Below are 48,714 nucleotides of genomic sequence, written 5' to 3'. Positions count from 1 at the left end.
AATTCTGATAAAGAATTGCTCTTTTTTTGTTGTTTGAAGTTGTGGGACTGCTTGGAAGGAGAAGGACGAGTTGGAGGGAGAAGGACGAGTTGGAGGGAGAGTAGGAGAATTAACAAAGCTGTATATTGCAAAAAAAAGTTTAGCTTATATGAACCTTATATGAATTTTGAACAATTGTTATACAAAGAATATGTAAAAAGTTAAGAGTGAAAAGTTTTTGATTGAGTAGGGAAAGAAAGCTTGTGAGGTAGGTAATATACTTAAAAATTAGGATTTATTCGAAGGAATAGCGAAGCTAAGACGAAGGAAAGACGAACAATGAACGAAGGAAAGGCGAACTTAAGACGAAGAATAAACGAAGAATGAGTGAGTATTTAATAAAGATAAAATATACTAAAAAGACCTTTATTTTATATGTTATGTTTTTGTAATGTATATACATTAGCTATTTTCAAATTAATAGTGAAAGAGGTGTGTAAGAAATAATCAAAAAAAAACTTGTTTTGTATAAAATAATGTTTTATCTTTGCCATTGAATAACATATAATATAAAACTGACTACTTCATTATTATTATTAACTTTTAATTCGCTGACATATGAATATAATATTCAACTCAAAAGTATTAAAAAAACTGAACAAACTTTGCTTTAAAGTTTGGTTTGTTTGCTTGCTATTTTTCTTTGGTATGAGTTATGCTCAACGGGAAGACTTTAAGACTTTGGTAGAGAAAGCCACAAAGGGTGATATGGAAGCTCAAGTGCGTTTGGCAACTAATTATGAAAAAGGTATTGGAGTACCTCAGTCTTTTCCTAAAGCTGTTGCTTGGTATGAAAAAGCAGCAGAACAGGGTGATGTAAAATCACAGACGAAATTAGGACTTTGTTATTACTATCGGAAAGGAGTTGTACAGTCCTATGAAAAAGCAGCTTATTGGTTTCAGAAAGCAGCTGAACAGGGGTATGCTGAGGCTCAATCGAAATTAGGAGTGTGCTATCACAAAGGGCAAGGAGTAAAACAATCGAATGAACAAGCTGTATTGTGGTTTCAGAAAGCAGCTGATCAAGATTTTGCAGAGGCACAGAGTTTTTTAGGATATTGTTACTATAAAGGTTTAGGAGTGGCACAATCGGATAGTGATGCGGTATTTTGGTATGAGAAAGCTGCTAATCAAGGTGATGTTGAGGCACAACGCAATTTAGGTTCTTATTATTTCAAGGGGCAGGGAATACCTCAGTCGTATACTAAGGCTATCTTTTGGTTTGAAAAAGCAGCTAACCAAGGAGACAAGGAAGCTCAAACTATTTTAGGATTTTGCTATTATGCCGGTACTGGTGTGGATAAATCACAAAAAAGGGCTATTTACTGGTTTGAGAAGGGATGTAGGAATAATAGTCCTAAAGCTTGTGAGTATTTAAATGCTATTCAGCAGTAATAACTATAAAGTTAGGAATAAGAAAGATAAGGTAATTATAAAATTAGTGATATATGTTTAAGAATATCTTTCTTTTTGAAGGACGTATTAGGCGAACAGAGTTTGGACTATCTATTATTATAGATTATTTTGCTCTTATATTTTTGGGTGTAATAGATGCCGTAGTAACTCTAGGAATAGTGATAAAGTTTTTATTCTTTACATTATTGTTTTGGTTTATTTTAGCTCAATCAGTTAAACGTTCACACGACTTGGGGCAAAGTGGCTGGTATGTGCTTTTACCTTTCTATAATCCTTTCTTTTTACTTTTTTCAGAAGGTGTATTGGGAAAAAATGAATACGGAGAAGATCCTAAAAAGAGAGTAAATTTTTTCAATGCATCAACCTCTTCTTCATCTATTTTACAACCGCCCTTAGTTAGAGCATATCAACCCATAGCAGAAGATATTTCTGAGGGTAGTACTTCTTGTAGGTATCATTTTGTAGTTACAAAAGATGATACTGTTTTGAAGAAATGGCTTGATACTGAGGTAGGGTCTATCAATATGCTTGCTGACCCAATACTTAATAAAGTGAGTATTATAGGAAGAGATGTATTTTATGGTTGCAATAAGCTTATTTATATTATTTTCTCAGAACATCTTAACTTTATTAGTGATTTTGCTCTTGACGATTGTGAGCATTTGCATTCGGTGACTTTCCCTAGTAAATGTTTACAGATAGGTAATTGTATTTTTGGGAAGAATTGTCCAGAAAGTATAACACTTGAGGCTGAAGAACCTCCTATATTGGATGGTTATTTGGCATATAATGATGAGAAATTGAAAGCTATTTATGTACCTATTGAATTTGTAGAAAAATATAGGATAGCTAGAGCTTGGGATAAATATGCAGATATTATTCAAGGACATTAATCAAACAACAATAAAGATTATGAAACGAGTTTTATTATATTTATGTATATTTTACTTTTGGGAAGTAAACGCACAAAAGACAAGAGAGGTTTATAAGGACTTAGATTCGTTATATTTGTTAATTCAAACAGAGTACGATTTAATTACCAAAGATTATGAAGAACACATTGCTGAGTTCGACTTCAATAGAGTGATGAGAATAAGAGAACAAATAGCATATTATCTCTCTCATATTGATAAAAGGGTAGATTTAAGTAGGATAAAATTATTGAGTGATTCATTGAAATCATATCCTGATACTGAAGAAATATTTTTAAGTATTCGCTCTCAAAAAGCAAAACAACATCAGCTAACTACTTTGAAGCAGGCTTTTGACGGATTACAATTTGAAAAGGTATTAAACTTAGTAGCAATATATAGTGAAAATGGTTATATACCTTCTTATGAATTGGCGTATTATAAGGTTATGTCAGAATATAGATTGTTTTTAAAATCTTCTAATAATAAGCAAGAGAAAGAAGCACTAATACAAAACTTGACTACTTATCAAAATGAATATTTAGGTAAGAGTAAAATCTATGACCGAGTGATAGATGATACTATAAAAAATGTCAAAAGAAGAAGATAATCTTCTACTCTTAAATTTTACATTCCTAAATAACGAGTTACTTTGTTACTTCGGCGAGTAGAGAATTTGATTTGTTTTATGTATGTAAGTTTAAAATTCGCAGTATTAATACCCAGTAAATCAACATCTTTAAAGTACAAATTCTTGTTGTTGTAAAGAATTGAAAAGGCAAGTGACCAGTCTTTTTGTGTATAAGACAAAGAAGTATTAAGCCTAAAGTTTACGTACTGATTAAATTTCATTTTGTTTAGTGGATTAACTTCACCTCCAAAATAGAATCCCATACCCGCTAAAGCTGTAAAGGTAAAGCGTGGCAATATTTCGATACCTCCAGAAACGCCTCCACTGAAGCCTCCTTGTATATGTCTAAAAGTATCCTCATCAAGTGAAATAGCAGGAATTGCTACTTTGTGATAATAGATTCCAGCTCCTGCGTACCAACTGAAAGTAGGTCGCAAAGGGTCTCCATCGAGGTTGAAAATATTCTTTACTGAAAAGTTTTTTAAGTTGAAGAAATATAACATTTCAGAACCTATTTGTTGTATACGAGTATCTGCCAATATCTGAATATTATTCTTGCCTTCTTCATAGTAAAAACCCTTATAACTTTGATAATAGAAATCAAGTAAAATCTTTTGACTTACAAATGAATGTAACTGAAAATCGAAATATCTTGTTTTTCCGTATTTGCTCTCATTGCGCAAAGGGGCAACACTCTGAGCATAATCAAGGTTAATATAAGTATTGTGGATACCAAATCCTAACCCAACCGTAAGTGGGTAGTTGGGCAATAACGACTTATTTTTCAAAGCAGGATTTAATGGTTCATCTTCTATATCTATTGATAGATAATTGATACTTAAAGAAGGTTTTATCCACATTTTATAGTAATGCTTCTTAGTGGAAGTGGTATCTTGTGCCCATAGAGTAGTGATTGATAAGAAAAATAATATTATGTATTTCATTTTGTTAGATATTTAGATTTTAAGAACTAGGAGTTAAATGTTTAGGTATTATTAGAAATACTTTGTCAAAGTCGTAAGACTTTGCAAAGTATATACTGCATTTAGTAGCCTAAAATCTTTAGCATTTCGTCAGCTTTTTGTTGCTCCATAAAGAGACGAGAGGTTAGGTTCCCATTTTTATCTTTATCAATAAGTACTATTTTAGGTTGTGGAATCAAACAGTGTTGTAAGCCTCCTACTCCTCCAATACTATCCTGATAAGCCCCTGTGTTGAAGAAACCTATATACAATGGCTTATTTTTGTTGTATTTTGGTAAATAGATAGCGTTCATATTCTGTTCGCTGTTGTAATAATCGTCACCATCACAAGTGAGTCCACCGAGCAGTACGCGTTCGTATTCATCGTTCCAGCGGTTAATAGGCAATAGTACAAAACGCTTGTTGATAGCCCAAGAGTCAGGTAAGGTAGTAATGAAAGAGGAGTTTATCATATCCCATTTTTCACGATCGTTTTGTTGCTTTTGATACATTATCTCATAAATAGCCCCTCCAGCTTCGCCTACTGTAAAACTACCAAATTCAGTAAAGATATTTGGTACAGGCACTTTTTCTTGATCACAAGTGATTTTTATCTGACGGATAATCTCGTCTACCATATAAGCATAATCGAATTCAAAAGCCAACGAGCTCTTGATAGGAAAACCACCGCCTATATTAAGACTATCGAGTTCAGGCGCAACCTTTTTGAGTTGGATATACACACGTAAACACTTGAGGAGCTCATTCCAATAGTAGGCATTGTCTTTAATCCCCGTATTGATAAAAAAGTGCAACATTTTGAGTTGTACTTTAGGGTTGTCCTTAATCTCACGGTTGTAGAAAGGGACAATGTTTTTATAACCAATTCCCAAACGACTGGTATAAAACTCTGAACGAGGGTCTTCTTCAGAAGCAATACGAATACCTATACTGTATGAACCTTTTATTTTTTCTTCAAATAAATTAATTTCCTCATAGTTATCAATGATAGGAATACAGTTGTGGTAGCCACGATTGATAAGGTCAGCAATGCCATCGATATAAGCATCGCGCTTGAAACCGTTGCATAGAATGTGAGTCTCTTTACTGATAAGTCCATCATTGATAAGGTTATTGATGATATTGATATCAAAAGCCGAAGAGGTTTCCATATGAATGTCGTTCTTCAATGCCTCTACCATTACGTGTTTGAAATGCGAACTTTTGGTGCAATAACAATAGTTGTATGCTCCTTTGTACTTGTGCTTCTTGATAGCCTTTTCAAACCATCTTTTAGCACGCTGAATATTTTCAGATATTCTAGGGAGATACATAAATTTGAGAGGTGCTCCATACTTGCGTACGAGCTCCATCAAATCGATATTGTGAAAGCGAAGTTCATCGCCATCTAAGGTAAATTCGTCTTGTGGGAAGTAATAGGTTTGGTCAATTAGGTCGATATATTTATTTTTCATTTGTATAGTGTAACTTAAATAATGAGTAATTTTTTAGTAAAAAAATATTTAGATAACATCTTGGCTATCTATCCATATTACCTAATTACACCTAATTCAAATACGAAGCGGTGAAAGGCTCTTAGCCTTAAACTTAATTTGCAAGGAATGAGTACGTGCAGAGTGAAAATAACTTAAAAATAAGATGTTCATTTTCAGCAACCAAAGGTTTTTAGTAATTAAATTATTTTATAGTTCGGTGATAGTGTATCATTACTTATCAGAATGCAAAAGTAATTATTATTTTTGAATTACAATATATGTTATATAAAAAACTTTGCCAAAAATAGATACATATCTTTGGCAAAGTTTGTAAAAAGTAGTTTTATGAGAATTATTTTACCAAATCTACTATCTCATTTACTATTTGTAATTCTTCATTAGTAGGGATGATAAGTATCTTTACACGGCTATCAGCAGCTTGAATCTCTACGGGTTTAGTAGGATGATTGAGCTCTTCGTTTTTCTTCTCATCGAGCTTGATACCAAAGAAATCTAAGTGCTTACAAGCAAATGAACGTGTAAGAGCATCGTTTTCGCCCAAACCTGCGGTAAATACAATGCTATCCAGCCCATTAAGTGCTGCTGTATAAGCTCCTATAAACTTCTGAATGCGGTAGCCGTACATCTCGTAGCAAAGGGCTGCGTTGGCATCACCTGAACGATATAGAGCTGCTACATCGCGAGCGTCAGAGTGTCCTGTAAGTCCAAGCATACCACTCTTCTTGTTGAATAGTGTTTTCACTTCCTCATAGCTCATACCTAATTCTTGTCCTAAGAAGAAAACTACTGAGGCATCTATCTGCCCAGTGCGCGTTCCCATAATGAGTCCATCGAGTGGTGTAAGTCCCATTGAAGTGTCTACACATTGTCCTTTTTCGTTTACAGCAGCCATACTCGCCCCATTGCCCAAGTGAATGGTAATGTTCTTGATATGCTGATTATTAAGGTGTTTACGAGCTTGTGCATCTACATACTTATGACTCGTGCCGTGGAATCCATAAGCGCGTAATCCGTATTTTTCATAGTATTCATTAGGAATTGCATAGCGGAAGGCTTTAGCAGGCATTGTTTGGTGGAAAGCAGTGTCAAAAACGGCTACGTGAGTAGCTTTATTAAAGAGTTTTTGTGCTACGCGTATCCCTTCTAAATGTCCTGGGTTGTGCAAAGGCGATAGAGGAATAAGACGTTTGATTTCGGCTACTACCTCATCAGTAATTACAGTAGGTTGTACAAACTTCTCACCTCCGTGTACTACGCGGTGTCCTACCCCTTTAATATCGCTAGGGTTGTGGATAACGCCTACTTCGGGGTCTGTAAGAAGTTCAGCTACCAAATTCATACCCACTTCGTGAGTAGGAATAGGTTGTTCTTTCTTCACTTCTATCTCTTTGCCATTTTTTACAGCCACATATTTCACGTAGCTACCGTCAATATTGATGCGGTCTACAATTCCTTTTACTTTCGATTCTCCTGTTTTAGAGTCGATAAGCTGATATTTGAGAGATGAACTCCCTGAATTAATGATTAATATTTCCATTTTAGTCTTTTGTTATTAGTCGTTAGTTTTCCCCTCCTTTGGAGAGGGGGTAGGGAGGATACTAAAACTCTGATTGTATCGCAGTGATAAGTACAGTGTTGTAAATATCAGGGATAAGAGCCCCACGACTGAGGTCGTTTACGGGTTTCTTTAATCCTTGTAGCATAGGCCCTATGGCTAAACCGCCTGTTTCGCGTTGCACCGCCTTATAAGTGTTATTACCGGTGTTAAGGTCGGGGAAAATAAGCACATTAGCTTGTCCTGCCACAGGTGAATTTGGCATCTTTTGTTTCCCTACTTTTGGGTCTACCGCAGCGTCATATTGTATAGGTCCTTCTACGAGTAATTCGGGGCGACGCTCTTTTACGAGCGCTGTTGCTTCACGCACTTTGTCTACATCGGCACCACTACCTGAGTCTCCTGAAGAGTAGGAGAGAAGTGCTACCTTAGGTTCAATACCAAAAGCAATAGCTGAGTCGGCAGAGCTAATAGCGATATCGGCTAATTGTTCAGCAGTAGGGTTAGGCACTACGGCGCAGTCACCATATACTAGTACGCGGTCGTGCAAGAGCATAAAGAATACTGATGATACCGTGTTTACCCCTGGTTTGGTCTTTACAAATTGCAAAGACGGACGGATAGTGTGAGCAGTAGTATTTACAGCCCCTGATACCATACCATCAGCATCGCCTAAGAATACCATCATTGTACCGAAATAAGACGAATCAAGCATTAAGTCTTTAGCTTGCGAAAGCTCCAATCCTTTGCTCTTGCGCAATTCGTATAGTTTTTCGGCATACGCCTCATATTTATCACTCTCGGCAGGATTGATAATACTGATACGTTCTTCGTTCCATTTCAAGCCCAAAATGTTCTTAGCTCGTGTTTTAATCGCTTCGGGTTCTCCCAAGATAGTGAGGTAAACGAGTTCGTCCTCTGCCAATTGAGAAGCCGCAGTAAGAATACGGTCGTCAGTACCTTCTGGTAACACAATGCGTTTTTGTCCTGCACGTGCTTTTTGTACCATATTGTATTGAAACATACGAGGGGTAATAGTTTCCGATTTGAAAGAGGCTATACTGCTGTTGAGTTTCTCAGCATCTACATTTTCATCAAATAGTTGAAGAAGCATTTTTACCTTTTCAGTATTTTCAGGATAGATGCTTGATTTTGTATTCCCAATGATATTAGCAGTTTCAAAAGTATCTGTTTTAGCTATCATTATAGGAATGTTCTTTTGGATACCATCTAAAATCTTACTCATTGAAGGGTCTGGGGTTAAGTCGCCGTATAGTACTACCCCTTTGATATTAGAGAAATTGGAATAGTTAGCCACCAAAGAACCTGCTATGAGGTCAATACGGTCAGTAGGGAGCACAGCCAAAGTATCTTCGTTTAGTTTGGCTAAATAGTTAGAAAGTTGCATAGCTCCCACAATGGTACGTTTGGTGGTAACGTCTATATTATCGCCTTTGTAAAGGAATTCAACGTTGAGAGCATTGGCTATCTCGCGGATAGTAGGGCGTGAAAGCTCTTCTTTGCGCGGAATCAAAGTGAAGGTTATATCTTTAAAACGTTGTTCTAATTTGCTGAGCGTATCAGCAGTGGCATTAGTAGCCTTGTTTACAAATACGCTAAGTACGCGCAAATCTTTTTCCAAGAAGTTGTTAAGATCTGCCTGTACTTGGTTCACCAATTCATCTTCTGATGAAAAGTTGTCTTTAAGCACTATCAAAGCAGGAATGTTGAGGCTTTGTGCTACCGAAGCGTTGAAGTTTGGGTCGAAATAGCTATCGTCTATAGTACTTGAACTATCCACTAAAACAAAGTCGAATTTGCTTTCTAAGGCTTTGTATTTTTTGATGATAGTGTCGTATACTTCCCCTATATTGCCTTCGTTTTTAAGAGCGATAACCTCCTGACGTGTGTAAGCATAGGCTTCATCGTAACTCATATCGAGCTGAAAGTGCTCCAAGACAGTCTCGATGAAAGTGTCTTTTTTAGATTTACTTTCTACAATAGGTCTAAAATAACCTACCTTAGCAGTGTTGCGCATAATCATTTGCAACACACCCAAACTCACCACCGACTTACCGCTGTGTGCATTGGTAGCGATGATATAAACAGATTTATTCATTTTTTTATTTACTTTTTAGTGTTTATATATTAAGTTGCAAAGGTAACAATATAATTTAAGAAAGCAACATAAAAAAGATATTTTTATTTTTAATACCTCAATAATCAATATCTATTCTTCTTTATACTCCTTGCCGTTATATTTCAAGAATACAGTTTTAGTGCTTTTTTCCACTACTTTATCATCGCAATTTTTATCTGTAGCTTTTTTAATAAAAGTCTGTTTATCCTTAATGTTGAAATAGCCATTTGTTTTTTTACTATCCATTATAAACATAGAATTACGCTCATCTGACCAACTTCCTTCACAGTTATAGTTCCATTCCCCGTTATATGTACTTAATTGATATTGATGCAGTATTTTTTTAAGAGAGGTATTTTCTGGTAAAAACAAACTAAATGTTTCTTCAGAATAAGGATTTACTTTGCTACCATTTTTATAGAAAGCCCGAATGCCAAAAGCACGTATTTCTTCGGTAAGTATAAACTTAGCCGTATCAATAGAAAGCTCCTGTAATTCAACAGCATCCGAATAATACTCATCAATTCCCTTATACGACTGTGTTATTCGTTTTTGTAAGAAGTCATACACCACTACATAAAGGTCAAATGTTGCCTCGTTTTCGTCGTTCCCTTTTCTTATAGGAAATACCATTACCAATTTATGAGTGTCGTAAGGCAATACCTTTTCGGTATACAAGTCTTTATCAATCTTGTTTTTAGGAATTCCCAAAGTCTTGATAACTTGATTGTAAGCTTGTGCGTTCTCTTGAGTTTTTACCACATAAGAGCAAAATAATAAAGTAAAGATAAAAAGTAGTCGTTTCATCGTTCTTATAAGAATATCAGTTGAAAGTACAAAGATAAGGAATTTTTTAATAATCAATCAAACAAGAAAGTTTCTGTACCTCACATCTCTTTATTTGGCTCTCTCTCGTTCGTGTATCTTAGCTCGTTGCTTCTTTGTTTTTCTTTCGTTTTATTGCCCTCAAAATTACCTTTTTTGTTCACTCTTAACTTCTTATTATCAACTATTTACATACCATTTCTATACCAATCGTCCAAGATTCGTATAAGCTCCCTATAAGCTCCCTATAAGCTAAGTATAAGATTTTTTCAAACAAAAGTACATTTCCTTGTTATTTATAATTTCGTTTTCTTTTCTTATTTCTTATGCCTAATTTTGCCCTATACTATTAAGCTCGTTTTCATCATTATAATATTTTTGTGCGTGATAATTTGTCAGTAAATTTAAATGTATTATCTTTGCACCAACAATTTAGATTTTAAAGTAAAGAAATGAGTAAAGGACCTATTTCTCAATTTATCGAGAAAAACTTTTTACACTTTAATGCAGCAGCTTTAGTTGATGCTGCCAAAGGATATGAAACCCATATCACTGAAGGCGGAAAAATGCTCGTAGCACTTGCTGGAGCAATGAGTACGGCAGAATTAGGCATTTCGCTTGCCGAGATGATTCGCGCAGGAAAAATAGATATTATCTCTTGTACAGGGGCAAACCTCGAAGAAGATGTGATGAATCTTGTAGCGCACTCTCATTACAAGCGTGTTCCTCATTATCGCGACCTCACTCCTGAGCAAGAAAGAGAACTCCTCGACGGTCATTACAACCGTGTAACCGACACTTGTATTCCTGAGGAAGAAGCTTTCCGTCGTTTACAAAAACACTTAGAAGACGTATGGCACGCAGCCGAAAGTAAAGGTGAACGCTATTTCCCTCACGAATATCTATATCAAGTAGTGAAATCGGGGGTATTGGAGCAATATTATGAAATCGACCCTAAAAACTCTTGGATATTGGCAGCAGCCGAAAAGAACTTGCCTATCGTATGTCCAGGTTGGGAAGATTCAACTACCGGTAACATTTTCGCCGCCAATGTAATCAAAGGAAACTTGAAAGCCTCTACTGTGAAAACAGGTATCGAGTATATGATTTATCTCACCGAATGGTATCGTGCCAATTCAGCGGGTAAGGGCGTAGGTTTCTTCCAAATAGGAGGCGGTATTGCTGGTGATTTCCCTATCTGCGTAGTACCTATGATGTATCAAGATTTGGAATGGGAAGACGTACCTTTCTGGTCGTATTTCTGTCAGATTTCCGATTCTACCACCAGCTACGGTTCTTATTCAGGAGCAGTGCCTAATGAGAAGATTACTTGGGGTAAATTAGATATTGATACCCCTAAATTTATAGTAGAATCCGATGCTACCATTGTAGCACCTCTTATTTTTGCTTATCTTTTAGGTAAGTAATTTCAACTAAAAGGTAAAAGGGAACAAGTGCCACTATACTTGTTCCCTTTTACCTTTTACTCACATATCCAGCTATGAGCCCTCGCTGGCTTTACCTTTTACCTTTTACCTTTTATCTTTTATCTTATATAGAACCCTTCTTTTCCTTGTTCTCTTCTTATGAAAATATAGCCTTGGGAGTAGACGTCTATATACACCGTAACCCTTTCATTAGCAGTAAGAGCTTGCCATAGAGAGGCTTTTCCTTTTTGGTAAATATTGTTGATGATAAGAATACTATCGTTGTGCATATAGTTTAGATAAATACTTAGATCTTCTTTTGGGTAATTGATAAAAAGCAAGTCGTATGTAACAGATGGTTGCAACTGAAAGCTAATGTTACAGGTTTCTTTTATAGCAGTTATACTATTTAGCATATCTTCATCAGTGAAAATAGTTTTTACCTCTAAATAACGAATAATCTTCAATAATAACACCAATTGTCTTTTGGATAGGGTAGGAGGAAAACCCTTGATTTCTTGACGATTTACTAATTGTTTATTGTACAAGCAACGAGTTACAAAGTTGTAGACAAAAGGTGAGTGCACCCCGTGCTCATTGGTAGATTTTAAAAGGAATTTTAAATAACTCTTAAATTGCATCTTTTCTTTTCTTCAAACAAACACGGCAAAGGTAGAGAAAATTAGTAAATTGGCAAATTTTATTTGTGGGTATAAAATATTATTTGTACATTTGCAGGCTATGAGAGAAATTCTTGTTAAATATTTACCTGATAACGCAGTAACACCTTGTTTCGAACTGATAAAAGTAAACAACATCTATTTGAGAATTGTAAACGAACGAAAAACAAGGCACGGCGACTATCGGCAACTTCCTAACGGGCAACATCTCATCACAATGAATGCTACTGCTAATAAGTATCGTTTCTTGATAACTTTTATTCACGAAGTGGCTCATCTGGTAGCTTTTGAACGCTTTGGACGGCTTATCAAACCTCACGGTAACGAATGGAAATACACTTTCCAACAACTGATGAAACCTTTTATCATTCCTGAGATATTCCCTCAGCAATTATTAGGGGTATTACAACGGCACTTTCTCAACCCTATGTCTACTAGTGATGTAGACCCCGCATTGACAATCGCCCTAAAACAGTTTGATATCAATGAAAATATGAGCTTTATTTATGAGATTCCTTTAGGTAGTACGTTTCGTATCAAAGACGGACGCGTATTTCGCAAAGGACAACGCCGTGTGAAATGTTATGATTGTGTGGAACTCGGCTCAGGCAAGAAGTATATCTTTCAACCTCACGCCGAAGTAGAGCTCATAAAGGCTTAAAAACTTGAATTAAAATATTACAAATATATGGTGAACAATTATTATGCAGTGATTATGGCAGGAGGCATAGGTTCGCGCTTTTGGCCTGTAAGTACAACTGAATATCCTAAACAATTCCACGATATGCTCGGTACAGGGCAAACGCTTTTACAGCGCACTTATTCTCGCTTGCAGAAGTTTATTCCGCAAGAGAATATTCTCATTCTTACTAACGAACGTTACAAAGAGATTGTAGAGGAACAAATTCCTAATATATTGCCTAAAAACTTGGTATTAGAGCCTTGTATGCGCAATACAGCTCCGTGTATACTCTATGCCGCAATGAAAGTGAACAAACGCAACCCCAAAGGCGTAATGATAGTAGCCCCCAGCGATGCGTGGATTGAAGACGAAAAAGCTTTTATGCACAATGTGATTACTTGTTTTAATGCTGCACAGAAAGCCGACAATATTCTTACTTTGGGTATAGTACCTACTTTCCCTAACACTGGTTATGGTTACATTCAGTATGACAAAGACGATAATACTAATATCAAAAAAGTAAATCAGTTTCGTGAAAAACCTGATTACGATACCGCCAAAGAGTTTTTAAAACAAGGTAATTTTTTGTGGAATGCGGGTATCTTTATATGGAGTACACAAACGGTACTTACCGCTTATAAAACCTATCAACCGGTGATGTATGAACTCTTTGAGAAAGGTAAAGCTACTTATAATACTGAAAACGAAGTCGATTTTATAGCCAAAGCCTATCCGAAAGCTGAAAATATATCGGTAGATTACGCTATTTTAGAGCCGTCTACTAACATTTATGTACTCCCTGCTAATTTCGATTGGAACGACTTAGGTTCTTGGGGCTCTCTACACGACAAGACTCCTAAGGATAGTGCCCAAAATGCCGTAATTAATGCAAGAGTATTGCTCAAAGATGCCGAAAACAATATTATTCGCACCGAAGGTGATAAATGTGTGGTAATAGATGGGCTCAAGAACTACATAGTGGTAGATAGAGACGATGTATTGTTGATTTATCCCAAAGCAAAAGAGCAAAACATTAAAGAGATAGTAAACGAAGTAAAGAATAAATGGGGATTACATTAAAGAAGTTACTCACCGAGAAGGGATACACCTCTGTTCCTCTTGAATTTACGCTTACCAAACACTTTGTTCTACAAGCTAAAATCAATGGAGTAGAAGGACGTTTTATTTTGGATACGGGGGCTTCTAACACCTGTGTAGGAGTAGAGTGGATAACTTATTTTAATCTGCAAGCCGAAGCCTCCGAAATAAAAGCAGCAGGAGCAGGGGCAAGTGGTATGGAAACACAAGTTGCCACAAAAAATCACTTAGAGATAGGAGGAATGAGTATGCACAAACTTCCTTTAGTGCTTTTTGATTTAACTCACGTAAACGAAGCATTAGCAGAGTTTCAAACACCCCCTGTTCACGGTATTATAGGAGCTGAGGTACTCCAAAAGAGAAAAGCTGTGATAGATTATGCAAAGAAAAGGTTGTATCTCTATTGGGCTTCTAAATAGCAAAATGTATTACCTCTTGTTGTAGGTTCATATTTTTTTCGTACATTTGCAAAAACATTTATACTTGATGAGTAAAAAGACACTTTATTTTGCCTTTGTGATAGGGCTATTTGCAATAGCTTGCAATGATGGTAATTTGGAAGTAGATACCATTTCATTTGAAAATTCTGATGTGCTATCTTGTACGACCAATGATACTACGGCTACTTTTTTATTCAAATATAGTCAAAAGCAAGCACTTATTCTTAATTTACCTGCTAATATTTTAGAAAATAAAGAAAAGACTGTTTCAGGCACTATACCCACTAATTTTAAACTTTATTACCGTACTTTCAGCGATGCGGTAACTACCAATTATTTTTGTAATGCTTATCCTCCTGCTACCCCTAATGTTACTTCACAAATTGAAGCGACAGGAGGTACTGTTACAATTGTCTCACGTCCCATTTATAATGAAACAACAGGCGCTTTGTTGCGTTTTGACCATCAAATAAGTATCACTGATTTGGTACTCGTAAATCAAGAAGGCAATAAAATAGTAGATTCTAATTTTGTTTTTGGGACTTATAAAACTAACAAACAGTAGAAATGAACCACTTTATAGTATCAGCACGCAAATATCGCCCACAATCATTTCGTGATGTAGTGGGACAGCAAGCTATTACTAATACTCTACTCAATGCCATTGAAAATAATCACTTGGCACAGGCACTTCTCTTCACTGGTCCTCGTGGAGTAGGAAAAACTACTTGTGCCCGTATTTTAGCGAAAAAGATAAATGAACAAACTTCTGGGGTAGAAGATGAAAACGATTTTGCTTTTAACGTTTTTGAGTTAGATGCTGCCTCTAATAACAGTGTAGATGATATTCGCAAACTAATTGAACAAGTGCGTATTCCGCCTCAAGTTGGCAAATATAAAGTGTATATCATCGATGAGGTGCATATGCTGTCTACTGCGGCTTTTAATGCTTTTCTCAAAACATTAGAAGAACCTCCTAAACACGCTATCTTTATCTTAGCAACTACTGAAAAGCATAAGATTATTCCTACCATATTGTCACGTTGCCAGATATTCGATTTCAAGCGTATTACTATCAATGACATTCGAGAATACCTAAAATATATTGCAGAACAACAAGGAATTGAAGCAGAAGATGAAGCTTTGCAAATCATAGCACAAAAAGCCGATGGTGCGATGCGTGATGCTCTTTCTATCTTCGATCGTGTGGTGAGCTTTTCAGGAGAAAAAATAACACGACAAGCTACTTCCGAAATACTGAATGTGTTAGATTATGAGGTCTATTTTAAAGTAACTGATCTTATTTTAGACAATAAACTCCCTGAACTATTGATCGTATTTAATGATAGTATTGCACAAGGTTTTGACGGTAATCATTTTATTGCAGGCTTGGCAAGTCATTTTCGTGATTTAATGGTATGCAAGAATCCTACAACCATTTCCTTAATGGAAGTAGGGGAGGAGACCCAGAAGAAATATGCTGAGCAGAGCGTTCGTGCTACTGTACCTTTTTTAATGGAAGCTATTGCTATTGCCAATGACTGCGACCTAAAATATCGCACCAGCAAAAATCAGCGTTTGTTAGTGGAGGTTGCCCTAATGCAACTCGCCTCTCTGACCTATGAGGGGGATAAAAAAAAAATGATGGACGCTTCATAATTCCTGCTTATGTATTTAATGGGCAAAGTCATATAACAGAAATACAGCTCAACTCACAAACACCTATCGTTGCCCCTCCTATAAATTATACAAATACTACGACAGCTACGCTTAATCCTAATATACCTATTATTAGTAAAACGGAACGTACAGAGGCTGTTTCTAATTTTTCAATTAAAAGTGTACATCTAAAAACAGAACATCAAAGGAATTTCAAAGAGGTGGTAATAGATCCTAATACGCTACCTCGTGAGAGTTTTTCAGAAGAGACTTTTAATCAGTTTTGGGAACGCTATATAGATGAATTACTTGCTAAGGGCGAACGCATACAGGCTTCTATTCTTAAAATTGCAATATTAAGGTTAGAAGGAACTACTATTCATTTGGAAGTATCAAGTAATACAGCCAAAAATGATATTGTTCAGATGGAGTATAAACTCTTAAATTATTTGCACAAATCTTTGCAGAATTATGATCTTACTATTGAGATAAGTGTAAATGAAGAAATAGCTAAAAAAATAGTGGTAACTCCCGAAGATAAATACGAGAAATTATTAGAGGAAAATCCTATGTTACAAGAGTTTAGAAGAGCTTTTGAATTAAATTTAAAAGGATAGTAATACAGTATTTTTAAAACTCAGCGCTACATAATTTATAGTTGGTAGTGTTTTTTATTTTCTAATTCTTTTGTTTTTTTCAATATAATGCCTAATTTTGCCGAAAATAATCTTAATAAGAAGTTTTGTCTATGGTTAGATAAGTATAGACAAGGTACGTTAAACAGTTGAATATTAATAAAATTAATAAAATATGAAAGTACTTAATGAACGACAATCAAAGATTTTAGAGAGCTTAGAAACTAAAAAGTACGTCAGTGTAAATGAATTGAGTGATAAGCTTAAAGTTTCGGTAGTTACTATACGTAAAGACCTTAATCTCTTGGAACAGGAAGGCTATTTGCATCGTACTCATGGTGGAGCTAGTAAACAAATGCGCTATGTGTTTGAGCAAACAATAACTGAGAAAGAAACTCAAAATGTAGAAGAAAAAACGCGTATTATTACTAAAGCGTTGGACTTTATTAAAGAAAATGAGTTTATCATACTTTCATCAGGAACTACAGCTAATCTTTTAGCTCAAAAAATTTATGGCATACGCAACCTTACAGTACTCACTCCTTCCCTTAGAGTAGCTTTAGAGGTCTGCAAAAATCCTAGTGTAAATACCATTCACTTAGGAGGAGAAGTTCGTAAAAACTCCACCTCCACTATTGGCGTACTTGCTGAAGAAACTCTTAGTAACTTCTCTTGTACTACTTTATTCTTAGGAGTTGAAGGTATTGACCTTGATTATGGATTGAGTTCTACCAATGTAGGAGAAGCTCATCTGAATCGGAAGATGATGGAACGTGTAGATAAAACTATTGTTTTAGCCGACTCCTCTAAGATCCACAAACGAGGCTTTGGTTTTATCTGTTATGTAGAGAAAATAGATATGCTTATCACTGATGCAGGTGCTGACCCTGAGTTTGTAGAAGAACTTGAAAAACGGGGTGTAGAAGTAATTATTTGTTAATTATCAAAATGATTGACACATATAAGAATGATAACTATATATCACAATCCTAAATGCTCCAAATCACGTTGTGGTTTGGAGCTTTTAAAAGATTTGGGGAAAGAATATCAGATAGTAGATTATCTTAAAAAAGGTATTTCTAAAGAAGAACTAAAAAATCTCCTCGCTAAGTTACAGATGTCTCCTATTGAATTAGTGCGTACTAAAGAAAATATTTGGAAAGAGCAGTTCAAAGGAAAAACGCTTACTGATGATGAAGTCATAGAGGCAATGATACAATATCCTCAACTCATTGAGCGACCTATCGTAATAGTCGGTGATAAAGCTGTGATAGGGAGACCTACTGAAAGAATAAAAGAAATTATATAAAATAAGAATGAGAAGAACGCTATTAGGCGCTATTGCTTTCATTTTTGGAGCAACAGCTATGTACTCGCAGGCATATCTGTCTGTGAGTGGAGGGTATGGTTTTAAAACCCACCAGAAAGTATTGGGTAGAGATGCTACTGACCCAACAGCTATAACCGACCTAAAAGGGAGTTATGGAGAAGGATACCAAGCACAATTACGAGGAGGATATTTTTTCCATAAGCGTTGGGGAGGTGAATTAGCTTTAGGATATCTTCATGGTGAAGATATGGACACTAATAAAAACCAAATATTGAATATGAAAGGACATGGGAGGGCTTTTGGAGCTTCTCTTTCGTTAGTATTTAATATTACTGATAATTTATATCTGCGTGCTGGAGGTGTTACCAAAATAGGGGGCAGAACAGAAATACAAACAGAGCTCAATGCTTTTGGCTTACCCTTGAGCTTGTTTAATCCAACAGCACCAGCTGGGGCAACTGTAGATATAAAAGCTAATTTTCAAAACAATTTCCACGGTAAAATTCCGTTTGGTTTTATAGGAGGGATAGGCTACCGCTTTAAGGTTAGTGATAAAGTAGCTTTTTTTATAGAAGGTGAATATTTGAATATTAATGTGCCTCGAAAGGAATCTAAACTTAAGGATTTTTCGGCTACTCGCACAGTAGGAGGAACATCTCTAGCACTTACACTTCAAGAGTTTAAAGGATATATGTTAGCCTTACAAAATGTACCAACATCCCCTAGAACAGAACGCCTTAAACAATTGGCTACTCAAGTAGCACCATTACTTGAAGATAGTTATAGTTGGGAAGGTAAAGGAGCTCCTGATGCCCCTTATTCTTCTATAGGGTTTCACTTTGGAGTTACTTATATGTTTTAAAAATATAACTTTTCTAAAAGAAAAAACAAATTATAAGATATAAAAGCGTACTTGTACTGCCGTAGGAAATGGAAGAATAATTAATATTTTGTTATATCGAACTGATATTAAATAATTAATATTGCCCCAAAAGTTTTGGGGCAATATTATTTTATGCTCTTATTCTTTTATTAGCTAAAATCTAAAAGTTCCTCCTATACCTAAAACAGTTTCAAAGAATAAGAAATCATGTTTGGCTTTATCGACAATATCATAGGTAGTTCGAACGTCATACATATTAATATAACCTCCTTTGAGTTCTCCAATTATAAGGAAGTATTTAAAAAAAGTGAGGTGCAAACCTGCTTTAGCATTTACGCCTGTCCCTGCAATGTGAAACTCGTCATAACGCTCTTTATTAAGTAACTTAGTATTCGTTTTTGGATATAGTGCTCCAAAACCGAGACCTTCAGTAAGATTTACCTGTAATATATCGGTGTTGCGGATACCAAATAAACGAGAAATATCGTCTATACGAGCTCCTTCAACTACTACATAGTTCAGACCGTCAGTATGCTCAAAGGTGAGAAAATCTTCGCTAAGTAACTTGTCAGTATTGTTATAAGTACCATCATGAGAAGTGTTAGAACCATTGATGTAACCGTTCATTTTTACAGTTTGTCCATTTTTCATTACGTATTTCATATGGTCTACACCTACAGAAATAGTATAATGGTCGGAAATATGGTAACCAATATGAAAGTTAGTTTGAGGAATGGTCATTCGCAAAGGATTAATATAATCTATATGCCAACCTTTCGGTTTATCTACAGCCTCTACATCTTTGATGGTAAAGTTGTAATTGTTACCCGAGAAAGTAATATCGGAATTGGTATAATAGGCACGATTACCGCCCCAATAGAAGAAAAATTTACCCTTATTGTGGGTAGTGTAACGATCAGTAGAAGCGTTTTGAGCAAAAGTAGTTAGTGTGCTAATGCCTAACAACATAGTGATAAAAATCTTTTTCATTAGTGATTATTTTTTTAGTTTTGAGGGCGCAAAAGTAACTATTAATTTTTTATTCACCAAGTTGTGTTTATTTTTTCTTTTCTATTTATCTAATTCTTCTTAGGGTTAAAAAAAATCTCTCCAAAAATGCAACTAAAAACAAAAGAGCAAGTTCACACTTGGTTTGGCTTTTTTTGCTTGCATTGACTGCTTGTAAAGAAATACTGCTATTTTTCTAAATCTCCTCCCATAGGATAAAGAAATTCATATACAGTTCTTTAGCAGAAAGGTTAGGATACAGATAGCGAATGAGCTTTTTAGTAAGTTTCCCTTTACTTGTTCCTGCAAAGATAAGTTCTTCTCCTTTGTAGATTGTCAGCTATTTGGGTACGATGTATAACCACAACACTGTCTAATTTCCCCTGATAGAGCTTGCTAAAATCCATTGCTTTAGGATATTGCGCTAATGAAAATAAAAACAAACGGAGCGTAATATCTACTTTTAAGCTTCATATTTTTTTAATCTACGAGATGAAGGTGATTTATAGTGAGGTAATTAGTTTAATCCAAATTCTAACGTATATAATTCATTACTTCAGGTTCGTAAGTTCCTGCTGCTTTAGAAAGCCCAAGATATATTGAATTAAAACAAACAATTTTTTAGTGAAGAACTTTCTTTAAAATAGGTTTATGGCAATCTTTAAGTAATTTATTGATATTTTTCCAGTGTTTTTTTATTTGATTACTAATCTTATTATTAGGCATCCTACTTATAGCCTTTTTTGCATAAGTTATATAGTTCCCATAATTATATATATCATATTTATATAGCCTTTTTTCTGCCTCATTCCATACTACTTTTCTATTTCTTTTGGCTCCTTTGTAAGAGAATTTTTTTAAAATTCGCCTTCTAAAAATTGGCTTTTCATATTTATAAGAATAAAATTTTGCCCTACTTATATATCTTTTCATTTTTCTATAATACCCTGAAAGACTTGATTTTTTTAATCTTATACTTTCGCCATCAAATTCAAAACCTAAATATGTTAGATTTTTATTTCTATTAATAGTATCCTCAAAAATTTGTGCACATGTTAATTTATTATTCTCTCTTTTAAATTCAAATACTTGAGTTTTTGCCTCTTGTATCTCTAATTTATACTTTGTAATCTCTTCCATTACAAAATGACAAACTTCCTTTCTGTATTCATAAGTACAGATAACAATAATATCGTCTGAATATCTTTTATAATGCCCTCCAATCTTTTCAATATAACTATTAATATCCTTGTCAAAATCTACTAAATAGATATTTGCTAAAGTAGCACTAATGGGGGAGCCCTGTGGAATCCCAAATGTTCTTGGTATAATTTGGTCTCCTTTTTTAATAGTTTTAAACGAATGAACTAATTTATGTTTTACCTTAAGAAATTCCTTTTTTTCACAGAAAGCTATTGCATTTTGATTCCTTAAGAATTTTATCTTGCTAATCTTCTTTCTTTTAACTGGCTGTTGTATTCCCCTAGTTGTTATTTTTTGTGTCAGGATACTACCTTGAAAAAAACTGAATATATCCACTAAATCTACATAACTGAAACGTGTAATGTTTTTGTATATATTAAAATGATCTATAGGTAATTTATCTACAGAAAGAACTTCTTCCCACTTTTCTCTTAATATTCTATGATTCAAGTTATCAAAAAAACTAGTAATATCAAAAGCTATTACACAGAAAAAATCTTTAGGATATTTCTTTATTAAATCAAAAGCATCATTTGCAATCTTGATATTAGATTTATTAGTGCTATTTGGGTTATTCTCATCAATTGGGATACTTCTATAAGCACAAACAACCTCATCTAATTTATATTCCTTTATAAGTTTTTCATATTTATCAGACAACTGATAAGAATAATAACTAAAAATAAGAGAATCTAAATGACTTGCATAGAAAAGCTCTCTTTTTTTCTGACCTTTTACTCTTTGTATTTTATTAGTTCCTTCTGCCTTTATAGGATTTCCTTCCTCATTATATTCCTTACGAAACTTACGGACTAATGAGGTTTTATGGATAAAAGGCAGGAATGAATGTTTAGCTATATTCTCAGGACTAAGTATATAAGACATTACCCTTTTTTTATCTTTAATAGAAATAGGTCTTCCTATATGAGGGTATTTTTTTAACTTAAACCAATCCTTCTTGTTTTTTCTCATGTTTTCTTTATAAAAAGAGTAGTGAAATCCAAATGCGGAGCCGTGCTTTTTAAGAAGATAACACTATCTTCATAGAACCATGTATGCTAATACGATATACTAACCAATTAAAATCGATCAATATATCACTCCGTCTTCTATTTGGGTAGAAAAATATTAATGCTATATTTGCACATTCGTGCTAAACCTAACATTATGAAAGTTATGTATATCATATCTAAGATATTAACCTTAGCTGGACTTGCTCAAAGTAGAATTATTTCTCTTGAGGTTTGTCTCTATGAAATGACATTTCCCTTATAGTTTTTCATATAAGGCTATAGGATTTCTCCTAACCAAAAAACACAATAGTTCGGCTATTTCACTACTCTTATATTTTCAACCTTGTATTCTAAAATCTCTGCAAATATACAACTAAAAACCAAAAGGGCAAGCCTACGCTTGCCCTTTTAGTTTTTTATTTTGAAAGATACATCTTCCTCCTCGTATAGATCTCGTAGAAAGCATCATCTTTAAGGCTATCTATAAACAAGATACTTTCGCCGGTAGATTTCATTTCAGGCCCGAGCTTCTTATCTACATTCGGGAATTTATTGAATGAGAATACAGGTTGCTTAATAGCAAAGCCCTCTAAGTGCGGATTGAAATGGAAATCAGTGAGTTTCTTCTCGCCAAGCATTACCTTGGTAGCGTAGTTCACATACGGCTCTTGGTAGGCTTTAGAGATAAACGGTACGGTGCGCGATGCTCGTGGATTTGCCTCAATGATATACACGACATCGTCTTTTACAGCAAACTGCACATTGATAAGCCCTACTGTATTAAGTGCCAAGGCTATTTTATGAGTATGGTCTTTTATTTGTTGCAATACAAACTCACCCAAATTGAACGGTGGTAAGGTAGCGTTACTGTCGCCTGAGTGGATACCACAAGGCTCTATATGCTCCATAATACCAATGATATACACATTCTCGCCATCGCATATCGCATCGGCTTCAGCTTCTATGGCGCCGTCGAGATAATGGTCGAGTAGCAGTTTGTTATTAGGTATCTTGCGCAAGAGGTCTACCACGTGGGCTTCCAATTCTTCTTTGTTGATGACAATCTTCATACCTTGCCCACCTAAAACGTACGAAGGACGTACCAATAGCGGGAAGTCAAGTTCATCAGCAAGTTTGAGCGCCTCATCAGCAGTTTCAGCCACACCAAAACGAGGATAAGGAATATTATTCTCTTTCAGTAGAGTTGAAAAACTACCTCTATCTTCTGCCAAGTCAAGCGACTGGAAGCTGGTGCCTATAATTTTAATGCCGTATTTATCTAATTTCTCGGCTAACTTCAAGGCTGTTTGTCCGCCAAGCTGTACGATAACCCCCTCTGGCTTTTCGTGCTGAATAATATCATAGATATACTCCCAGAACACAGGCTCAAAATAGAGTTTATTAGCGGTATCAAAGTCAGTAGAAACGGTCTCAGGGTTGCAGTTAATCATTATGGTTTCATAACCGCACTCTTCGGCAGCCAATACCCCGTGCACACAGCAATAGTCGAACTCAATACCCTGTCCTATGCGGTTAGGACCTGAACCGAGTACTACCACCTTTTTGCGGTCAGTTACTATACTGTCGTTGGCTACGTATTCCTTACCGTCAGCGGTACGAATAGGTGCTTCAAAAGTAGAATAATAGTAAGGGGTTTGTGCTTTAAACTCAGCAGCACAAGTATCTACTAATTTAAACACACGACGTATGTTGAGTTCTTCCCGTTTTTTGTGTACCTCACTCTCCCAACAGCCCACCATATAAGCAATTTGTCGGTCGGCAAAGCCTTTTTGTTTGGCTTCAAAAAGGAGTTCTTTAGGTAGAGTGTCTATTTTGTAGCGCGATATTTCTTTTTCGAGCGCACAGAGTTCTTCGTATTGCTTGAGGAACCACATATCTATCTTGGTGATTTCGTGTATGCGGCTCAGCGGAATACCCATCTGTACCGCATCGTATATTACGAATACCCTATCCCAACTCGGGTAAGTAAGTTTCTCAATAATCTGTTCGTAGTTCTTATAGCCTTTGCCATCAGCTCCTAAACCATTGCGTTTGATTTCGAGCGATTGGGTTGCTTTCTGCAATGCCTCTTGGAAAGAACGCCCTATACCCATTACCTCACCTACCGACTTCATTTGCAAGCCAATAGTGCGGTCAGAGCCTTCAAACTTGTCAAAGTTCCAACGCGGTATTTTCACAATCACATAATCTAACGTAGGCTCAAAGAAAGCAGAGGTAGATTTGGTAATTTGGTTTTGCAGTTCGTCTAAATGGTAACCGATAGCCAGTTTGGTAGCAATCTTAGCAATAGGATACCCTGTAGCCTTAGAAGCCAAAGCCGAAGAGCGCGATACACGTGGGTTGATTTCAATAGCGATGATATCTTCTTTTTCATCAGGCGACACGGCAAACTGCACATTGCACCCTCCAGCAAAATCGCCTATACTGCGCATCATCTTGATAGCCATATCGCGCATACGTTGGAAAGTGCGGTCAGATAGAGTCATCGCAGGGGCTACCGTAATAGAATCCCCTGTGTGGATACCCATAGGATCCATATTTTCAATGGTACAGATAATCGCCACATTGTCGTTCTTGTCGCGCAAAAGCTCAAGCTCGTACTCCTTCCAGCCTAAAAGCGCCTTATCGATAAGCACCTCGTGGATAGGCGAGGCTTCCAAACCGCGATTGAGGAGCATATCGAAATCTTCTTTTTTATAGACGATAGAAGCTCCTGTACCGCCCAAAGTAAAGGACGGACGTATTACGAGTGGAAAACCAAAGCGTTGCGCGATTTCTTTTCCTTTAAGGAAAGAAGTAGCCGTTTCAGACGGAGCCATAGGGATACCGATTTCATCGAGCAGCACGCGGAATTTTTCGCGGTCTTCAGTGATTTGTATGGCATCAATATCTACCCCGATGATTTCTACCCCAAAGTCTTTCCAGATACCTTTCTCATCAGCCTCAATACAGAGGTTGAGCGCTGTTTGTCCGCCCATTGTAGGAAGAACGGCATCTATTTCGGGGTGAGCTTTTAGAATTTCCACTAATGATTTAGTAGTGAGAGGTTTCAGATAGACCACATCAGCCATAGACGGGTCTGTCATAATGGTAGCAGGGTTAGAGTTGATAAGTATGGTTTTGATACCATCTTCGCGCAAAGAGCGCAACGATTGCGAGCCTGAGTAGTCAAACTCGCAGGCTTGTCCGATGATAATAGGTCCTGATCCTATGAGCAGAACACAATGTAGGTCGTTTCTTTTAGGCATTTTATATAGATATTGCTGTGTTTTTTATTTAATTCTTCTCTAAAACATAAAATAAATGAGTGTGTATGAGCCCAGTTAAGGGTGATATTTGCTTCTCTAAAGAATGTTGAAAGACAAAATCGCACTTTTCGAGTACGTGTTTAGATGTCTTGTTTTCCTCATAAACAATAGCCACCAATCGCTGTAACCCCAACTGTTCAAAGCCGTATTTAATAATAACTTTAGACGCTTCAGTAGCATATCCCTTTCCCCAAAATGGCTCGCCTAACCAATAGCCTAGTTCAGCTTCATTTTCTTTCAAAGGGCAGTTGCTATTTCCCTGAAAGTGTAGCCCTATGCTACCTATAATTGTATTGTCAGCCAAACAAATAGCAAATGTATGAGGCTTGCAAAGGATATGTTCAATAACATATTGGCTTTCTTCTTCGTTTTTGTGAGGGTTCCACCCAGTTATAAGAGCTACATTAGGATTTTTTGCTAATTCATATAAATTAGCGCTATCAGAAAGCTGCCACTGACGAAGTATAAGCCGTGATGAGGTTAAGAGGGTATTATCTGTCATTTTATTATTTTGCATAAAAAAATAGCTACATCTTTCAAAAGAAAAATATAGCTACTATAATAATAAAGAATATTGTTGCCCTGCGTATCTCTTTCGAGTGCTGCCTATCAAAGCACTAAAGAGTGCTAACTGACTCATATTCTTAAAGGTGTTCATTTAACAATTAATAATTGCACATTAAAAAAGAGCGAAAAACGGGTCTCGAACCCGCGACCTCAACCTTGGGAAGGTTGCGCTCTACCAACTGAGCTATTTTCGCTTATCTTGTTTTAGTAAATTTGCAACTGATTTGTTTTTCATTTACGGGGGCAAAGGTACAAATTATTTTAAGAAAAGCAAAAAATAGGAGAGAAGAGGATAACAAAAAGGAAAAAACTGCTAAACTATGATAAAATTAATGTTAAATCAAGTAAAGCTATTGTCACTCTCATATATTTTATTTGTTAGATGTAGAAAGAATTTAGTATAATAAAGTTATTTCTTTAAGAGAAAAAGTCTTTATAATTCCTTGTTCCGTTTCTACGATTAATTTTCCAGAAGGTTCCACACCTCTTATAATGCCTGAAAAGTTCTTTTCTTGGCAAGAACGGAAAACGGATACTCTATTTAGTTGGAATAGATATTTCTGGTAAATAGTATAAACGCTTTCGAAAGACTGTTGAGGAAGTGTAGAAAGGTTTGATTCTAATTCAGAAAAGATTAGTTTCATCACTTGTTCTATTTCAAAATCTTTACCAGTTAAATTTTTTAAAGAAGAGGCTTTAGATAAGCCATCGAAATTTGTTTGGTTAAGATTGAGCCCAATACCGATTATACATTTCTCAATTTTAGTTTTTTGAATGGTATTTTCTATTAATATTCCGCCTATTTTGTAACGTTGAGAAAGGATATCATTAGGCCATTTAATATTTATATTAGGAATGTTTAATTTCTCTAATACTTTCATTATTGCAATAGGTACAAGCATATTGAGCAAAAAAGCATCTTTTAAATCTAAATGCTCAGGAAGAAATAAAACACTAAAAGTAAGATTCTGATAGGGTTCACTCGTCCATTTTGTTCCGTATTGTCCTATACCTGCAGTTTGCTGAGGTGTCCAAACCACTAAAAAATTAGGAAGAGAATCCTGAATATGTATTAAATTTTTTAAGTACTGATTAGTAGAATCAATGCTTTTTAAGGTAATGATGTTCATAAAAAGTAAAAAATAGTTATAAAAATTTGGTAGTATAAAAAAATGTAGTACATTTGCACCCGCAAAGTCAAAATAAGGCATAACAAAATAGATGGCGAGGTAGCTCAGGTGGTTAGAGCGTTGGATTCATAACCCAAAGGTCACGGGTTCAAATCCCGTCTTCGCTACTAAGATTAAACAAAAGAAAAAGAGTGGTTTATATTTGTAAATCACTCTTTTTTTATGCCTGAATTTACAAAAAACAAAACACATAGGAAACGCATACACTATGAAAAACAAAAGTCTCTACTCTAAACTCTGAATTTATAATGTAATAATGATGTTGCCACTTGGTAGGAACGGGTTCAAAAATCGTGCCATTCAAGTAGTTACGAAAGAGTATGATGATTAACTTTCTTAAAGATATTCTGCAAAGTATGTTTTATATGATGCTATGAGGCAAAAGACAACTAGATTATTAAGAGTGGTATTTGATACTGGAATGGGCGAGTACTAAAAAAATCCTTTTTTATTTTTTCATTACAATTATCTTTCGTACTTTTACGCCCTAAATTTAACTAATTACTAATATTTGTATGGATAAAATGATGTTATATTTACCGTTAGTCCTTGCTATTCTTGGACTTATCTTTATGATTGCAAAAGCTTCGTGGGTGAACAAACAAACCACAGGCAACGAGCGAATGCAAAGTATTTCCAAAAGTATCAAAGAAGGGGCAATGGCATTCCTCAATGCTGAGTACCGCATTTTGGGTATTTTTGTGATTATTGCTTCTATTGCTCTATTTATTGTTTCTCGTATGGTAGAAACTTCTCACTGGCTTATTGTAGTAGCTTTTGTGTGTGGAGCTTTCTTCTCTGCCTTAGCGGGAAATATCGGGATGCGTATTGCTACCAATGCTAATGTACGCACTACCGAAGCGGCTCGCACTAGCTTGCCAAAAGCTTTGAAAGTATCCTTTGGTGGTGGTACTGTAATGGGATTAGGAGTGGCAGGTTTGGCTGTATTGGGCTTGAGCTTGTTCTTTATCCTCTTTGTAAACACTTTTGTAGGAGGAGGCAAACCTTTCTACGACGAAATGACTCTTGTACTCGAAGCCTTAGCAGGTTTCTCACTCGGTGCTGAGTCAATTGCGCTCTTTGCTCGTGTGGGTGGTGGTATTTACACCAAAGCTGCCGACGTAGGGGCTGACCTCGTAGGGAAAGTAGAAGCTGGTATCCCTGAAGACGACCCTCGTAACCCTGCTACTATTGCCGATAACGTAGGTGATAACGTAGGTGACGTGGCTGGTATGGGTGCTGACTTGTTCGGTTCGTATGTGGCAACTGTACTCGCTTCAATGGTATTGGGTAACTATGTGATTAAAGATATAGCAACTGCCAATGGTGGTGCTTTCACTGATGCTTTCGGTGGTTTAGGTCCTATCTTATTGCCGTTAGTAATTGCTGGTGTAGGTATCATTGCTTCAATTATTGGTACTTTCTGTGTAGGTATCAAAAACAACGACGCTAAAGAAAAACAAGTACAAAGCTCACTAAATACAGGTAACTATGTAGCTTTAGCACTTACTTTAGTAGCTTGCTATTTCCTTATCAAATATATGTTGCCCGAAACTATCCAAATGAGTTTCTTTGGCGAAGGAGTAAAAGAAATCGCAAGTATCAATGTATTCTACGCAACTATTGTAGGTTTGGCAGTAGGCTTGCTCATTTCAGCTATTACTGAACACTTTACCGCTTTGGGTAAAAAACCGGTATTGAATATCGTACGCAATTCATCTACTGGAGCTGCTACCAATATTATTGCAGGTTTGGCAACTGGTATGAAATCTACCTTTGGTTCTGTATTGCTTTTTGCTGTAGCTATTTGGGGTTCTTACTCTTTAGCTGGCTTCTATGGTGTAGCGATTGCCGCATCAGCAATGATGGCAACTACAGCTATGCAATTGGCTATTGATGCTTTTGGTCCTATTGCCGATAACGCTGGTGGTGTAGCCGAAATGAGTGAATTGCCAAAAGAAGTACGCCAACGTACTGATATTTTAGACTCAGTAGGTAATACTACTGCAGCTGTAGGTAAAGGATTTGCTATTGCTTCAGCAGCTCTTACCGCCTTAGCCTTGTTCGCTGCTTATGTGACCTTTACAGGCATTTCTGGTATCAATATTTTCAAAGCAAACGTATTAGCTGCCTTGTTTATCGGAGGTATGATTCCAGTAATTTTCTCAGCCTTGGCAATGCAATCAGTAGGGAAAGCTGCTATGGATATGGTGAATGAAGTACGTCGCCAATTCCGTGAAATTCCTGGTATTATGGAAGGTAAAGGTACTCCAGAGTATGGTAGATGTGTAGATATTTCTACCAAAGCTGCTTTGCGCGAAATGATGTTACCTGGTGCGATTACTATCATTACTCCTATTGTTATTGGTTTTGTAATGGGTGCTGAAGCTCTTGGTGCTTATATGGCTGGTGTAGCTGTATCAGGAGTTGTATGGGCTATCTTCCAAAACAACGCTGGTGGTGCTTGGGACAATGCTAAAAAATCATTTGAAGCAGGTGTTGAAATCAACGGACAAATGACTTACAAAGGTTCTGACGCTCATAAAGCTGCCGTTACTGGTGATACTGTAGGTGACCCATTCAAAGATACTTCAGGCCCTTCAATGAATATCCTTATCAAACTTACTTGCTTGGTAGGTTTGGTAATTGCTCCTATCTTGGGCGGACATACCGCTGATGCTTCAGGTACTCCTATAGAAGCTCAAATCCGTCAAGGTGAAGGTGAAGGAGTGATGCCTGTGGAAGAAGTAGTAGTTATTGAAGAAGGTAAGCTTAACGCCGATGGTGACTTCGAGTACAATGTAGGTGATTTATTCCAATTGAGCCTTTTTGACAATACAATGTTAGAAGTAGGAAAGAACTCATCTGAAGCACACCTCGTGAAATTGATAGAAGATAAAAACCTTACTACTCCAGAACAATTCAAAGATAACTGGATTACTTTGGATAGAACTTACTTCAAAACAGGTAGCGATGAACTTACTGAAGGTTCAGAACAACAATTAAAGAACATTGTAGCTATTTTGAAAGCTTATCCTAAAGCTGCTATTCGTTTAGGAGGTTATACTGATAATACGGGTAGTGTTGAAGGTAACAAAAAACTTTCAGAAAGACGTGCTAATTCAGTGTTAAACAAATTAGTAGCATTGGGTGCTAACAAAGCTCAATTGAGCGCTCAAGGTTATGGTGCAGAACACCCTCTTTGTCCTGCTAACGATACTCCTGAGTGCAAAGCTAAAAACAGACGTATCGACATACGTTTGACTGCTAAATAACGATATTTTAGTTACTATATAACCTCAAAAGGGGTGTTTGAGGAACTTCTTCCTCGAACACCCTTTTTATAATCACCTAAAAACTATGAAATTACCTTTATTTTCAGCAGCTATATTACTCACTGCTTTGGTAGCCTGCAACGACTCAAAGACTTCAAAAATGACAGAAAACACAGAGAACAATCCGCTATTGGTAGAAAGCACTTTGCCTTATGGTGCTCCCGACTTCTCAAAAATTAAAGACGAACATTACCGTCCCGCCTTGCTCAAAGGAATGGCTTTGCAAAACGAACGTATTGCTGTTATTGCTAATAGCAACGAAGTGCCTACTTTTGAGAATACGATTATCGCTTTAGAAAAAAGTGGGGTAGAGTTAGAGCGTGCTTCAGCGGTATTCAATGCCTTAACAGAGGCAAATACTAATGATACTTTAAAAGTATTGCAAAAAGAACTATCACCTAAGTTTGCCGAGCACGCCGATGGCATTCACTTGAACGAAAAACTCTTTGCGCGTATCAAAGCCTTATATGATAAACGTGATAGCTTGAAATTAGATGCTGAATCGCTTAAATTGTTAGAAAATTACTACGAAGATTTTGTAGTAGCAGGTGCTAACCTATCGGCTACTGATAAAGAAACTCTTAAAAAGTACAATAGTGAGTTAGCTTCTTTAGAAACTGATTTTAACCAAACGCTTTTAGAAGGATCGTTGGCAGCCGCTCAAACTATCAATGGTCAGAAAGTAGCGATTGTGAATACTACTCAGCAACCGCTCCTTAGTGAATTAGCCGACCGCAACGCTCGTAAACAATTGTTTGAAGCAAGCTGGAATCGTACCGATGGGGGAGCTCATAATACCAATGATATCCTAAAACGCATTGCTTTACTGCGTGCTAAAAAAGCCGAACTCTTGGGCTTTAAAAACTATGCCGAATGGAGCTTGCAACGCACTATGGCTAAAACTCCTGCTGCTATTGCTCAATTCTTTAAAGATTTAGTGCCTGCTTCAGTAGGTAAAGCCAAAGCTGAAGCTAAAGAAATACAAGCACAAATCGCCAAAACGGGAGGTAATTTTACTTTAGAACCTTACGATTGGAACTTCTATGCCGAACAAGTTCGCAAAGCTAAATATGACCTCGATGAGAACGAAATCAAACCTTATTTCGAATTGAAAAATGCTCTTGAAAATGGTGTATTCTATGCAGCTACAAAACTTTATGGTATTACCTTTAAAGAACGCAAAGATATACCCGTATATCACCCCGATGTATTGGTGTATGAGCTTTTTGAAGAAGATGGTACGCCATTAGGACTCTTCTATGGTGATTTCTTTGCTCGTGAGAGCAAACGCGGTGGTGCGTGGATGAGCAACTTTGTAAACCAATCGAAGTTATTAGGCACTAAACCTGTTATTTACAATGTGTGCAATTATGTGAAACCTGCCGAAGGTAAACCTGCTTTACTTACTTACGATGAACTTACTACGCTCTTCCACGAGTTTGGTCACGCATTGCACGGTTTCTTTGCTAACCAACAGTATGCAAGTTTATCAGGAACAGCAGTAGCACGCGATTTTGTAGAGTTTCCTTCGCAATTCAATGAGCATTGGGCTTTGTATCCTGAGGTACTTAAAAACTATGCAATACATTACGAGACTAAACAACCTATTCCACAAGCACTTATTGATAAGATAAAAAAAGCGAGTACCTTCAATGAGGGCTATGCCTTTACTGAAGTTTTGGCTGCTGCCAATTTAGACTTGCAATGGCATACTATTTCTTCGGATACTATCATCAATAATGTAAGTGATTTTGAGAAGAAAGCCCTTGAAAGAACAGGCTTATGGGTGAAAGAAGTACCTCCAAGATACCGTTCATCTTACTTTGCTCATATTTTTGGCGGAGGCTATGGAGCAGGCTATTACTCTTACCAATGGACAGAAATGCTTTGCCACGATGCCTACCAATGGTTTGAAGAAAACGGCGGACTCACACGTGCTAATGGACAACGTTTCAGAGATTTGATACTCTCCAAAGGCAATACAATGGACTACGAAAAGATGTATTTAGCTTTCAGAGGGAAAGCTCCTGCTATTGAACCACTACTCAAAGTACGTGGGTTGAAGTAATAAAAAAGCAGGTTATTGTAACCTGCTTTTTTGTTTTTTATAATATCTACTTTTATCCTCCAAACCAACCTTCACGGTCTAAACTGCGATATTGAATAGCTTCGCCTATATGATGAGGTTGTACTTCTTCTGACTTTTCTAAATCGGCTATTGTACGCGCTACTTTTAAAATACGGTCGTAGGCACGTGCAGAAAGGTTGAGACGCGTCATAGCATCTTTTAGTAGAGTTAAAGAATCTGTATTTACTTTACAGAATTTCTGAATTTGTTTAGTATTCATTTGAGCGTTATAGTGAATATGTTCATATTCTTTGAAACGTTCTGTTTGGATATTTCGAGCATCTATCACCCGTTTACGGATATCACGACTACTTTCACCTTTTCTATCATCTGAAAGTTTTTCAAAGGGTACAGGATTTACTTCTATATGAATATCTATTCTATCTAATAGAGGTCCTGAAATTTTACTTAAATAGCGTTGCATTTCAGCAGGTGTAGAAGTAACAGGAGCATCGGGGTCGTTAAAATACCCGCTTGGACTTGGATTCATACTTGCTACCAACATAAATGAAGCGGGGTAAGTAACTGAAAACTTTGCTCTAGAAATAGTAACTTCTCTATCTTCTAAAGGTTGTCGCATTACCTCGAGAACAGCTCTTTTGAACTCTGGTAACTCATCAAGAAAAAGTACTCCATTATGTGCGAGAGATATTTCACCTGGTTGAGGGTAAGTACCTCCTCCTACGAGAGCTACGTCAGAAATAGTGTGATGAGGACTACGGAAAGGACGATGGCTCATTAAGCCTGTGTCCCTAATACGTCCTACTACACTGTGTATTTTAGTAGTTTCAAGAGCTTCGTGAAGTGTCATCGGAGGAAGAATGCTGGGTAAACGCTTAGCGAGCATTGTTTTTCCTGAACCGGGAGGGCCTATTAAAATAACATTATGCCCACCAGCAGCAGCTATTTCCATACAACGTTTTACAGTTTCTTGACCTTTTACATCAGCAAAGTCAAATTCAGGAGATTCTAAATCTCTGTAAAACTCTTTGCGTGTATCTATTTCGATAGGTTGTAATTCTTTTTCTCCATTAAAAAAATCTATGACTTCTTTTATATTTTCTACACCATAAACGTCCAAATTATCTACTATAGCAGCTTCTCTAGCATTTTGCTTAGGAAGAATAAATCCTTTGAATCCTTCTTTGCGTGCTTGAATAGCAATAGGTAGTGCCCCTTTAATGGGTTGCAAACCGCCATCTAAGGACAGTTCGCCCATAATGATATATTTTTCTAATTCTTCACTTTGTATTTGCCCGTTAGCTGCTAAAATACCAATTGCAAAACTTAAATCATAGGCAGAACCTTCCTTACGCATATCGGCAGGAGCCATATTGATGGTTATCTTTTTACCTGGAATTTTATATCCATTGTTTTGCAGAGCAGCTGCTATACGATAATTACTTTCTTTAATAGCTATATCGGGTAATCCAACCAAATGATAGCCAATACCTTTATCGATATTTACTTCAATAGTAATTGTGCTGGCTTCTACACCAAATACAGCACTTCCGTAAATCTTTACTAACATTTCTGTGGCTAATTTTTGCACAAAGGTAAAACATTCTTTGTAAATGAGCAATTTTATTTCAAAAAATAATCTGCAATATAGTTAACAAAAGTTCAAGATAAGAGAATATAGCTCTTGCACTATAGGAAGCCGTAGCACGGCAAGGAATTACAAAGTAGATTAGAACTTTTATAAAAGATAAAAAAACGAAATTATAAATAACAAAGAAAGATGCTTTTTGGTTGAGGGAATCTTATGGTTAGCTTATACAAAGCTTATAGGAACCTTGGACGAATCTTGGAAGATTGGCATACAAAGGCTATGTAAGTAGTTAAAAATGAATAGTTAAGAGTGGAGAATTAACAGTGATTTTAGAGTAATAAAACGAAATAAAAGCAAAGAAGAGATGAAGGGAATATTTTTATTAGGGGGATTGTAGCAACGCAAAGGAGATTAAAAAATAGTATTTTGTTGTTTTGAGCTGACGTTAAGTAAGTATATAAACAAAATAACGCAGGACGTAAATCCTGCGTTATTCCGAACATAAATTTTAATACAAAATGAAACAAATTCTCGTGATCACGACAGGATTCGAACCTGTGACCGTCTGCTTAGAAGGCAGATGCTCTATCCAACTGAGCTACGTGACCTCTATTCCAAAAAAAATATTTCAAAAATGCCACACAAAAGGAAACATTTATGAAATATCTTATTTTGTCGGGGCGGCAGGATTCGAACCTGCGACCTCCTGGTCCCAAACCAGGCGCGATGACCGGACTACGCTACGCCCCGAAATTATATCTAACAATTTGTATTAGATGCGGAGAGACTGGGACTCGAACCCAGGCGACGGTTACCCGCCGACAGATTAGCAATCTGCTCCGTTACCACTCCGGCACCTCTCCAATTTTGAAAGCTCCTTTGCTTTTGCGGTTGCAAATGTATAACAACTTTTTATTCTGCACAAATATTTTAGAAACTTTTTTGCACATTTTTTATCAATCTAATAATTATCAAATACTTAAAAATAGTAAAATCTTCTTTATATCCGTCTATCTAGGAGGAAAAACAATACCATAACCTGTACCGTTATTAAAAGTTGCTCCTGAGGGAAGTTCCATTGAGGTGCCTGTGGGGGACCAATCCCATAGTTTTGTTTCATCATCTGTAATGGTATTAGAAGTTTTATTATATTTTTTACCATTGAGAGGATAATAAAGCAGTAAATCATTTGTGGGTTTAAGAGTACTCCACAACTGTAATTGTATTTCTTTCTGGGTTAGGGCTCGTTTCCACAAACGCACCTCTCTGAGAAGCTCATTAGCTCCCGCAAACCATAAATCTTTTACATAAATTCTACTATTAGTATTTGCTGTTTTAGATCCTACTTCTTTTCCTTCAACATATACACGCACGGTATTGCCGTCACAGGTTACTGCAATAGGATACCATTTATCAGTTTGTGCCTTAAATACCTCAGTAGGTATTAATATTGAAATATCCGAAGCTTTTACGTCTAATTGATTGTTTGTAAAGCCTATCTCAACTTGATGAGTATTAGATGTCACTCCTACTATTGGGTTGCTTCCTATGAGATTTGAGCAATTAATTGTAGCTTCAAAAGTCCATTGAGGGAGCTCGTTATTAGATAGAGCTTCTCCCGTAGTAGCTTTTGTAGTTACCATACTCAATACCTTTGTTCTTGTTTCTTTATGGACTACTAAAAGCAAACGGTCTTGTCCTGCAATAGCTTCAATATTATTTCTACCTCTTATTTGTATGGGTAGCGCATACACTTCGTTGTTAGGAAACGTTAGTTCACTAATGGTAATATCAATAGGAGTTTCTGTTTCATAAGTATTGAAGATAGCATTTTCATCAATACTATATTTATCAGTAGGTAAGAGTTTGTAATCCGTACCATATTGTGCATTATAGTCGGTTAAGGTTTGAGTATCGCCTGTGATAAGTTGAGCTGATACTATCTTACCTGCAGCTCTTATCAGTTTCACCTTTAAGTTTTGAATCTTGTTATCTTGGTATTCTTGTACGTACACTTCAACGACATTATTACCATCGAGAAATACTCCCTGATATACATTGGGAGCTTGAGGCGTTTTGTCGGTAGTTTCGTCTTGACAAGCTATTACACTTAGTAAGCCAAGTATTAAAAATATCTTTTTCATCTTTGTAGAATTTTAGAATTGCATTTTCACATTAAGTCCATAGCTTCTTACAGAAGGCAACATAAATTTGTCGTATCCACTGCCATAAGTACCTACAGAAAGCACTATTTCGGGGTCAAAAGGTGCTTTGTTATAGAGCATTAGCAGGTTGTTGCCTACTAATGATACACTGAGGTCTTTTAAGCCTTTTACAATGAATCCTTCTCTAAAATGATAGGTAAGGGCAGCTTCTTGTAGACGAATATTGGTAGCCGAATATTGATAATCAGAAGCCGTTCTATTAGCTATGAAAGTAGCATAGTTAGCTCGGTTATCGGCAGAGGCTTTAGACACCCCATAGCGATCGAAATAACGTTCTGTTTCTGAAAAAACTATTCCTCCCAAACGCGCTTTAAACAAGAAATTCAAATCGAAATTCTTATAGCTAATCTTTCCTTGCCAGCCTAATAGCCAATCGGGATTAGTAGAGCCTATTTTGTCGGCATTAACATCGTATATATCGCCTATTTCACCACTTTCACGTAAGGTATACATACCGTTGGCTATCTCGTGAGGTAAACTCACAATCTTGTTCTTATTAGTAGAAGCAACAAGCTGAGTTTCCCAATTTACCCCTTTAGAAGTATTAGGATAAGTATACCTTAAAGCAACTTCTGCTCCTTGATTTTGCACTTCACCTGCTTGTTGCCATACAACAGGTACTAATTGATTATTAGTACGAGTATGATAGAAAGTAGCGTTAAAAGAAAGATTGTTAAACCATTGGGTATCTAAGCCTACTTCATAAGAAGTAGTACGTTCTAACTGTAAATCAGTAGGGTAGTTAGGCAAACTATACGTATCACCTAACCAAGCGCGAGACGTTTCAGCTACCCCTAAGCCCGTATAACTCATAGGAGCTGCTACTTGACTATAGCCTCCACGCAATTTTGCATAACTTAATATATCTTTATCTATACCTATAAATTGATGTAACAAAGCTGAAACACCTACTGATGGACTGAAGACCATATTTTTATTTGTAGAAGAATAATCGGATGGTTTATCAGCACGACCTGTGAGAGTGAGATAAATCTTAGATTGCCAACCTACTTCAGCCATTGCAAAGAAGGCCGTGTTACTCCGTTTTCCCCATAATGGGTGGGTTATAGCTGTAGGAGCTGTGATATTGCTTTGAGTAAAATTATTTACGTTATGCAGATTACCTTTGTAACCTTCTACTTGAGTATTGTACCCTTCATACGAAGCTCCTAAATGAGCATCTAAACTGAAGTCATTCGATAGATTTTTATTGTAATGTAAGAGTACATCGGCATATTGTTGTTTGAAAGTCTCTTTCCAATGAGCATAATAACCATTAATACCTGCATAAGCAGGAAGCGTAGAAGCATACCGCTTATCGTCCATTGTAGAGGCTGTATTATCTATACGGAAGCGTGCTACTACGTCTAAATCTCCTATAATTTTATAGCTTACTTTACCTGAAAACATATAGCGGTCTTTAGTAGTAGGACGTAAATTTCTGTACGCTATCCAATAAGGATTTTGAACATTTTCACCTAAGTTAGCTGGTGTATCGGGCGTACCTGAACCTGCAATCCAATATTGCTTAGCATAACCTGTGGTAGCATCATAACGTTCAAAAAAACGTTCTTGACCAAATTGTTCCCCTCTTGGGTATAAGTACAAGCCCACTATAGGATTGAAAGCGATACCAGAGGCTACCTGGTTGCGTTCATACTGACGGATATAATTCCCCGAAAGGTCTATTTGTAAAGCATCATTTAACAGAGAAGTAGTATTGTGCAAATAAGCATTATAACGGTTATATACGCTGTTGTGCACTATACCACCTGATTGTAAAGAAGCTAATGAAGCGTAAGTTTTATTTTTACCTCCTTTAAAATCTATACCTCCTGAAATGCTTACTGCATTCTGGTACACGTGTCCAGTTTTATAAAAATCATTTATATTAAAAGAAGTACCCTTAGACAAAGCACGAGTGGACAGTGAAGTGTATTGCCCTAACTCATTGCCATATGTTTCTTGAAACTCAGGATTTGTGAGTTTATTTACAAACTCTATTGAAGAAGAAAGGTTAATTTTAAATTGGTTACTTTCAGCTTTTTTAGTGCGAATGAGTACCACACCATTGGCAGCCGAAGCTCCATAGAGTGCTGTTGCTTGCGCTCCTTGTAATACAACTACTTCTTCAATATCCTCAGGATTAAGGTCGGAAATACCTTCGCTGGTATCTCTACCATTCCCCCCGAGCCCCCTTTCGGCTTGGTTAGCGATAGGCATTCCATCTATCACGTACAATACATTATTATCACCAAAGAGCGAGCGAACTCCACGCATAGTAGCTTTTGTAGCTCCACCAATACCCGTAGCACTGCGCTGGATATGCAAACCTGCTATTCTTCCGTCAAGGCTATTTACAAAATTCGCTTGTTTTACTTGAGTGAGGTTTTTGTCTGAAACTTTTTGTTGTTGATAGGGTAAAACTTCCCCTTCTTGATAAATTCCTAGAGCAGTAGAATATTTTGGTTTACCTATTAGGATATGATCAATATGCTCTATTATTTGAGGCTTTAAGACTACCTTAAAATTGATGTTCTTATTTTTACCCTCTACTTTTCTTTTTTGGGTTTCATAGCCTAAAAAACTAAACTCAAGTACATCACCTACTTTGGCTTTGAGTTCAAACTTACCATCAATATCAGTTGAAACACCTTTAGTAGCTTTTGTTGAACGTGTGTTTTTAATAATTACTGAAACCGATGGTATAGGTTGATTGTTCTCATCAAGAACTTCTCCAGTAATGCTTTTCATCTGGGCGTGAACAGCTCCTACAAATAGGAACAGCGAGATTAATAAAAGTTGTATTTTCTGTTTCATAGCGTTTACATATAAATATACTCCGCAAAGGTACAACTTTTATTCACTTATACAAAATTTTTACACATTTTTTTTAAATATAAGTTCTATTACTAAATACGATTTTCAGAGATAGAATAAAGAAAGTAAGAGAGTAAGAAAACTAATCAGATACTCAGCAGTGAAACTCTTCTTGTTTTTAGCCACTTCTTCAGGAGTACCAAAGGCTATTACTTCGCCACCTGCCTTTCCTCCATCGTGCCCTATATCTATGATATAGTCTACTTTTCTGATAACATCGAGGTTGTGCTCTATCACTAAAACAGTATTGCCCTTATCTACCAAACGGTCGAGTACTTCGAGGAGTACCTTCACATCGTCAAAATGTAGTCCTGTAGTAGGTTCATCTAATATATAAAAAGTATTACCTGTGTCTATTTTAGAAAGTTCTGTAGCTAATTTCACCCGTTGGGCTTCTCCTCCTGAAAGGGTAGTAGATTGTTGCCCTAAAGTGATGTAGCCTAAACCTACCTCTTCAATAGTTTTTAGTTTGCGGTATATTTTAGGGATAGGTTCAAAGAATTTTACTGCCTCACTTATGGTCATATCCAGTACATCGGCAATAGATTTCCCTTTGTATCGCACTTCAAGGGTCTCGCGGTTGAAGCGTTTTCCTTTACAAGTTTCGCAGGGCACATAGACATCGGGGAGGAAGTTCATTTCAATCACCTTTAAGCCTGAGCCTTCACAGGTTTCACATCTACCGCCTTTCACGTTGAAACTAAATCTACCTGGTTTATAGCCACGTATTTGCGCTTCGGGTACTTGGGTGAAAAGGTTGCGTATTTCACTGAAAACACCTGTGTAGGTAGCAGGATTTGAACGAGGTGTACGCCCAATAGGAGACTGGTCGATATCGATTACCTTATCAATATGTTCTAAGCCCTCAATGCTTTTATAAGGCATCGGTTTTTTTACGCCATTGAAGAAATGAGCATTCAAGATAGGATACAGTGTCTCATTAATAAGCGTTGATTTTCCACTTCCCGATACACCAGTTACCCCGATCATTACCCCTAAGGGGAATTTTACGGTTATGTTCTTCAAGTTGTTGCCCGTACAACCTTTTAAGATAATTTCTTTGCCGTTGCCTTTGCGCCTTTGGGTGGGTATTTCAATCTTCTTTCTCCCACTCATATAGTCAGCGGTAATGGAATTTGCTTTTAGCAATTCTTTAGGCGTTCCTTGGAAGATAATATCCCCTCCATTTACGCCCGCTTTAGGTCCTATATCCACTACATAATCGGCTTCTTGTATCATTTCTTCATCGTGTTCTACCACAATTACTGAGTTACCAATATCTCTAAGTGATTTTAGAGAGTTGATAAGCCTTTTGTTATCTCGCTGATGCAAACCGATGCTAGGTTCATCGAGTATATAGAGTACCCCTGTAAGTTGAGAGCCTATCTGCGTTGCCAGTCTGATACGCTGAGCTTCTCCTCCAGACAACGATTTAGAACTTCTGTTAAGAGCTAAATAAGTAAGCCCTACATTTATGAGAAATTGGAGTCGGGTGGTGATTTCTTTGATAATTTCTTCTGCTATTTTGCGCTGTTTGGAAGAGAGATGCTCAGGTAGAGATTTGAACCACGCCAATAAATCTGTAATATCTAAGGCAGATAGTTCGGCTATATTTTTGTCAGCTATTTTAAAGTAAAGTGCCTCTTTACGCAAGCGAGTGCCGTGACATTCCTCGCAAGGAATAGTATCCATAAACTCTTCAGCCCAGCGCTTGATAGCTGCCATATCGGCATTTTCGTGCTGGCTTTTGATGAAGTTGATGATACCTTCGAAATCAATTTCAAAATTGCGCGTAATGCCTAATACATCCGATTTGATAGCGTATTTATCTTTACCACCATAGAGAATAATATCCATCGCTTCTTTAGGAAGCGTTTCAATAGGGTCGGAGAGCTTATGACCGAACTTTTGTACAATGAGCTCTAATTGTTTGAATATCCAAGTGTTCTTTTGCTCTCCTACTGCTGTAATCCCGCCGTTCTTGATAGAGATAGAAGGATCAGGGATAATCTTGGAGAGGTTGATTTCTTGCACTTCACCCAACCCATTGCAGTGTGGGCACATTCCTTTAGGAGAATTGAATGAGAAGGTATTAGGTTCAGGAAGAGGATATGAAATGCCCGAAGAAGGACACATCAAATGTCTGCTGAAATAGTGAGCTTTTTTTTGGTCGTGTTCTAAAACCATTAGCACATCGTCGCCGTAGTTCATTGCAATTTTGATACTTTCTTGTAGGCGTTTCTGGGTGTCATCAGTATCATCAATTTGCATACGGTCGATCACGATTTCAATATCGTGTGTTTTGTAACGGTCGAGCTTCATACCTTTTTCGATATCACGAATTTCGCCATCGGTACGCACCTTTACAAAGCCTTGTTTAGCAATCTGCTCAAAAAGCTCGCGATAATGTCCTTTTCTCGATTGTACCACAGGAGCTAATAGGTTAATGCGTTTGCCTTTGTATTCTTTGGTAATGAGTTCCTGAATTTGGCTATCGGTATAACTTACCATCTTTTCGCCTGTTGCATAGCTATAAGCATCGGAAGCACGGGCAAATAGCAGGCGCAAGAAGTCGTAGATTTCGGTGATTGTACCCACTGTAGAGCGCGGTGATTTAGAGGTAGTTTTCTGTTCGATAGCGATTACAGGTGAGAGTCCGTCGATTTTATCTACATCGGGGCGCTCTAATCCCCCGAGAAACTGGCGAGCATAAGCCGAGAAAGTCTCGATATAACGGCGTTGTCCTTCGGCATAAATAGTATCGAATGCCAAAGAGGATTTACCACTACCTGAAAGCCCTGTGAAGACTACAAGCTTTTCGCGAGGTATGGAAAGGTCTATATTTTTGAGGTTATGCACCCGTGCGCCTTGAACTTCAAGTACATCAGTGGGAGCTACATTATTCGTTTTCTTTTTCATTTAGTGACTGTTATAGAGGCTACCATAAGTAGCCTATGATTAAATAATTAGGTGATACTAATCTTTCTATGCATCTAATAACTCCATTACTTTTAAGGCTTGATACACAGTATTGATTCCTTCAAAAATAAGTAGCAAACGCAACCCGTTACGGGTTTCTTTCTCTTGCATACGACACTTGTTAGGGTAACGTTGTACAAAGAGTAGCACCTTTTGAAAACGCTCACTTTGGTAAAATGGACTGTTTTGGTCGGAGATAAAATAGCCTGTCATCTTACCATTTTTCATCACGAGCTTTTCAATTCCCATACGGGTAGCCAACCATTTCACTCGCACGCTGTTGAGCAAGTCGATAGCTTGGGGAGGAAGTTTACCAAAACGGTCGGTAAGATTGCGTTGGTATTGTTGCAAAGCTTCCTCATTGGGTAAATTACTCAGTTCGTTATAAAGATTGAGTCGTTCTGCCACTCTATTGACATAGGTATCCGGAAAGAGGAGTTCAAAATCGGTGTCTATTTGAGTATCGGTGAGGTAAGTTTTATCTTCTTCAGCGGTGTGATATAGTTCTGAGAACTCATTTTCTTTGAGCTCTACTATAGCTTCTTGCAATATTTTCTGATAAGTTTCGAAGCCTAACTCATTAATAAATCCACTTTGTTCCCCGCCTAAGAGGTCTCCAGCTCCACGAATTTCTAAATCCTTCATAGCAATATTTAACCCGCTTCCTAAATCGGAGAACTGAGCTATAGCTTCAATACGCTTTCGAGCATCATCACTCATCGCTACCAACGGAGGGGTGATGAAATAACAAAAAGCTTTTTTATTACTTCTACCTACACGTCCACGCATTTGATGTAAATCAGATAAGCCAAAATTATGTGCATTATTGATAAAGATGGTATTAGCATTGGGTACATCTAAACCATTTTCAATGATAGTAGTAGCTACTAATACATCGTAAGCACCGTCCATAAAGGCTAACATTGTTTCTTCTAATTTTTTTCCGTCCATTTGTCCGTGACCAATGGCTATACGAGCATCAGGTAATAGGCGTTGAATCATACCTGCTACTTCCTGAATATTCTCTACACGGTTGTGCATAAAGAACACTTGTCCGCCTCGCTGAATTTCATAACGAATACCATCGCGTATTATCTCTTCGCTGAAAGGTACTACCTGAGAATCGATAGGGTAGCGGTTAGGGGGAGGTGTATTGATTACTGATAGGTCGCGGGCTGCCATTAAGCTGAACTGTAAGGTTCGGGGGATAGGTGTAGCAGTGAGGGTGAGTACATCGAGGTTTTCTTTGAGGGTTTTGAGCTTATCCTTCACGCCTACACCAAACTTTTGCTCTTCATCTACTATCAGTAGACCTAAATCTTTATAAGCAACCTTTTCGCCTACTATTTGATGAGTTCCGATGATGATATCTAACTGACCATTTGCCAGTTCTTCTAAGATAGTTTTCTTTTCCTTAGCTGTGCGGAAACGGTTAAGATAATCAATGCGTACAGGGAAGTCTTTCATACGCTGGCTAAAGGTTTGAAAATGCTGAAAAGCGAGTACCGTAGTAGGTACCAATACCGCTACCTGCTTGCCGTTGTCTACCGCTTTGAAGGCAGCACGAATAGCTACTTCGGTTTTTCCAAACCCAACATCACCACACACCAATCTATCCATAGGTTTGGGGCTCTCCATATCAGCTTTTACATCGGCAGTAGCTTTGCTTTGGTCGGGTGTATCTTCATATAGGAAAGAGGCTTCCAGTTCGTTCTGCATATAGCTGTCGTGAGAGTATGCATACCCTTTAGATTCCTTGCGTTTAGCATACAACTGAATTAAGTTGAAGGCTATTTCCTTCACTCTTGTTTTTGTCTTCTGCTTGAGTGCCTTCCACACTCCAGAACCTAATTTGTATATCTTGGGTGGCTTGCCGTCCTTACCGTTGTATTTAGTGATTTTATGTAAGGCGTGAATGCTTACGAATAGGACATCGCGGTCGCCGTAAATCAGTTTGATTGCCTCTTGTTGCTTGCCTTCAACCTCTATCTTCTGTAATCCAGCAAACTTACCAATACCGTGGTCGATATGGGTTACATAGTCGCCTACCTCTAATTGCATCAGTTCTTTAAGTGTAATGGCTTGTTTTTTAGCATATCCGTTCTTCAGCTGGAATTTGTAGTAACGCTCAAATATTTGATGGTCAGTAAAGACATTCAGCTTGTGCTCATTATCTATAAAGCCTGCGTGTAGAGAAAACAGTAGTGTTTGGTAATGCACTTTTTGTTCCATCTCCTCAAAGATGTCGTGGAAGCGTTTGGCTTGTTGCTCACTGCCACAGAGGATATAGTTTTGGTATCCCTCAGTATGTTTATCGTTTAAATAACTGATAAGAAGTCCGAATTGCTTATTGAATGAGGGCTGTGGTGTAGTGCGGAAAACAATCTCTTTTTCGCCTTTGGAGAAAGATGAGGGAAGATTTATATTTATTTGCTGAAATCTCCCCATTTGGTTTAATAAATCTTCTGATTGACAATATAGCACATCGGGTGTACTGTGTTTTACTTCATTAGAAAGCTTTTCGTAAATGTCAGTAGCTTTAGTGAAGAGCTTGTCGATTTTTGCTCCAAAAGTAGATGTTTCCTTAGATATTAAAAGGGTCTGTTCGCTGATATACTCTAAAAATGACTGACGTACCTCATTACCTTCTTTGTTTTCGACGTTAGGGATAATGGTAATCGTAGAAAGCTGTGTTGTTGAGAGCTGTGTTTCGACATCGAAGGTGCGAATACTTTCTACTTCATTGCCAAAGAATTCAATGCGGTAAGGTTCGTTATTTGAGAAAGAAAAAACATCAACAATCCCTCCGCGTACTGAAAACTCGCCAGGTTCGGTTACAAAATCAGTGCGATTGAAATTATAGGAGAAAAGCACTTCGTTCAAGAGTTCAATGGTTAGTTGGTCTCCTTTGCTAATCTTTAAGGTATTTTGCTCTAATTGCTTACGAGTGATAACTTTCTCGAAGAGCGCTTCGGGGTAGGAGACTACTATCAGTGGTTGCCCACTATTGCTCAACCGATTGAGCACTTCAGCACGCAGTAACACGTTGGCATTATCGGTATCTTCAATTTGATACGGGCGGCGATAGCTATCAGGAAAGAAGAGTACTTGTTCGCCTACTAAGGTCTCTAAGTCGTTTAACAAATAGGCACTTTCTTCTTTGTTGGGCAAGAGTACCAATAGCGGACGCTTGGTATTAGTATAAACATTAGCTATGAGTAAGGACAGAGAAGCCCCTGCCAAACCATTGGCAACGGTATTATGATGTGCTTTAATTTCAGTTAATAAACTTTTATAAGTACTATTTTCTGCGAATAATTGTAATAACTCTTTCACAAATAGGGATTATGATTACAAAGTGCAAAGGTACGCATAAATTAGGAATTAACAACTAATTCATTACAGTTGTTATAAGCTATTTTTTGCATATACAAAAGTTCTTCCAAAACCTTATTGATATCTTTTGCAGGGAAAGGCAATGCGATAAGGAGCTCATTGGGAGTTATAGGTTTGGACTTCAATAAACTCCAAACTGCTTCTTTAACCTCTTTTTTATCAACTTTTGGAGGAGGTAGTTTGGCAATACAATTTGAACATACTCCACAAGGCTTTTCGGATTTTTCACCGAAGTATTCTAAAAGCTGAATGTTGCGACAAGTATCCTCATTTTGAAGATAGCGGAATACTGCTTCTTGCAAGGTTAGCTTGGTGTGATTGTACTCTTTTAAGTTCTTAGAAATACTATTAATAGTGCGATCATCATCACGAGGCACATTAAAGACAATTTGAATATCAGAAGCTTCGTTTTTTAAGATAGCCATTCCATCGTTGTGCAAACGTTCTAAATTCTTGATGATATCACGATAGTCGAGTTCTGTGAGTTCAGTGATTTTTTCCATCTCCAAAGTTATAGGCTGACTGTAGATAAGAGGGTAAGACCTTATGAGATAGATAACAAGATTTTTTAGATAACGATGCGTTTGTAAATAAGTAATAAGTTGAGGGGCAGGTGCTGTAATATGCAAAGTAACCTTCTTGTAAAATTGCTGGCTGAGTGAAATAATAGACATTCGGTCTAACACCTGCAAACCATTATAGGACTTTATGGGCGATAGCTGATAACGCTTCCAGAAATCGGGGAAGAAGAAACTGAAAACCCCTTCTTGTCCTTCACCTATTGCTATTTGAAAATAAGCATTAAGTTTTGCATAAAGTAGCTTGAGAAAAGGAATGTCTACCAAGTAGTCTTTTAGCAGTTTATTAGCATTTTCAACGTCGATTTTACCATAGAATAGGATAGCTTCGGCTGGGTTACCATCACGACCTGCACGTCCAGCCTCTTGAAAATAGTCCTCTAAGGTTTGAGGTATATCCCAATGAATTACGAAACGCACATCAGGTTTGTCTATCCCCATTCCGAAAGCATTAGTAGCTGCCATTACACGCACATCGTTGAGCAACCACATACTGAGCTTTTTATTCTTTTCTTCGGCAGGAAGACCTCCGTGAAAATAGGCTGCTGAGATACCGTGATTCTCCAAGAGTTCAGCTAATTGTATGCAACCATTTCTGCTGCGCAAGTATACGATAGCACTCCCTTCGGTCTTTCTTAACAGTTGTAGTAACTCGTGCCATTTATCGGAAACCTTATACACTTTGTAGGCGATATTAGGGCGTGCTAAAGAAGTACTGATAACAGTAGCATTTTCTATACCTAAATGATGTAAGATATCTTGCTGTACTTGATGCGTTGCCGAAGCTGTGAGTGCCAATAATGGGACGTTAGGAAATTCTTCTTTCAGCCATTTACACTGTAAATAAGCAGGACGAAAATCTTTACCCCAATGTGATACACAATGTGCTTCGTCTATCACTATTAAGTTAATAGACATTGCTTTGAGATAAGAGCGCACCAATTCCTGTTGCAGACGTTCAGGGGACAGGTATAAGAATTTGTATTGCCCATAGAGAGCATTGTTTAGCAAGCGTTCCAACTCAGGGTAGGGGAGACCTCCCGATAACGATAGTGCACGTATTTCTCTATTTTTAAGCGCCTCTACTTGGTCTGTCATTAGGGCTACTAAGGGAGAAACAACTATACAGATACCTTCTTTCATCATAGCAGGCACTTGAAAAGTAATAGATTTTCCTCCACCCGTAGGTAATAAGGCTAAGGTATCTTTTCCGGATAATACCGAGTTGATAACAGCTTCTTGAGAGTTGCGAAAACCGTCGTACCCCCAATACTTTTTGAGTATGTACAGAGGTTCATTCTCCATAAATACTACTGCTTATAACCTTTGTATGCTGGACGCACCAATTGAGGAAAATCAATAAACGGATTACGGTTGCCTTGTGCCTTTTCAATCACATTGTTACGCTGACGTTCAAGGTCAGAAACAGGGTCTTCGTCATTCCATTTTAGGAGAACTTGAAGTCCTCCTAATACAATAACATCGTCTATTCTGTCGTGATATCGTAAGTTGATATACATAATCATTCGTGCAACATCTCCTTTCCATTCGTCTCCTGGATACCAAGCGCCTTTTGTACGACCAGCTTTCCCTTTACCATCGGTAAAAGGAATATTTCCTCTACTACCATTTAGTTTACTATCACAAGCTTTTAGATGATGTAAATCACCTTTAGCATCTCCCTTATACTTTGATTGTGGATAGATGTGTTCTGTATTGAATGTTTGGGGTTTATAAGTGTTACTTCCACTATTGTACTCTCTCCAGAAACGTTCTTCTCCTGTATAAACCAGTACAACATTTTGTGGATTTTTAAGGCTTGCATCGGCTTTATAAAGATATTTATGGCGCTCACCATAACCTAATTGATTTTTATGCTTAGCGATAGTAAGAGCTGCCAAATCATCATACAAAGCTGTCCCCGTTTTAGTGAAATCAAACCCTTTATAGTAAGTTTTTAACTCCTCGGGTACTGTAATCTTTACAGGAGGAATGGGCTCCTCAGTAGTGGGAGTAGTGGTGGTAGGAGGGTTAGGAGCAGGAGGTACAGCAGGGAGAGGTTGTGCTTGGTCATCATTCTTGCAAGCTAACAAGAGCATTACGAATAATAAAACATAAATTCTTTTCATATGTATTTAATTTTTAGTTATTTGTTTACACGAAAAAGCTAACTTTAGCATTAGTAACGTTTTTCAATAGTACATTCTCATCTTGATGTGTAATATCAGTACTGAAAACAGACTGTTGCATTATACTTCTTTATTTCTTATTTTCATTAAATGATAGTGCAAAGGTACGAAGTAATTATTAAATAAGCAAATATTGATTAATGGTTAATGGTTAATGATTAATGGTGAAATTAAGAAGACTTATAGGATAAACGAACAACAGGCGAAGGGAGAGTAGCTCTACAGTGGGTCTACAGTGGGTCTATAGTGGGTCTATAGTAGGTCTATAGTAGGTCTATAGTGGGTCTACAGTGGGTCTACAGTGGGTCTACA

General features: G+C 37.1%; 34 protein-coding genes and 5 tRNA genes. 17 read left to right on the top strand and 22 right to left on the bottom strand.

The annotated features are described in order from the left end of the window. The 4 genes from HMPREF9078_RS12200 to HMPREF9078_RS08455 form a co-directional block, all read left to right on the top strand. Positions 1-204: hypothetical protein (locus HMPREF9078_RS12200; protein ID WP_232305325.1), on the top strand; the 204-nt coding region annotated here is incomplete at its 5' end. A 393-nt stretch (positions 205-597) separates the two neighbouring features. After that, positions 598-1,434: a tetratricopeptide repeat protein gene (locus tag HMPREF9078_RS08465; RefSeq protein ID WP_009420293.1), complete on the top strand. Its 837-nt coding sequence runs from the start codon at positions 598-600 to the stop codon at positions 1,432-1,434. Between the two features lie 53 nt (positions 1,435-1,487). Further along, complete coding sequence (locus HMPREF9078_RS08460) at positions 1,488-2,348, top strand: DUF805 domain-containing protein (RefSeq protein WP_009420292.1); 861 nt, start codon at positions 1,488-1,490, stop codon at positions 2,346-2,348. Continuing rightward, positions 2,323-2,976 carry a hypothetical protein gene (locus HMPREF9078_RS08455; protein WP_009420291.1) on the top strand — a complete coding sequence of 218 codons (654 nt, stop codon included), beginning with the start codon at positions 2,323-2,325 and terminating at the stop codon, positions 2,974-2,976. The genes HMPREF9078_RS08460 and HMPREF9078_RS08455 overlap by 26 nt, the downstream gene beginning before the upstream one ends. A 17-nt stretch (positions 2,977-2,993) precedes the next feature. Here the strand turns inward: HMPREF9078_RS08455 and HMPREF9078_RS08450 are convergent, their stop codons facing one another. From HMPREF9078_RS08450 to HMPREF9078_RS08430, 5 genes are all read right to left on the bottom strand, one after another. Then, positions 2,994-3,941 carry a DUF4421 family protein gene (locus HMPREF9078_RS08450; protein WP_009420290.1) on the bottom strand — a complete coding sequence of 316 codons (948 nt, stop codon included), beginning with the start codon at positions 3,939-3,941 and terminating at the stop codon, positions 2,994-2,996. Positions 3,942-4,042: 101 nt separating this feature from the next. Then, positions 4,043-5,434: a Pyridoxal-dependent decarboxylase sheet domain protein gene (locus tag HMPREF9078_RS08445; RefSeq protein ID WP_009420289.1), complete on the bottom strand. Its 1,392-nt coding sequence runs from the start codon at positions 5,432-5,434 to the stop codon at positions 4,043-4,045. A gap of 373 nt (positions 5,435-5,807) precedes the next feature. Next, entirely contained in the window at positions 5,808-7,013 is a 1,206-nt protein-coding gene (locus HMPREF9078_RS08440) for an acetate/propionate family kinase (RefSeq protein ID WP_009420288.1), read from the bottom strand. 61 nt (positions 7,014-7,074) lie between these two features. Beyond that, entirely contained in the window at positions 7,075-9,150 is a 2,076-nt protein-coding gene (pta, locus tag HMPREF9078_RS08435; RefSeq protein ID WP_009420287.1) for a phosphate acetyltransferase, read from the bottom strand. 111 nt (positions 9,151-9,261) lie between these two features. Continuing rightward, a complete protein-coding gene (locus HMPREF9078_RS08430; RefSeq protein WP_009420286.1) occupies positions 9,262-9,978 on the bottom strand; it encodes a hypothetical protein in 717 nt (238 codons plus the stop codon). A gap of 470 nt (positions 9,979-10,448) precedes the next feature. On the opposite strand from HMPREF9078_RS08430, the gene HMPREF9078_RS08425 reads away from it, so the two are divergent. Then, positions 10,449-11,423, top strand: a complete 975-nt coding sequence (locus HMPREF9078_RS08425) for a deoxyhypusine synthase family protein (protein WP_009420285.1) — start codon at positions 10,449-10,451, stop codon at positions 11,421-11,423. Between the two features lie 119 nt (positions 11,424-11,542). Here HMPREF9078_RS08425 and HMPREF9078_RS08420 read toward each other — a convergent pair whose 3' ends face one another. Next, on the bottom strand, positions 11,543-12,064 hold the full coding sequence (locus HMPREF9078_RS08420; protein ID WP_002671835.1) for a hypothetical protein: 522 nt from the start codon (positions 12,062-12,064) through the stop codon (positions 11,543-11,545). Between the two features lie 100 nt (positions 12,065-12,164). Between HMPREF9078_RS08420 and HMPREF9078_RS08415 the strand changes: the two genes are divergently transcribed. From HMPREF9078_RS08415 to HMPREF9078_RS08375, 9 genes are all read left to right on the top strand, one after another. Further along, entirely contained in the window at positions 12,165-12,764 is a 600-nt protein-coding gene (locus HMPREF9078_RS08415; RefSeq protein ID WP_002676771.1) for a SprT-like domain-containing protein, read from the top strand. A 27-nt stretch (positions 12,765-12,791) separates the two neighbouring features. Then, positions 12,792-13,865: a mannose-1-phosphate guanylyltransferase gene (locus HMPREF9078_RS08410; protein WP_009420284.1), complete on the top strand. Its 1,074-nt coding sequence runs from the start codon at positions 12,792-12,794 to the stop codon at positions 13,863-13,865. Next, positions 13,850-14,302: a retropepsin-like aspartic protease gene (locus HMPREF9078_RS08405; protein ID WP_009420283.1), complete on the top strand. Its 453-nt coding sequence runs from the start codon at positions 13,850-13,852 to the stop codon at positions 14,300-14,302. The genes HMPREF9078_RS08410 and HMPREF9078_RS08405 overlap by 16 nt, the downstream gene beginning before the upstream one ends. A gap of 67 nt (positions 14,303-14,369) precedes the next feature. Further along, positions 14,370-14,888: a hypothetical protein gene (locus HMPREF9078_RS08400; RefSeq protein WP_009420282.1), complete on the top strand. Its 519-nt coding sequence runs from the start codon at positions 14,370-14,372 to the stop codon at positions 14,886-14,888. A gap of 2 nt (positions 14,889-14,890) precedes the next feature. Then, the gene (gene dnaX / locus HMPREF9078_RS08395) at positions 14,891-15,982 is read left to right on the top strand and encodes a DNA polymerase III subunit gamma/tau (protein WP_009420281.1); all 1,092 of its coding nucleotides are present in this window, start codon (positions 14,891-14,893) and stop codon (positions 15,980-15,982) included. A 221-nt stretch (positions 15,983-16,203) separates the two neighbouring features. Then, on the top strand, positions 16,204-16,599 hold the full coding sequence (locus HMPREF9078_RS12195; RefSeq protein WP_009420280.1) for a hypothetical protein: 396 nt from the start codon (positions 16,204-16,206) through the stop codon (positions 16,597-16,599). A gap of 193 nt (positions 16,600-16,792) precedes the next feature. Further along, complete coding sequence (locus HMPREF9078_RS08385) at positions 16,793-17,557, top strand: DeoR/GlpR family DNA-binding transcription regulator (protein ID WP_002671857.1); 765 nt, start codon at positions 16,793-16,795, stop codon at positions 17,555-17,557. Between the two features lie 27 nt (positions 17,558-17,584). After that, a complete protein-coding gene (arsC, locus tag HMPREF9078_RS08380; protein WP_009420279.1) occupies positions 17,585-17,926 on the top strand; it encodes an arsenate reductase (glutaredoxin) in 342 nt (113 codons plus the stop codon). Positions 17,927-17,933: 7 nt separating this feature from the next. After that, a complete protein-coding gene (locus HMPREF9078_RS08375) occupies positions 17,934-18,809 on the top strand; it encodes an outer membrane beta-barrel protein (protein WP_009420278.1) in 876 nt (291 codons plus the stop codon). A gap of 174 nt (positions 18,810-18,983) precedes the next feature. Here the strand turns inward: HMPREF9078_RS08375 and HMPREF9078_RS08370 are convergent, their stop codons facing one another. The 6 genes from HMPREF9078_RS08370 to HMPREF9078_RS08345 all read right to left on the bottom strand — a co-directional run bounded on the left by HMPREF9078_RS08370 (position 18,984) and on the right by HMPREF9078_RS08345 (position 27,080). Continuing rightward, positions 18,984-19,820, bottom strand: a complete 837-nt coding sequence (locus HMPREF9078_RS08370; RefSeq protein ID WP_009420277.1) for a hypothetical protein — start codon at positions 19,818-19,820, stop codon at positions 18,984-18,986. 639 nt (positions 19,821-20,459) lie between these two features. Further along, on the bottom strand, positions 20,460-22,013 hold the full coding sequence (locus tag HMPREF9078_RS08365; RefSeq protein WP_009420274.1) for an RNA-dependent DNA polymerase: 1,554 nt from the start codon (positions 22,011-22,013) through the stop codon (positions 20,460-20,462). Positions 22,014-22,470: 457 nt separating this feature from the next. Further along, on the bottom strand, positions 22,471-25,323 hold the full coding sequence (gene carB / locus HMPREF9078_RS08360; RefSeq protein ID WP_009420273.1) for a carbamoyl-phosphate synthase large subunit: 2,853 nt from the start codon (positions 25,321-25,323) through the stop codon (positions 22,471-22,473). A 28-nt stretch (positions 25,324-25,351) separates the two neighbouring features. Further along, a complete protein-coding gene (locus HMPREF9078_RS08355) occupies positions 25,352-25,900 on the bottom strand; it encodes a GNAT family N-acetyltransferase (protein WP_009420272.1) in 549 nt (182 codons plus the stop codon). A 171-nt stretch (positions 25,901-26,071) separates the two neighbouring features. Then, positions 26,072-26,144, bottom strand: a tRNA-Gly gene (locus HMPREF9078_RS08350). Positions 26,145-26,345: 201 nt separating this feature from the next. Next, a complete protein-coding gene (locus HMPREF9078_RS08345; protein ID WP_034543342.1) occupies positions 26,346-27,080 on the bottom strand; it encodes a biotin--[acetyl-CoA-carboxylase] ligase in 735 nt (244 codons plus the stop codon). A 93-nt stretch (positions 27,081-27,173) separates the two neighbouring features. On the opposite strand from HMPREF9078_RS08345, the gene HMPREF9078_RS08340 reads away from it, so the two are divergent. The 3 genes from HMPREF9078_RS08340 to HMPREF9078_RS08330 all read left to right on the top strand — a co-directional run bounded on the left by HMPREF9078_RS08340 (position 27,174) and on the right by HMPREF9078_RS08330 (position 32,543). Next, positions 27,174-27,247: transfer RNA gene (locus tag HMPREF9078_RS08340), tRNA-Met, on the top strand. Between the two features lie 408 nt (positions 27,248-27,655). After that, entirely contained in the window at positions 27,656-30,415 is a 2,760-nt protein-coding gene (locus HMPREF9078_RS08335; RefSeq protein WP_009420270.1) for a sodium-translocating pyrophosphatase, read from the top strand. Positions 30,416-30,500: 85 nt separating this feature from the next. Then, a complete protein-coding gene (locus HMPREF9078_RS08330) occupies positions 30,501-32,543 on the top strand; it encodes a M3 family metallopeptidase (RefSeq protein ID WP_009420269.1) in 2,043 nt (680 codons plus the stop codon). Between the two features lie 52 nt (positions 32,544-32,595). On the opposite strand, the gene HMPREF9078_RS08325 is transcribed toward HMPREF9078_RS08330, so the two are convergent. From HMPREF9078_RS08325 to HMPREF9078_RS08280, 10 genes are all read right to left on the bottom strand, one after another. Continuing rightward, positions 32,596-34,134, bottom strand: coding sequence for a YifB family Mg chelatase-like AAA ATPase (locus tag HMPREF9078_RS08325; protein WP_034543339.1), 1,539 nt, complete (start codon positions 34,132-34,134; stop codon positions 32,596-32,598). Positions 34,135-34,689: 555 nt separating this feature from the next. Beyond that, a tRNA-Arg gene (locus HMPREF9078_RS08320) sits at positions 34,690-34,763 on the bottom strand. A gap of 67 nt (positions 34,764-34,830) precedes the next feature. Continuing rightward, positions 34,831-34,905 (bottom strand) — tRNA-Pro (locus HMPREF9078_RS08315). Positions 34,906-34,934: 29 nt separating this feature from the next. Continuing rightward, positions 34,935-35,018 (bottom strand) — tRNA-Ser (locus HMPREF9078_RS08310). 147 nt (positions 35,019-35,165) lie between these two features. Continuing rightward, on the bottom strand, positions 35,166-36,299 hold the full coding sequence (locus HMPREF9078_RS08305) for a DUF1735 and LamG domain-containing protein (protein WP_009420266.1): 1,134 nt from the start codon (positions 36,297-36,299) through the stop codon (positions 35,166-35,168). Between the two features lie 12 nt (positions 36,300-36,311). Next, the gene (locus HMPREF9078_RS08300) at positions 36,312-39,200 is read right to left on the bottom strand and encodes a SusC/RagA family TonB-linked outer membrane protein (RefSeq protein ID WP_009420265.1); all 2,889 of its coding nucleotides are present in this window, start codon (positions 39,198-39,200) and stop codon (positions 36,312-36,314) included. Positions 39,201-39,305: 105 nt separating this feature from the next. Beyond that, positions 39,306-42,179, bottom strand: a complete 2,874-nt coding sequence (gene uvrA / locus HMPREF9078_RS08295) for an excinuclease ABC subunit UvrA (RefSeq protein ID WP_009420264.1) — start codon at positions 42,177-42,179, stop codon at positions 39,306-39,308. A gap of 66 nt (positions 42,180-42,245) precedes the next feature. Next, entirely contained in the window at positions 42,246-45,575 is a 3,330-nt protein-coding gene (gene mfd / locus HMPREF9078_RS08290) for a transcription-repair coupling factor (protein ID WP_009420263.1), read from the bottom strand. A 41-nt stretch (positions 45,576-45,616) separates the two neighbouring features. Then, positions 45,617-47,518: an ATP-dependent DNA helicase RecQ gene (locus HMPREF9078_RS08285; RefSeq protein WP_009420262.1), complete on the bottom strand. Its 1,902-nt coding sequence runs from the start codon at positions 47,516-47,518 to the stop codon at positions 45,617-45,619. A gap of 5 nt (positions 47,519-47,523) precedes the next feature. Then, positions 47,524-48,342 carry an endonuclease I family protein gene (locus HMPREF9078_RS08280; RefSeq protein WP_009420261.1) on the bottom strand — a complete coding sequence of 273 codons (819 nt, stop codon included), beginning with the start codon at positions 48,340-48,342 and terminating at the stop codon, positions 47,524-47,526. Positions 48,343-48,714 lie beyond the last annotated feature (372 nt).

The sequence above is a fragment of the Capnocytophaga sp. oral taxon 380 str. F0488 genome (genome assembly GCF_000318255.2).
GTDB classification, from domain to species: domain Bacteria; phylum Bacteroidota; class Bacteroidia; order Flavobacteriales; family Flavobacteriaceae; genus Capnocytophaga; species Capnocytophaga ochracea.
The sequence above is the reverse complement of the archived record's forward strand: the minus strand, read 5'-3'. Positions and strand labels throughout refer to the sequence as shown.

Excerpts from the sequence above, each read along its gene's own strand:
- HMPREF9078_RS08465 (WP_009420293.1), top strand. The coding sequence starts at position 598 with ATGAATATAATATTCAACTCAAAAGTATTAAAAAAACTGAACAAACTT.
- HMPREF9078_RS08460 (WP_009420292.1), top strand. The coding sequence starts at position 1,488 with ATGTTTAAGAATATCTTTCTTTTTGAAGGACGTATTAGGCGAACAGAG.
- HMPREF9078_RS08455 (WP_009420291.1), top strand. The coding sequence starts at position 2,323 with ATGCAGATATTATTCAAGGACATTAATCAAACAACAATAAAGATTATG.
- HMPREF9078_RS08450 (WP_009420290.1), bottom strand. The coding sequence starts at position 3,941 with ATGAAATACATAATATTATTTTTCTTATCAATCACTACTCTATGGGCA.
- HMPREF9078_RS08445 (WP_009420289.1), bottom strand. The coding sequence starts at position 5,434 with ATGAAAAATAAATATATCGACCTAATTGACCAAACCTATTACTTCCCA.
- HMPREF9078_RS08440 (WP_009420288.1), bottom strand. The coding sequence starts at position 7,013 with ATGGAAATATTAATCATTAATTCAGGGAGTTCATCTCTCAAATATCAG.
- pta (WP_009420287.1), bottom strand. The coding sequence starts at position 9,150 with ATGAATAAATCTGTTTATATCATCGCTACCAATGCACACAGCGGTAAG.
- HMPREF9078_RS08430 (WP_009420286.1), bottom strand. The coding sequence starts at position 9,978 with ATGAAACGACTACTTTTTATCTTTACTTTATTATTTTGCTCTTATGTG.
- HMPREF9078_RS08425 (WP_009420285.1), top strand. The coding sequence starts at position 10,449 with ATGAGTAAAGGACCTATTTCTCAATTTATCGAGAAAAACTTTTTACAC.
- HMPREF9078_RS08420 (WP_002671835.1), bottom strand. The coding sequence starts at position 12,064 with ATGCAATTTAAGAGTTATTTAAAATTCCTTTTAAAATCTACCAATGAG.
- HMPREF9078_RS08415 (WP_002676771.1), top strand. The coding sequence starts at position 12,165 with ATGAGAGAAATTCTTGTTAAATATTTACCTGATAACGCAGTAACACCT.
- HMPREF9078_RS08410 (WP_009420284.1), top strand. The coding sequence starts at position 12,792 with ATGGTGAACAATTATTATGCAGTGATTATGGCAGGAGGCATAGGTTCG.
- HMPREF9078_RS08405 (WP_009420283.1), top strand. The coding sequence starts at position 13,850 with ATGGGGATTACATTAAAGAAGTTACTCACCGAGAAGGGATACACCTCT.
- HMPREF9078_RS08400 (WP_009420282.1), top strand. The coding sequence starts at position 14,370 with ATGAGTAAAAAGACACTTTATTTTGCCTTTGTGATAGGGCTATTTGCA.
- dnaX (WP_009420281.1), top strand. The coding sequence starts at position 14,891 with ATGAACCACTTTATAGTATCAGCACGCAAATATCGCCCACAATCATTT.
- HMPREF9078_RS08385 (WP_002671857.1), top strand. The coding sequence starts at position 16,793 with ATGAAAGTACTTAATGAACGACAATCAAAGATTTTAGAGAGCTTAGAA.
- arsC (WP_009420279.1), top strand. The coding sequence starts at position 17,585 with ATGATAACTATATATCACAATCCTAAATGCTCCAAATCACGTTGTGGT.
- HMPREF9078_RS08375 (WP_009420278.1), top strand. The coding sequence starts at position 17,934 with ATGAGAAGAACGCTATTAGGCGCTATTGCTTTCATTTTTGGAGCAACA.
- HMPREF9078_RS08370 (WP_009420277.1), bottom strand. The coding sequence starts at position 19,820 with ATGAAAAAGATTTTTATCACTATGTTGTTAGGCATTAGCACACTAACT.
- HMPREF9078_RS08365 (WP_009420274.1), bottom strand. The coding sequence starts at position 22,013 with ATGAGAAAAAACAAGAAGGATTGGTTTAAGTTAAAAAAATACCCTCAT.
- carB (WP_009420273.1), bottom strand. The coding sequence starts at position 25,323 with ATGCCTAAAAGAAACGACCTACATTGTGTTCTGCTCATAGGATCAGGA.
- HMPREF9078_RS08355 (WP_009420272.1), bottom strand. The coding sequence starts at position 25,900 with ATGCAAAATAATAAAATGACAGATAATACCCTCTTAACCTCATCACGG.
- HMPREF9078_RS08345 (WP_034543342.1), bottom strand. The coding sequence starts at position 27,080 with ATGAACATCATTACCTTAAAAAGCATTGATTCTACTAATCAGTACTTA.
- HMPREF9078_RS08335 (WP_009420270.1), top strand. The coding sequence starts at position 27,656 with ATGGATAAAATGATGTTATATTTACCGTTAGTCCTTGCTATTCTTGGA.
- HMPREF9078_RS08330 (WP_009420269.1), top strand. The coding sequence starts at position 30,501 with ATGAAATTACCTTTATTTTCAGCAGCTATATTACTCACTGCTTTGGTA.
- HMPREF9078_RS08325 (WP_034543339.1), bottom strand. The coding sequence starts at position 34,134 with ATGTTAGTAAAGATTTACGGAAGTGCTGTATTTGGTGTAGAAGCCAGC.
- HMPREF9078_RS08305 (WP_009420266.1), bottom strand. The coding sequence starts at position 36,299 with ATGAAAAAGATATTTTTAATACTTGGCTTACTAAGTGTAATAGCTTGT.
- HMPREF9078_RS08300 (WP_009420265.1), bottom strand. The coding sequence starts at position 39,200 with ATGAAACAGAAAATACAACTTTTATTAATCTCGCTGTTCCTATTTGTA.
- uvrA (WP_009420264.1), bottom strand. The coding sequence starts at position 42,179 with ATGAAAAAGAAAACGAATAATGTAGCTCCCACTGATGTACTTGAAGTT.
- HMPREF9078_RS08285 (WP_009420262.1), bottom strand. The coding sequence starts at position 47,518 with ATGGAGAATGAACCTCTGTACATACTCAAAAAGTATTGGGGGTACGAC.
- HMPREF9078_RS08280 (WP_009420261.1), bottom strand. The coding sequence starts at position 48,342 with ATGAAAAGAATTTATGTTTTATTATTCGTAATGCTCTTGTTAGCTTGC.